Origin of the sequence: Lysinibacillus sp. fls2-241-R2A-57, assembly GCF_030209535.1 — a bacterium.
In the GTDB taxonomy this organism is placed as follows: Bacteria; Bacillota; Bacilli; order Bacillales_A; family Planococcaceae; genus Lysinibacillus.
In genome coordinates this window covers 1-57671 of the sequence record NZ_JARVRU010000021.1, presented here as the reverse complement: position 1 = coordinate 57671, position 57671 = coordinate 1, and the positions used below count along the sequence as shown (strand labels likewise).

The following is a 57671-nucleotide window of genomic DNA, read 5'->3' as shown; positions in this document are numbered from 1 at the left end:
TAAAAAATTTCGTACTATGTTTTAATGAAGGTGGGTAAAATGGAATCCCTTTCTCTTTTGCCTCACTCACAAGCTGCTGAATTTTTTCCACATTTCCTGTTGCATTTGATAATAGCGCCGCATAAAAACTTAGTGGGAAGTGTGCCTTTAAATAGGCCATTTGATAAGAAATAACACTGTATGCGACAGCATGGCTTTTAGGGAAACCATAGTCTGCAAAGCGTACAATTAATGCATACACTTCTTCAGCCACCTGAATATCAAAGCCTTGCTGCATTGCTCCACCTACAAATGAAGTACGTTGCTCCTCTAATACTTGACGATTTTTCTTACTTACCGCTCGGCGCAATAAATCCGCTTGTCCCATCGTAAAACCAGCCATCACCGAAGCAATTTGCATGATCTGCTCTTGATAAACTATGACACCAAATGTTTCTCGTAAAATGGGCTCTAAAGCTGGGTGTGGCATCATAACAGGTTCTTTCCCTGCTTTCCGTCTTGCATAGATAGGTATAAAATCCATTGGGCCAGGACGATACAACGCATTGACTGCTACTATATCTAAAAAATTGGTTGGATGTATATCCCGTAAAGCTTGCTTCATACCTTCAGATTCTAATTGAAAAATACCTAATGTATCTCCCTTTTGAAGAAGCTGAAATGTCTTTTCATCTTGCATCGGAATAAGCTCAAACTCTATCCACGGGCCACCTGCTTTATAAATTGACCATCGTACCTGCTCTAATATTGTCAGATTGCGCAAACCTAAAAAATCCATTTTGACAAGGCCACAAGCTTCTACATCTCCCATTGGCCATTGCGTACAATATATTCCGTCATGCCCCTCTTCAATCGGTATCGTATTGACTAGTGGAGATGGGGCCAGCACGATCCCGGCTGCATGAGTAGAAGAATTTCTTGGCAACCCTTCTAGTTTGAATGCCACCTCTAACCATCGACGATGTTTCTCATCCTCTGCTAGCCAGCCTTGCAAGCCTTGTGATTCGTCCACCGCTCTTTGCAATGTTATCCCAGGTTTATTCGGAATCATTTTCGAAATTTTTTCCAATGTTTCAGCTTCAAAACCAAAAACACGCGCAACATCTCTAGCAACTGCCTTAGCAGATAAAGTGCCAAACGTAATAATTTGCGCTACATTTGCCTTCCCATATTTTTGAGCAACATATTGAATGACTTTTTGTCTTTTACTGTCAACAAAATCGATATCTATATCTGGAAGTGTGACACGTTCAGGGTTTAAAAAGCGTTCAAATAATAAGCCGTAAACGAGCGGATCTACTTGTGTAATGGATAAACTATACGCTACAAGAGAACTCGCTGAAGAACCACGACCTGGGCCAGTTAAAATGCGGTTCTCTTTAGCAAAATGCATAAAATCTGCAACAATTAAAAAATAATCAGCAAAGCCCATCGAACAAATAATTTCAAGCTCGTATTGAAGTCGCTCTCGATAAACATGCGGGATTTCAGTTTGTTTGAAACGCTTCTCTAATCCTGCAAATACTTCTTTGACAAGCAAGCTTTCGGCTGTTTCACCTGTTGGTACAGGGAATTTAGGCATTTGTACGTGCATTTCAGGGATTTCCGCAGTACAGCTAGCTAGCATCGTTGCACTAGCTTCAAGCCATTCTGGATGATCAACAAACCAGCTTCGCCATTCTTCCTCAGTTGGAGCGAAATAACCTTGTAAATGGGCGGATAACATTGTACCTGCGGGCTTTTCACCTGTATCAATTGCTCTTGCCACCTCGAAGGCAAAATGATCTTCTGGACGTAAAAAATAACAGCATTGTGAAGCAACGATCGCTATATTCATAGTTTCACACCATGCTACATACGTTTCTTCTTTTTCCGCTATCATCCCTGCTGGCCTTGCAATCCCCATAAATAAATGCTTACCAAATACCCTGTTCAAATCACCTGCTACTTCAGTCCAATCTTCCATTTCCACTAAATCATCCGAAGAAAGTAATGCCACGCAGCCTGTTGCATATCCTTCTAGCCATTTCCAAGGAAGTGCATCATCCTCTCGAATTGAAACGGCACTACTAATCTTTAAAAGATTCTGATAGCCTTCTTGTGTTTGAGCATACAGTACAAGTGGAACCTTTCTTTCGTGCCACTGTACGTTTACCGAGAGCCCTAATACAGCATGAATATTAGCTTGTTGCAATGCTTTACTAAAAGGCAAAAGCCCGTACAATTTTGAATTGACGATTGCACAGGTCTGAGTATTTTGCTCTTGTAAAAAAGGGATCAATTGTTCAAGCCGAATCGTGCTTTTCAATAAATCCGCGCTCGTATGCATTTTCGTGTATACATGTGTCAAATGAATCCCTTCCTTTCTAAATATCGAAGAAAATATTAATTTCAAAGCTTTATTTTTATGACAGAAGCACGTTCTTATTCTCTTGAGTTGGATTATCACCATAACGTGTGGTTGATTTCCGTTCCGGCTGAATGGCGTCCTGCCAGCACGAGGTTGATCACGAAGGCGTTATCACAGGACGTGATGCTTTTAGCCTTCGTCCCCTCCCCGCTTCGCTCCAGGTTCTTCTCTGTGACGCTAACGTCCAGCCGTAACGAAGATCAACTTATATATGGCATACACCCAAATATTAACGTTTATCGATACGCTTTACAAATTTCCTGTAATCTCGTTATAACACGATCTGCTTCTTCCCATGAGTAAGCCGTTGCACCCGAAGCAAGCGGATGGCCACCGCCATTAAATTCCTTTGCCAAAGTGTTAATAACAGGACCTTTTGAGCGTAAACGTACACGAATCTGATCGGCCTCTTCAATAAGAATCACCCATGCACAAATGCCTTTCACACTTCCAAGACAGCCGACTAACAGTGACGCTTCTGACGGTACAGCATTAAATTCAGCTAGCAATTCCTTTGTCAGCTTAATATGTGCTGCCCCATGCTCATCTATTTTGAAATTTTGATAAATATAACCTTGTAAATTTAAAAGCTTTTGATCCATTTCATACATTCCATCGAAAATTTGATTTCGATCAAAATCATAAGTAATAAGCTCTCCTGCAACTTTAAAAGTTTTTACTGTCGTGCTAGGGTATTGGAATCGTCCTGTATCTCCTACAATACCAGCGAATAATAATCTAGCGGCTGCATCAGATAGAGTCCAGTTTGCTACTTCTTTCCCTTCCTCAAAAAGCTCATAAATCATTTCACTACAAGAGCTTGCAGTAGTGTCCACCCACAGTAAATCACCATATGCATCATCATTTGGATGGTGATCTATTTTAACGACCATTTTACCTTTTGTATAGCGTTGATCGTCTACACGTTCAGTATTTGCAGTATCTGTCACAATAACTAAAGCATTGTCGTATACATCATCCGAAATGCCATCTGGCTTCGCTAAAAATGATAAAGATTCATCATGCTCACCTACAGCAAAAACTTTCTTTTCAGGATAATTTGCTAAAATAAGCTCCTTTAATCCTTGTTGAGATCCATAAGCGTCTGGGTCTGGACGCACATGACGATGAATAACGATTGTTTCATATGAAGCAATTGTGTCGATGATTTGTCTTTTCAAAATAATTTCCTCCAATAGGATAGTAATAACCGTTAGCATTTTTCTTCAATAATCGTTACAATATAGTCTAGTTATGCTAGGAGGTTTACTATGCTCAATTTAATTTTTGTGTTTGCAATTATCATATCATTTGCCATTTATTTTTATTTTAAAACAAAACAGTTCCGTTCTTCATTACCAATCGCTAAAAATTGGTACAAAAGCAAAGCGAACGTATGCTTCGGTTTATTTATTCTTTTATTTGGTTTAAACCAAGCATATTTATTCCCGGGATTATATACATTTATTATTGTAGCAATTCTTGTCATTTTAGGCATCTTTGTTATTATCGAAAATATTAAAAAAGCTCGTCACTACGGTCAATTTGTTGAAGAAGAATTCCGTATTAACCGATGAATATTAAAGGGATGACCTAGCATTTGCCCTAGGCCATCCCTTTTTATGTCTTCCTAACGTTCCAGTAGTTGGAACATCATCATTGCCTTACCGACAAGCATTTGTTGATTAAACACTTCGAAGTCCATTTTCACAAACTTACGACTCATGTCTAATATTCTAGGTCTTACCGTAAGTGTACTTTCCATCTGTACAGGCTTAATGAAATAAATTGTCATGTTTTCGGCAACTGCATCCCCACGTTTACGGCGCTTTAACGCAAATGAGCCAACTTCTGCTAACAAAGTTGTAAATGCTCCGTAAGAAATTGCCCCGTATTGATTTGTCATTTGAGGTGTTACTTTAAACTCTACGATTAAATCTTCATCGCCAAGCACCTTCATCTCATTTTTCACTAAATCATCAATTGTTTCACCATGCTGTGGCTGTCTTTGTGCAAGCTGAAGCGCCTTTAGTACATCTTGTCGACTAATGACACCTTGCAAAACATTGTCATCATCGACAATCGGTAGCAGGTCAATCCCTTCCCAAATCATACGATGTCCTGCAGAAGCAACACTCATTTTCATCGATCCAGCAATCGGATTTTTTGTCATAACCTTCTCAATAAGCTCATTTTCTTCTCGACCAATAACGTCTTTTACGGTAATCATCCCAACAAGCTTATTGTTTGCTGTCACAACAGGAAATGCACCATGAGTTGTTCGTTCATTTAGCTTGTGGAAATGATGAATGGTTTCATCATTTCGAAGAACAGAAGTATCAGTCATCGGCACAAAAATATCTTCAATAAATAAAATATCTTTTTTGATTAATTGGTCATAAATTGCACGATTAATCATTGTTGCTACTGTAAAAGTGTCATAGCTAGTTGAAATGATTGGTAGGTCTAAGGAATCTGCAAGTAGCTTGTTTTCCTCAGTTGTATCAAAGCCCCCTGTAATTAAAACAGCTGCACCAGCTCGTAGTGCATTTTCATGCGCTTTAATACGGTTACCAACGATAAGCAAGCTTCCTGCATCTGTATAACGCATCATATCTTCTAACTGCATTGCACCAATAACAAATTTCGTTAATGTTTTATGTAGACCTGTTTTTCCACCTAAAACTTGGCCGTCTACGATATTAACAATTTCAGCGAAGGTTAATCGCTCTATATTCTCTTTCTTTTTCTTCTCAATACGAATCGTTCCAACACGTTCAATAGAGCTTACTAAACGACGATTTTCCGCTTCCTTAATAGCACGATAAGCCGTTCCTTCACTCACCTGCATTTCCTTCGCAATTTGACGTACTGAAATTTTATCGCCCACGGGTAGTGATTCGATGTATTGTAAAATTTTCTCATGTTTTGTAGACAAAATATCACCTATTTCTCAAGATCAATTCTGCTCTTAGTGTACCATATTTTTTATAAAAATATTTAATATAAAGTGTGAATTTGTTTTACTTTTCCCATCGTTTCAACTACACACGCGGTGTCAACTCATATAGAACAGCAGTGTCAATGTTTAGGAACAGTTTACTTTTTCACCTGCTTTTAAAATTTGAACCTCTGAATTTTGTACTAAATCTGCAAAAATTTGTGGATCCTGCTCGATTGGAGGGAATGTATTGTAATGAACTGGTACGACAATTTTCGGTTTCAAAAATGACACTGCACAAGCAGCATCCTCTGGACCCATTGTGAAATTGTCACCAATTGGTAAAAACGCAATATCAATAGGATGGCGTTCTCCAATTAATTTCATATCACTAAACAAAGCTGTGTCACCTGCATGATAGATTGTTAAACCTTCTATAAATAATAAAATTCCAGCAGGCATTCCCATATAAATGATTTCATTATTTTCAGTTACATAAGACGAACCGTGGAAGGCTTGAGTAAATTTCACTTTACCAAAATCAAATTCCTTAGCTCCACCTATATGCATTGGATGTGTTTTCACTCCTTGCCATGAAATCCAATTAGCTAGCTCATTCGGCGCAATGACGAGGGCATCTTTTTTCTTTGCAAGCTCCACTGTATCACCAACATGATCATTATGACCATGTGTAAGTAAAATAATGTCTGGTGCTTCATCAGCTACCTTTAAATCTGTTTGCCCATTCCCATTAATGAATGGATCAATTAAAATCGTTTTCCCATTTGATTGAATTTTGACAACGGAATGTCCATGATAACTAATTTCCATTTAAGCTTCCTCCTTGCAGTACATATTGTGCTACATCATTTTTATTCGCTATCCATGCGATTTTTCCCTTTTTTTGATATGCTGTACATAGAATAATAGCATCACCTGTTAGGAGACGATTATTCATTCGTACAAAAATGAAGCTTCGAATTCGAGTTATAATTTCCTTATAGGTCGAAGCCTCATCGTGTAGGCTATTATTGCAGCCGAGCACGTGAAAATTTTTCAATACAATAAGAGGAGGAAATGTTTATGTCAAAAGTTGAAGAAATTCAAAATTATTTACAACAAAATCAAATTGATGCTGCTTTCATCACAACTCCAGACAATGTTTTTTACGTTTCGGGCTTTAAAAGTAATCCACATGAGAGATTATTAGGCGTAATGATTTTTAAAGAGGCAGATCCTTTTTTAATTTGTCCACAAATGGAGATCCCAGATGCGAAGGCTGCTGGTTGGTCATATGAAGTCATTGGTCACCAAGATACTGAAAATTCAATGGAAGTTCTTGCACAAGCGATAAAAGCACGTAATGTTAATCCATCAACGTTTGCTATTGAAAAAGCTCATCTCATTGTAGAGCGTTTAGAAGCCCTACAACAATCGTTTCCTCAGGCAAATTTTGTCCGTCTCGACGAAAAAATCAATGCTATGCGAGTAATTAAGGATGAAAATGAATTAGATAAATTACGAAAAGCTGCTGAACTAGCTGACTATGCTATTGAAATCGGCTGTAAAGAAATCGCTGAAGGCAAAACAGAAATGGAAATCTTAACAGCGATAGAAAACGCTATTCAGGATAAGGGCTGCAAGATGTCCTTTGAGACAATGGTATTGAGTGGTCCAAAATCAGCCTCTCCACACGGTACTCCAGGTGCTCGCAAAATCGAAAAGGGCGATATGGTGTTATTCGACCTCGGCGTAATTTACGATGGATATTGCTCTGATATTACACGTACAGTTGCCTTTGGTGAACCTAGCGAGGCACAAAAGGAAATCTACAACGCAGTACTATCTGCTAACACAAATGCAATTGCAGCAGTAAAACCAGGTGTTCGTGCAATGGATTTAGATAAAATTGCTCGTGATACTATTTCCGAAGCAGGCTATGGCGAATATTTCACACATCGACTTGGTCATGGACTCGGCATTTCCGTACATGAATTCCCATCTGTTACAGGCGCAAATGAAATGACTATGGAAGAAGGCATGGTCTTCACAATTGAGCCAGGTATTTATAAATCTGATGTGACAGGTGTCCGTATTGAAGATGATGTTGTCGTAACAAAAGACGGAGTAGAAGTACTAACAAAATTCCCGAAAGATTTGATTGTACTTTAAGTTTATTTAAGGGAAAGGAAGCAACCAACATGGTGCTTCCTTTTTTAGTGTTAAGTATTGCTCTTCTGCAAAACGAGGGGTTGATTTCCGTTCCAGCTGGGCGCTTTCCTGGGGGCGTCCGATGAGCCGCTTCCCTTCGCTCCAGGGTCTCATCTGTGACGCTGATCCCCAAGGAGTCGCCCAGCTTCCACTCCAATCAACTATTTCACATAGTATGTATCTTCTTGCATGGCACTCTAATTTATGGTTATAAAAACTACAACAAAGATTTTTCGTGCGAAAGCGGAGTGTTAACGAAGCGGTAGCAACAAATGTTTTATCTGTGCGAAAGCGAAGCGGCAGCGACAAAGCGAGTAGCCTGGAAGGGAAATCAACCCTCGTTTTGCCGAAGAGCCAACTCCATTGTCACAATAATTTTTCAACAACATAAAAGGAAGCAACCAAACACGGTGCTTCCTTTTGTTGTTTAATTTATTGAATTAACTCATCAACATTTACAAATGGCAGACCTTGAGAATCTGCAACTGCCTTGTAAACGAGATGTCCATCTATAGTATTGACACCTTTTTTCAACGCAAGATTGTCAAGACATGCTTGTCTGTAACCCTTACTAGCAATTTGAAGTGCATAAGGAATTGTATTATTCGTTAAAGCAATTGTTGAAGTACGTGGTACAGCACCTGGCATATTCGCTACTGCATAATGCACAACTCCATGTTTTACATAAGTTGGGTCATCATGTGTCGTCACACGATCAGATGTCGCAAAAATACCGCCTTGGTCAATGGCAATATCAACAACTACTGAGCCTGGTTGCATTGACTGAATCATTTCCTCAGAAACAAGCTTTGGTGCTTTGGCGCCAGGAATTAAAACGGCTCCAACTACTAAATCTGAGTTTTTCACTGACTCTGCAATATTATAAGGATTGGACATCAATGTTTGAACATCACGACCAAACAGATCTTCTAACTGACGTAAACGCTCTGGGCTTAAATCAATAACCGTTACATCCGCACCCATTCCGACAGCTATTTTCGCCGCATTTGTTCCAGCTATACCGCCACCGATAACAGTTACTTTACCACGTTGCACACCTGACACGCCGCCCAGTAAAATACCTTTACCTTCATGATTTTTCTCTAAAAATTGTGCACCAATCTGTGTTGCCATTTTACCTGCAACCTCACTCATGGGTGTTAGAAGTGGCAAAGAACCATTTGCTAATTGTACGGTTTCATAAGCAATCCCTACAACTTTTTTATTTAACAGTGCCTGCGTTAATTCAAGCTCTGGCGCTAAATGTAAATACGTAAATAAGATTTGACCTTCATAGAAATATTCGTATTCTGATGCTACTGGTTCCTTTACTTTCATAATCATTTCTTGCGCCCATGCCTCTTTTGCCGTCTCAACGATATGAGCACCTGCAGCTAAGTAGTCTGCATCTGTAAAGCTTGAGCCCAAACCTGCTCCAGTTTCAATGTACACTTCATGTCCTGCATGTGTTAATGTTACAACCCCTGCTGGTGTCATGGCTACACGATTTTCATTGTTTTTAATCTCTTTTGGAATACCAATCTTCATCTTTCCTATCCCCTTCCATTACCTAAAAAATAAGCATCATTTTGTTACATACACTTCGATGTATTGATGCACCCCTTGCATTTCCATATTACCAAACAAATAAAAAAAATGCTTTAATTAAAGTGATTATAAACAAAATTTATATTATTCCTATAATACCAAATATTTAAATTCAGATGGTAATCTTTGCTCCGTAATGAAGCATAAAACATTTGCTGCCCCAAGCGGCTAGGAAAGCGCCCAGACGGAACGGAAATAAACCACACGTTATGATTATGAGTCAAATCGCTGTAAATGCCTTCACTTTTTCACATTTTTTCTTCCGGAAAGTATTTCCTTTAGAAAATCATTTGGTATAATCAAAATATACAAATCAGGGAGGTAATTCAAATGGCTAATCATTATAAAAGCATTGTAGTTGCAGTAGACGGTTCTAAGGAAGCTGAATACGCTTTCCGTAAATCGATTGATGTTGCAAAACGTAACGAAGGTGCTGTTTTAAATCTTGTAAATGTTATTGACACACGTTCATTCGCTGCAATCGAAGCTTATGACCGTTCAATTGCTGAACGTGCTCAAGCATTCTCTGAAGAACTATTAAATGGTTACAAAAAACAAGCTGAAGATGAAGGCTTAACAAACGTTAACCTTGTAATTGAATACGGCTCACCAAAAAATATCATTACAAAAGAGCTTTCTAAAATTGTAGATGCAGACTTAATCATCTGTGGTGCAACTGGTCTAAATGCAGTAGAACGCTTCCTAATCGGTTCAGTATCTGAAGCAATTGTACGCTCAGCTAAATGCGACGTACTTGTTATCCGTACACCTGAAAATTAATTTTGCATTACATAAAAAGGTATCCTATTTAGGATACCTTTTTTTACTTATTGGTTCATCACCAAAAGTCGTGGATGACATTTGTTAAAAAGTATGCCATATGGGTTGATTGGAGTGGAGACTGGGCGACTCCTTGGGGATCAGCGTCACAGATGAGACCCTGGAGCGAGCATAGCGAGTGAAGCGGCTCATCGGACGCCCCCAGGAAGCTCTGCTCTGTGCGAAAGCGAAGCGTCAGCTACAAAGCGCCTAGTCGGAACGGAAATCAACCACACGTTTTGGTGAAGAACCTACTTATTTACCTTCTTGCCACATTTTCACTTTTTCAAAGAACATAGCAAGAGCTTGTTTATTTTGCATATTTGGTACTTTTGCTAACAACACCTCTTTTGGTGCTTTGAAAGCTTCTCCTTGCTTTTGCAAAATGACAATGCTCTTTTCAAGAGCTTTATTGGCGAACATTGTATCTGGCAATTGAATAATTGCTTGAATCCAAGCATGCTTTTGAATGTATTTATGCAGTTGTTTCGACTGCTCAGAATCAAAGAGATGGGTTGGCGCAAGGAAAAATAAGTAGCCACCATCTTTCGTGTAGTTAATGGACTGCTCAATAAATAAGTGATGTGCATAACTCATCCCTTCTGAAGAGCATAATTCATAATCTAATGCGACATCTTCATTCGGGTAATATCCGACTGGTAAATCACAAACAATAGCATCAACAGGATTTACTAACAGATCTTGTAATGCATCTTGGCGATATAATGAAACAGGCTGCTCTGTCAAATCAGCAGTTGCAGCAGCTAAACGAATAAGTAACTCATCAACCTCTACACCAGTAGCTTCTATTTTTCCATCTAATAAATTCATAACTGTTAGTAGTAAATTTCCCGTACCTAGTGCTGGATCTAAAATAGAAATTTTTTCTGTTTCTAGTCGATTAGCAAATATTTGCTCCACAAAATAACCAACTAATAACCCTAGAGTATCCGGTGTCATTTGGTGATTTGGTTGAGAGCCTTTTCGCATCCCTTTTAAAACAGCAATTTGAATCGCTTTGCGCACATCTTCCTTTGTCGCACCATCTTGTGAAAAATTAACTTCCCCATCCAGCCATGCCTCTAAGCCATCTAGAATACCCTCTAGCAATGTAATATTATGCTCTTTTTCTATCTTTTCAGCATGTTCATTTAGCAAACCAAATAACTTCTCGATATTTTCCATACATAACTTCCTTTCACGCAGAAAAGAGCCGTGACAAAAACTTGTCACAGCCCCTTTGTCTAGTAATATCTTAGCCTAAAATCCATCAATTATGCTAGTGCTTTTACAGCTTCAATTGCCGCTTCATAGTTTGGATGGTTTGTTGCCTCAGAAACATATTCCACATATGCCACTTTGTCATTTGCATCCACAACAAATACTGCACGTGTTAGAAGACGTAATTCTTGGATGTAGACACCGTATGCTTCACCAAATGACAGGTCACGGTGATCTGAAACGGTTTGAACAGCATCAATGCCTGCTGCACCACACCAACGTTTTTGAGCAAATGGAAGGTCAACGGATACTGTATAGATAACTACATTATCACCTAAGCTTGCTGCTTCTTCATTAAAACGACGTGTTTGTGCATCACATACACCAGTATCTAATGAAGGGACTACACTAAATAAACGAATTTTCCCCTCTGAATCTTTTAATGTAACAGGTGAAAGGTCATTCGCTAATACAGTGAAATCTGGTGCTTGATCTCCAACCTTTACTTCATTACCTACAAGTGTTACTGGACCATTTTTAAATGTTACTTGTGCCATATAAACGCCTCCTAATCTTCATATGTACATAATATTACTAAATGAAGGGAATTAATTGCAACTGAGACAGCTTATCAAAAATTGTTTTGAAAAAATCTTTTCACACCTGTCCAGCCGTATTTGCTCAAAGTTGCACCATTTTCCAACTGAAAGTGCCTAGTTGGAACGGAAATCCCTCCACATTATGAACTACAAAAATAAAGAGCTGTCTCACTTTAACGAGACAGCCCTAGCTATTATTCTTCGTCTTTTTCCTCTAGCTTTTCAGGTTCAGTTTTCTTCTCTAGAGATACAGATTCAGGTATTTCCTCTTTGATTGGCACAGATGGTTGCACGATGTCTTTTTCAATATAAACTTTTTCATGAACAACTGCTGTATCTGCAAAAAAATCATGTAGACCTTGATTGTTTGGTAAAATGACTACAAGAATATACAGTGGCATAAAAACGTTGTTTATGATACGTCCTATCCAATCACGGAATAACACATCTGACCAAGTTAGCTTATCATGTTTTAATGAAATAACACGTAACCCAAATATCATTTTCCCTAATGTTTGCCCAAAAAATTTCGTCATTAATACAAAATAACTGTAATAAACAATAGCAGATATAATCGAAATCGGTGCATACCACACTGTTTCAGATAATGACCAATCCATTAAATAAAAAATTGGGTTAACGAGAATTCCGATTACTGCTGTAATCATCAATCCATCCAATAAAAATGCCCAAAAACGTACCCAAAAGCCTGCAGTTTTTAGCGCATAATTTTTATTCGCAATTGGCTTATCAATTGGGAGGGCATCTCCCATAGAGGGTGAACCTTGCATAACAATTTCATTGTTTGTCATTGTACTCCCTCCTTAGTATTCGCCATATAAGTACATCATTTTTGGTGCTTTATATTCCGTCATAATTTTCATCAGCATTTTTTCCTCTGCTGATGGACCGAACATGGATCCAATCTTCATACCAACATACGATTGCAAGCCACCCACATCATATGAATACTCAAATAATTCTGCGTCCTCTAAGCCAAAGTCTTCACGTAGTGCCGCAACTGCTGCTTCCTCATCACCAATTTCATCAATTAAGCCTGCTTCAAGAGCCTTCGTACCGCTAAGAATTCGACCATCGGCAACTTTTTTCACTTCAGCTTCAGACATACTACGTCCTTCTTCAACAATATCAACGAATTCCTCATACGTTTCATTAATCATATCTTGCATCATTGCACGCTCTTCCGGCGTCACTTCACGCATTGGACTAAGCATATCCTTATGTGCACCAGATTTAAATGTTTCATATTTAAAACCAACTTTTTCAGCTAGTTTTTGATAATTTATGGATTGCATAATGACACCAATCGAACCTGTAATTGTATCACGTTGTGCAAATATTTTATCTGCTGGTGCTGAAATATAATAACCACCTGAAGCAGCCATCGAATCCATAGAAACATAGATTGGAATTTGTCGCTCTTCTTTAATTTTCACGAGCTTTTTATATATTTCTGCTGATTCCTTTACACCACCACCTGGTGAATTAACACTTAGGACAATACCTTGTACAGACTTATCATTTAAAATAATATCTAATTGATTTAAGAAAAATTGATGATCATACGCAACTGGTTGCCATACTGTGCCTGAACCAATATCTTGAATCGTACCATCAACCTTTAAGTATGCAATACGTTTATCCATATTGCCGTCTTCTTTAACCGCTTCTGTTATCTCCAAATTGTTTCCAGCTACTAAGCTATCAAAATTGCTAAAGAAATCTGATTTAAAAATTGCAAATAGGGTGTTCATCCCCAATGAAAATACTAATAGGACACCTGCAATTATTAAAGCAACCCACCTTTTAACATTCATGTCTTTCCGCCTCCTCTTCACGTTATACGATTGACATTCTAATTTGTTTCACTTTTTTGCAACAATATGCAAATGTTTTAACCTATATTACATTACCTAATATCACGAAAAAAATCAAAGTTCATAGAAAAAGCGCGAACTTTGATTTTATCGACATTATTTCCTAGGAAATGATTAATGTCTGCTCTATTGATTTTTTTCTTGCTCACGTAATTCGACACGACGAATTTTGCCTGATGAAGTCTTTGGTAGCTCCGTTACAAATTCAATCGCGCGAGGATATTTATATGGCGCTGTTAAAGTCTTCACATGGTTTTGTAGTTTTTTTATCAGTGCTTCATTACCAATTTCTCCATCATGGAGCACGATATATGCCTTCACAATATTTCCACGAACCTCATCTGGACTCGCAACAACTGCAGTTTCTTTAACTGCTGAATGCTTCAATAATGCATCTTCTACTTCAAATGGTCCTATCGTATAGCCAGACGAAATAATGATATCATCTCCGCGTCCTTCAAACCAAAAATAACCATCTTCATCTTTATATGCACGATCTCCGGTAATATACCAATTGCCTCTAAATTGTAAATTTGTACGTTCTAGATCATTTAAATATTTTTTAAATAACGCGGGTGTTTCACGGTGTACAGCAATATCTCCAACTTCTCCAATTGCAACTGGATTTCCAAAATCATCGATAATTTCAACAGTATTTCCCGGAGTAGGTTTACCCATTGAGCCAATTCTAGCCTTCATTCCTACCATTGTACCAACAAGTAACGTATTTTCTGTTTGTCCATAACCATCTCGCACTTGTAAATTCAAGACCTCCGAAAATACTTTTATCACTTCACTATTTAAAGGCTCGCCTGCTGACACGGCTTGACGAATTGCACTTAAATTGAAATCTTGTAAATTTTCAAGTGCTGCCATAAATCGATATTCGGTTGGTGTACAGCACAGAATATTAATATGGAATTTTTCAAGCAGCGTGAGGTATGTTGTCGCATCAAAGTGACCTTTGTAGACAAATGCTGTTGCACCACTTCCTAATGTAGCGAGAAACGGACTCCAAATCCATTTTTGCCAGCCTGGAGCTGCTGTAGCCCAAACTATGTCACCTTCTTGAACACCTAACCAATTCGGTGCAGTTGTTCGTAAATGTGCATAACCCCAGCTATGTGTATGTACGGCTGCTTTTGGATTGCCTGTTGTACCACTCGTATAGGCTAAAAATGCAATGTCAGTACTTCTAGTAGGTGTAGAACTTATGTAGGTTGTTGGTTGGCTTTGCATTTTTTCAAGCAACGGCTGCCATGATTCATGTGCATGGCCAATGACAAATTTCTGTATGCCTTGTGAATTTTGAACAGCATCAAATTGTTCAACATAAGGCTCAAATGCAACAACGCCTTTTGCATTAGCATGATTGATTCGATATTCAATATCTTTAGTTCTCAACATCTCTGAGCTTGGTATAATCGTTAGCCCCGCCTTTAAGGCCGCAAGATAAACGATATACGCTTCAACTGATCTTGGTACCATGACTAAAATAACATCATCTTTTGTTAAACCATAAGATGTAAATACATGTGCTGCCTGATTCGCCTTTTCAAGTAAACTAGCATATGTAATGTATTGAATTTCCTCATTTTCGTTATAAACGATCAATGCATTTTTTGTAGAATCCTGTGCATATTTTTCGATTTCCTCTGAAATGTTATACCACTCTGGTGCGATTAAATCTTGTCGTTTCATGGCAAATGCCCCCTTTTGCTATGCTCATTATAAAACTCAATTTTTATCATTTTCAATGAAAGGCACTCAATTTTAAAAAGTCATGACAACTATCATGCTCTGCTATATGGCATCAGTCACGTCTTAGTTCAAAAAAACTCTCTATTGAACACTAAAGAAAAATATGGTACATTTTGGTCAACTAAAAGCAAGATTGCAGGGGGACTCATTTAGAGTTGAGAAGGTAAAACCTGACCCTTTGAACCTGTTAGTTAATACTGACGTAGGGAGCAATTCACATCTAATTCATTGATGAAAGGCTCTTTTTACGTGTTTTTTTCTGCACGAAAAAGGGCCTTTTTTGCATGCTTACGTCCATCCATTAGAGGAGGACTTAAATTGATTATTCAAAATATCCGTAAACAAAATCCACTGATTCATTGCATTACCAATTATGTTGTGGCAAATTTCCAAGCAAATGGCTTATTAGCAATAGGCGCTTCGCCAGTCATGGCTGATGACAGTCATGAAGTTGAAGAAATGGTCGCTATTGCTTCAGGCTTATTGTTAAATATCGGTACCCTTAATGAACAGATGAAAGAATCAATGCTACTTGCAGGAAAAAAGGCAAATGCTCAGGGCATTCCCGTTGTTTTAGATCCTGTTGCTGCAGGTGCAACTTCTTACCGTAAACAGACGGTACAGCAATTATTGGCGGAAATAAAATTTGCAGCAATTCGTTGTAATATCGGAGAGCTTGCAGCGATTGCCAATGTAGACTGGCAACAAAAAGGCGTAGATAGTGGTACTGGTTCAATTTCATTAGAAGTTGAGGCAAAACAAATAGCTCAACTCTACAATTGTATTGTTATTGTGACCGGTGAAAAGGATTTTATTACTGATGGCAAACAGCATCAATGGGTTACAGGTGGAAATTCTCAAATGACAGAAGTCACTGGAACTGGCTGCTTATTAAGTGCTATTTGTTGCGCCGCCTACACCGCAGGGAATGAACCATATTACCAATTGGTCGATACTTTATCGCTTTATAAAAAAGTGGCAGAACAAGCCGCTTCTGCGACTCATTACATTGGCGATTTTCAAATAACAATATTGAATGAACTACATCGTCTTTCCAAGGATGGTGAAGAATGATGCATATTGTAACGACAATTGCTGGTTCAGATAGTGGTGGCGGTGCGGGCATACAAGCTGATTTAAAAACATTTCAGGAATTAAAGGTGTTTGGAACGTCTGTTATTACAGCTTTAACTGCCCAGAACACACTTGGTGTATCGGATGTCTTACCAATTGAAGTTAGCTTTGTTGAAAAACAACTTAAAGCACTAATCGAGGATTTTTCAATTAGTGCTATTAAAACAGGAATGCTATTTTCTTCCGAAATAATTCAATCAATCGCACATATTTTAGCCGAAGTAAATATTCCACTAATTGTCGATCCAGTCATGATTGCAAAAGGTGGCGAAAGCTTATTACAGCAAGAAGCAATTGTTGCAATACGTAGGTATTTACTTCCTTTAGCAACAATCGTAACACCGAACATACCTGAAGCTGAAACACTTTCTGGAAGAAAAATTAAAACGTTGGCAGATATTCAGGACGTGGCTTACATCTTCTTACAAATGGGCGTTCAATGTGTCATTATTAAAGGCGGTCATTTAGCCGATAAATATTATGCTATTGACTATGTATTTTTGCAAGATGGTCAATCATTTTCCATGCAGTCCACTCGTATTGCAACAAAAAATACACATGGTACAGGCTGTACGTTCTCCGCTGCACTAACTGCTTTTCTTGGAAGTGGGCTTCCCATTAAAGAAGCGATTGTGGAAGCAAAAAAGTTTATTCAATTAGCCATAACTCATGATTTATCTCTCGGTCATGGTCATGGTCATGGTCCAACAAATCATTTTGCTTATCAAAACTTTAAGGATTCTTATGAGGTGATCATTCATGAAACGTGACGATTTACAGTTATATTTTATTATGGGTACTCTTAATGTTTTAAATCAGGAGCCACTAAACGTTTTAGAGAAGGCTCTACAATCCGGAATTACCATGTTTCAATTTCGTGAAAAAGGACCAAATGCTCTCACTGGACAAGCGTATGAAAGTTTTGCAAGAGACTGTCAAAAGCTCTGTCAACAATATAATGTTCCGTTTATCGTCAATGATGATGTAGAGCTTGCTGTAAAGCTTGGAGCTGATGGTGTTCATATTGGACAAAAGGATTTACCTGTGTCGCTGGTACGCGAAAAAGTTGGTAACATGATTTTAGGTGTTTCTGTTCATTCACAAGCTGAATTACAAACTGCCCTACAATATGGTGCTGACTATGTAGGAATTGGCCCTATTTTCGCAACCACCTCTAAAAGCGATGCTAACCCACCTAGTGGAACTAATTTTTTAGAGCAAGTTCGGATACGATATCCGGAGCTCCCTATCGTTGCAATTGGAGGCATAAATTGCTCGAATGCACATACGGTATTTAAAGCAGGCGCGGATGGAATAGCTGTTATTTCTGCGATTTGCGAAAGTGAGGATATTTCAAATACAATCTCTACATTTAAATCATTTGGGGGATAAAAAAATAAAAAATTAAACAAACTAAAACCAGTGCCTTTTACGGTCACTGGTTTTAAGTTTAATAATTGCTAATTAAGCAATTATTGATTGTTGTTTGGCATACCTTTTAATTGAGATTCTGCCATTTGTACAAGACGTTTAGTGATTTCACCGCCAACGGAACCGTTAGCACGAGCTGAAGCGTCAGCTCCTAATTGAACACCAAATTCTTGTGCAATTTCGTATTTCATTTGATCAAGCGCTTGTTGTACACCAGGTACTGCAAGCTGGTTTGAACTGCGGTTTGTGTTGTTCGCCATGTCTCTCACCTCCTTGTGAATATAGAATGTGCGATATTAGATTTTTAATACAAAAATTTTATAGGTAAATTGTACCTCGGAAGGAAGCCAATTAAAAAGCCGACTCAAATGGATTTTTGAGTCGGCTCGCAAGTTTCTTCTATAGAAGATCTGCAAATTTATCTGCTTCTTGCTCTTTTTTCGGGAAAGTATAGACCTCTCGATTTTTCACTGCTCGTTCGATTAGTTCATCAAAATCCGAGAAGCTTTCATAATGCTCAACCTTTTCAAGCTTTGGCTTTGTTTTTGGACTTGCAGGCGTGAAAATTGTACAGCAATCTTCAAATGGCTGAATAGACGTTTCATATGTGCCAATTTTCTCTGCAATATCGATAATTTCTAATTTATCTGATGAGATTAAAGGACGTAAAATCGGTGTGTTCGTTACGGCATTAATAGCTGTAAGGCTTTCAAGAGTTTGACTCGCTACTTGTCCAAGACTTTCACCTGTAACAATAGCTAATGCACCAATTTCTTCACGTACTTTGTCAGCAACTTTTAGCATCATACGGCGAGTTGTTGTCATTGATACATTTGAAGGTACTTTTTCTTTAATAAGAACTTGGATTTCAGTGAAAGGAATAACGTGTAAACGAATGCTTGCTCCAAACTTCGTTAATTCATTAGCAAGTACCTTTACTTTTTCCAATGAATTTTGGCTTGTATACGGTGGGCTAAAGAAGTGAATCGCTTCTAAGCGCACTCCTCGTTTCATCATTAAATAACCAGCAACAGGACTATCAATACCACCAGAAAGCATTAATAAAGATTTACCATTAGAGCCTACAGGCATTCCACCTGCACCCGGAATAACTTGTGCCATCATATATGTAGCATCATGTCGCACCTCTACACGAAGCTCGATATCAGGCTTTTTCACTTTTACCGATAAGTTTTGATATTGAGGTAAAACATAACCACCAATTTCGCGTTGAATGGCATGTGATTCTAGAGGAAATGTTTTATCTGTGCGTTTTACTTCTACTTTAAAAGTACGCTGTTCATTTTTAAATGTATCCATAATAGTTATCGCAAGTTTTTTCATGGCCTCTATATCTTTTTCACACGCTGCCACAGGACTGAATGATTGAATACCAAAAATTTGAGGTAATCCTTTTAATAGTGCATCCATTTGTGTTTCATCTTGTATAGCTATAAACATACGATCGCGCTCTGTACGAATGTGTAGATGTCCTAAATCAGCGAACGCGTGACGAATGTTTTCACGTAAGCGACGAATAAAATCCATTTTGTTGCGACCTTTTGTAGAAAGCTCGCCATATCGAATTAAAATTTCTTTCCAAATCATTATTTAAATTCTCCTTTAAGTTCCATCAATACTTTATCTAATACTTGTTTAAACTTTACTATATCTTCATCTGTTACATACGCGCCAAAGCTTATACGAATGACACCCTTTTTAAAATGCTCATCAAGATTTAGAGCTTCTACAACATGGCTTGTTTTTGTTTGCTTTGATGAACAAGCACTCGATGTCGAAACAATAACATTGCGTTTTTGCAATGCATTTATAATGACTTCACCTTTTAAATCGCGAATACTAAAAGATAAAATATGTGCCGCTCCTTGTGGCGTTGACAAAATATGCACGACATCCCCATATCCATGTAATTGCGTGCATATTTCTTCATACCATCGACGGTATTTTTTTGCTCGGTCATTCATCGTCTCTACAGCTACTCGGGCTGCTTTGGATAAGGCCACAGCTTGAGGGACAGCTACTGTTCCACTGCGTAAACCAAACTCCTGTCCTCCACCAAGTGCATACGGTTGCCATTTCATTTTTTTACGGAATGCTAATACACCTGAGCCTTTAAAGCCATGAATTTTATGACCAGAAATTGAAATACAGTCTGGTCCTTCATCATCGTTAAATGCTATCGGTAATTTCCCAAAGCTTTGTACAGCATCCACGTGAAAAGCTGCACGACTTGATTCATGAATAATTTTTGCTGCTTCAAAAATTGGTTGGATAGCACCCATTTCATTATTTACATGCATCATGCTTACTAAAATGGTATCCTTACGCACTTTTGCGCGAAGCTCTTCTAAAGAAATAACACCATTTTTATCTACCTGTAAATATTCTACATCAAAACCCTCTTGTTCAAGCTGCTTAACGGATTCTATCACAGATGGATGTTCAATTTCAGTTGTTAAAATATGGTTCCCTTTATGTGTATTACTACGTGCTAAACCTAAAATAGCTGCATTATTGGATTCAGTACCACCTGATGTAAATAGCACATTTTTTGCTTCTGTATGCAAAATATCTGCTACTTGCTCACGTGCACGCATTAATAATTCGTTCGATTCAACACCCATTGCATGAATGGAAGCAGGATTGGCATAATACTGCTCATTCACTACCATAAATGCTTGCATAACCTCTTTTAAAGGTTTTGTTGTTGCACTGTTGTCTAAATAGATTGTATTAACTTCCATTAATATTCACACACTTTCAAAACGTTGATTTAACGGTATTTATCATAACGCAATCTCATGCAATTGACCACTAACTTTAACAATTATACTAATTTAATCACTCAATTGTTTGCTTTTAATGTAAAAAAACACCCTTTTAGAGTGGCATCTAAGACATTAACTATGAAAGTTTCAATGTAAAAATTTAGGTTTTTGCATTGTAATAACATGGAGTTGATTTCCGTTCCGACTGGGGCGTCCGATGAGCCACTTTTGTTGTTGCTGCCGCTACGCTTTCGCACAGAAAACATCCGCTTCGCTACGGGGTCTCATCTGTAACACTGATCCTCAAGATTTTATCACCATATTGAAGGCGGATTTCACAATAATAAACCTTAGTCAACACGCTTATTTTTAACCTTTCTTCATTGTTATAAATTCAGTTGGTGTTGTAAATTCCATAACTTTTTCAAAGCCTAATTTTTCATATAGGTGAATGGCTCTTGTATTAAATGTAACTACTGTTAGACGAAGAGGACTATAATTTTCTTGTTGTAACTGATTTAAGATAAATGAAAAAAATTCTGTACCAAAACCTTTTCCTGTTAGCTCAGGCTTCATTCCTATACCTATATCAATGCACGCATCTAAATACGCGCCATAGTCATGTCCTTTAGGTACTTGTGCAGATGTTCCTGTACAGAAAAAACCGACTAGCTCTTCTTTATCATTGACAATTGAATAATATGGATTATCTAGTAATTCCTTTAAAGATTCATCGTTTAGTTCATTGTTATAAAAATCATATGGTTCATCGTATTTCCACTTCAAAATGTCAGTCGCATAAATTTCATTCATTTCCCGAATATAAAATTGCATTTTGGATCACCTTAGCCCTTTTCATATTAGAAAAAATCTCGCATCTTAATAAAAAAACTGTCTAAAAAGTAATAACTATACCTTTTTAGACAGCTGATGTATTCTTTATTATACTTAACTATTTTGTTTCTTCTGCTACAAGTTCTTGAATTCGCTTTAAAGCACCTGGCTCCATTTCTTCAACTGCCGTTCCAGCCTCTTCTAATGCCTTTGAATAACGGAATTGATTGAAAGATCCTTCTGCTTCTTTTAAACGACTATTCAATTTTGGATTTGTTGCACGATGACGATTACCATACTGAATGATACGTTCAATCAGCATTACATTTTCAATCAATTCATGTGACTTTGCCTTTACATCCTCCACACAAAGTGTTGCAGCATTTAAATTATTATGAACCGTTCCCATGTTCAGAGGTACCTCTTGCAGGCTTTGCATAACTACATAAATGTGCTCTGCTGCCTCATCTAGACGTGCATCCATCTCCTCAGGGATACCTGGGATATTAGCTTTATTCAATAATCGGTCTGTTTCTTGTAATATTTTCTTTAAATTTTCTACTTGCGCTCTAGCCTTGTTTTCATCAATTCGTAGCCTCTTCATCGTATTCGATAAATTTTCTTGCTCCTCATGAATACGTTCAAGCTCATCGTTAATTTCAATCAATTCTTCCTGCAAACTTGAGTAGGCAGATTTTTCTTCTCTAACACGCATCGCCAATAAATCATAGCGACGTTGTAAAGCCTCTAATTGCTTTAATGCCGCTTTTGGAATTTCTGCATCTTTTTCATTTAAATGATAGCTTTGCTGTACAAAGGTTGCTTCATCACTTACTAATCTTGTGGAACCAATAACATTAGTGATTGAGCTTAATAAACGATCACAATTTTGGTCAACATAATTTTTAGCAATAACCTCTTTTTCAAGCAGATCGTAATATTGATCAATCTCGTCATTTATTTCAGCAACACGTGGCTTAACAACGATTAAATTAAGCTCTGCTAATTCATTTTTTAATGTTGCAAATTCCTCTTCAAATTTATCCAGCGCCTTCGTTAGCTCTAAATGCTGTAAATAATAGGATTGCTCTTCCATTTCACGCTGACCACTGCGTAATTCCTGTACAGCGCCTGGTAGCTTTACTTGCAATTCCGTCAAAATTGTTGGTACATCATTAATGTATTCAAATGTCTGTTGAGATTCTTGATTTAAGCTAATAACAATTTCTCGCGCTTGCAAATAATTTCCTTCATTTGTGAGCACATCAAATTCTTCAAACTTTTGAACAAACCCCTCTAGCTTTTTCTCCAGCGCAGGTAATGCTACGCCGAACGAATGCTGGTGCGCTAACAACGTTTTACGTGCAGAGCGATAATATTCTTTTAATTGTTCAATTTCAATACGATTTTTTTCTTCGCTACCAATTAATTCATTTAGTTCTTCTAAGATTTTATCTTTATCTTGTTCACACTTTTGAATGTAATCTTCTATCTCTCGTTCAATTAATGTTGCTTTATTAAAACGAAGTCTATTTATTTGATCCTCAGCATCAAATAAAAGCGAGTCAACTTTTGTCATATGTACATCGATGACTTCATCCCAACTATTACGCCATCGTTCAAACATCTCTTCTGTTTCACCGTTCATGTTTAAAGATTTAACTTTCGAAATTTCTTCATTTATGGGATTGTTTTGTATTTGTGATTTTTCATTTTCAAGTTCAGCAATAATTATTGTATGTTTTCGTCGCATCATAAATCCTACTATCGCTAAAATTAATAGTAGGATAACCGGAATGATGATATACTCCATCGTAAGCCCCCTATTCTACAATCAATATCGCCTTGGCGTAATTGCGTCTGGATTTGAATTGTGCCCAGGCCTGCACGAGGGCCGACACGATGTCGGTCATTTCGGTAATGCCACAGAACGTGGTGTTTTTACCGATGCAGGTCAGTTAGCCGTTTTCGCAGGATGCGAAGGTTTTAAGCTAACATCCTTTCATTCATTTCTTTCAATATCCATGACATCCGCCGGAGGCTTTATCTTCATTCAGTAGGTGTTTGGATACCACTGAAAAGAAACCCCATCTGCATTCATCTCATCACCTTGAGATGTGGAAGTCTTCTGCTGAATGAAGATAAACGAATTGGCTAGTTGTATTCATTATATACTATGTTTTCGCCTTTTGTACTAAAATTTGAGTGTTTTTGTGTATTTATCCCTTTTCAATAGGACAATTACTTAAATTTTGAACAACTGGCGTAATAAAAAGTGTTATTATCCAAATGCTAAAGGAGTGGTAATTTTATGAAACGTGACGGCCATATTCATAGCCCATATTGTCCACACGGTACTTCAGATTCATTTAAACAATATATTGAAAAAGCAATCGCTCATAACTTTACACATATTACCTTCACAGAACATGCACCATTACCATTGAGTTTTGTAGACCCTACACCACAGCAAGATAGTGGTATGAATCCTGACTTTTTAATGCCTTATTTTGAAGATTTGCAGAGCCTTCAAAAGGCGTACGCACAAGACATTCGCATTGACATTGGTCTAGAGGTTGACTATATTCAAGGCTTTGAACATGAAACACGTCAATTTCTTGATACATATGGACATTTTTTAGATGACTCTATTTTATCCGTCCATTTTTTACAATGGCAAAATACCTTTGAATGCATAGATTTTTCTCCAGAAAGTTTTATGGCTTTTTCAAAAAAAGTGGGCTCTATTAAACAAGTATATGATTTATATTACGATACTGTCCTACAATCCATTAAGGCAAATTTAGGGCAATTCAAGCCTAAGCGCATTGGGCACCCTTCACTTATTCACAAATTTCAATTAGCACATACGATGAAAATCGATGATGCTGCGCGAATTCGAGAAGTTTTAGATTTAATGAAGGAAGAAGGCTATGCGCTTGATTTAAATAGCGCTGGATTAAGTAAAACATATTGTCAGGAACCTTATCCACCATTTGCCTTCATTGATTATAGTAAATTTATTGGGCTACCAATTGTTTTCGGTTCAGATGCTCACAGTGTTACTGATTTACATCAACATTATCAAGTCATTTATCCAAAATAACTAACTTTCAAACGAGGTGTTTTATGTTTACACAAATTAATTATGAAGGGTCAATTGCCGAGCAATATGATTCATTAGCAAAACAATTAGATGCACTGCTGACAGGAGAAACCGATCGTATTGCCAATTTCAGTAACGCTTCTGCATTACTGAATCAATTTCTGACAAACATTAACTGGGTTGGTTTTTATGTATTACAGGAAGAAGAACTCGTATTAGGACCATTCCAAGGCTTACCTGCTTGCGTTAGAATACCAATTGGACGCGGTGTTTGTGGAGTAGCTGTAGAAAAAGAAGAAACAATGGTGGTCAAAGATGTCCATGCCTTCCCAGGGCATATTGCCTGCGATGCCGCTTCCCAATCCGAAATCGTTATTCCCTTGATAAAAGAAGGAGAGGTACTTGGTGTTCTTGACATCGACAGTCCAATCGTCAATCGTTTTTCTAAGGAAGATCAAGAAGGTTTAGAACTATTCGTAAAGACCTTACTCCTTCATATATAAAGATTGTCTAAAAAAATTGCCCTGAAATGGTTTAATAATGGCCATTTCAGGGCAATTCACTTATATGTGAAACTTTAATTCGTGTGGGGGTTTTCTCCATCCCTAACTGATTATTACGGTCAGTTAATGCGGGATAAAGATGGCTATATTTTCATATATATTATGAATTTGTTTGGCAGGATCGATCGTGAATACAAAATCGATTTTTCCCGCTGTTTTTAGCTTCGTATAGCGCTGTATCTGCATGTAGGAAAACTGATTGAAACGCCGGACGGTACTGTTCATCCCATGTTATGAGACCTGCTGAAATTGTCACCTGAGGATCCGTTGCATTTGGAATTACCGCAACAATCGCTGTTGTCAATTCGATTGCTTCTTTCTCATCAATATTTGGGACATACACGGACATTTCCTCTCCACCCCAACGTGCACAAATGCCACGAGCTCCAATCGTTTCTTTTAACTGGATCGCAATTTGCATAAGAACCTTATCACCCATTTGATGACCATACGTATCATTAATGCGTTTGAAATTGTCGATATCAATGAGTAAAAACATTCCTGATTGATCATTTTCAAGCGATTTCTCTACATATTGGTCTAAATAACTTCTTGCATATAGTTTTGTCAAATGGTCTAAATCCACCATTTCTTGAAGTTGATTTCGTAATATAGAGTTTGCAATCGCTAAAGAAGAGTGATGGATTAATGATTGCATTAATTTAAAGCTATCAAACGAAAAGAAATACGGCTCCTTGTGTAACACAATACTAAAACCATTAATTTTTTCTTCCATTAAGATTGGGATTGCCATAATTGAACGATAATCAATTTGATTAGAGGTTAATCGACTAAAATCGGCAATAAACAGTGGATCATTGGTATGTTCAAAATGTTGCTCGACATGTTTTATATATGTTTGACCCTTCTCTGAATTGAATAAAGCCGTACTAGCATCTGTCACTTCAAAAGTGTCATTATGTTTAAAAGCGAAACAAACTTCCATTGGTTGAAAGGATTTCATTAACTGTTTTTGTAGAAAAAGTAACATTTCATGAATGTCAATCCTCATATTTAAACGATGCGATGTTTCATTGATGAGTTGTAAGTCACTTACGAGGCGATGCGATTGATGATACAATTTTGCATTTTCGAGTGCGTTTCCAGATGCTTGTGCCAGCATACGTATAAAATCCTTTTCAGTCGTTGAAAAAAGATATGTTGTAGGTGCACTTACTTGCAAAATGCCATAAATAGCTTGTCTACCTTTTATTGGAGCGTTCAATAATCGACAATTCAAATCGCTTGCGAGCTCCGTTGTCAGCTCTCCTGAGACAAAAGCCTCAATAGTTGCAGGTCTTTCAGATAAATAATCAAAAAGCTTAATATCGATAGTCGTATGGCGGTCTTGATCATTCGATAGTATAAGCTCCACATTAAACTCAGGAAAATTATCCTTAATATTTTTTAAGACATTATCTAAAATTAAATCAATATCCATGGTGGAATGAAACAAATCTGTCATATTATACAATTTTCTATATTGATCTTCATTCGCCTTTACTTCTAAATTTTCTCTGATCATCTGAAGAATCTTCGTAAGTGTTTCCACAAACTCTTCCCCATAATCCGAAGTCATAAAATCTGTCCAAGCATCTGTCGCTTCTATAAGTAGCACACCAATTGGGGTTTTGCCTTCTGCTTGAAAAAGGACCAAATCAGTCATCATCGTATAAGCTTCTTTTTCTTTAAATATATAAGGAATTTTCACCACATTTTGTTGATAAAAACTTGCTTCAATCATTAGCCATGACACAGCATTTAGTTTTGTTTCGATTGTTAAAGCAGCCATCTCTTCAACAGGTATTAAAGAATTACTTTCAAAACTGAGAAAAGCCGCATTTACAATTCCCAAGTGCTTCTTTAGACACTGTTTCAATGAATAAAAATACTCATTAAAACCGGCTTGTTCTTTAGAACTCACCCAAAAGCTCAAAACATCTGATTGTATATATTTTAGCGTTTGTAAATGGTCTGTCATGAAATCACCTTTTCTATATAACGTCCAAATCAATTACTATTAACTTATAGTATATTATACATATTTTGTGTCATTTTGACTATGTTATTCTCGTTCACTTTTATATTTTCCATTTCTCACTGTATCATTAACTATTTTGAAGTAGTGTGAACTGTATATAGAGGAATTTCTTACTATAAGTCTTTTTCAAAAATAGTCAGTGTAATAATTGACGTCTATGTAATAAGCAGTTACAATGAAGTTTGTGTAAAATAAACGCAGCAGTGGTATGAGCTTATTACTGTATTTTATTCCTCTATTTCATTTAGTGTAACTAACAGAGTAGATGGTGTATTGTGTAACCTAACGGCTGCATAGGCGAAAATACATGAAAATAAAATGCGTATAGGAATGGGTACTACTGGTTTTTGTTTTACAACAAAAAAACCAAATTTAAAGGAGGAGACAACAATATGTCTCGTTATACAGGTCCATCTTGGAAATTATCACGTCGTCTTGGTATCTCACTAAGCGGTACAGGTAAAGAAATCGAAAAACGCCCTTACGCACCAGGTCAACACGGTCCAAACCAACGTAAAAAATTATCAGAATACGGTTTACAACTTCAAGAAAAACAAAAACTTCGTCACATGTACGGCATGAACGAACGTCAATTCCGTACTCTATTTGACCGCGCTGGTAAAATGAAAGGTGTACACGGTGAAAACTTCATGATCCTTCTTGAAACTCGCCTTGACAACCTAGTTTACCGTTTAGGTTTAGCTCGTACTCGTCGTGGATCTCGTCAATTAGTAAACCACGGCCACATCTTAGTAGATGGCAAACGCGTTGATATCCCATCATACAGCGTAAAACCAGGTCAAACGATTTCTCTTCGTGAAAAATCTCAAAACCTTGCTGTAGTAACAGAAGCAATCGAAGTAAACAACTTCGTACCTGACTACTTAACATTTGACGCTGACAAAAAAGAAGGTACATTCACTCGCCTTCCAGAGCGTTCTGAATTATCAGCTGAAATCAACGAAGCATTCATCGTAGAGTACTACTCTCGTTAATAAAACTTCGTTGCATTTAGCAACACAAAAAGCCTTAGAAACCTTGTTAACTCAAGGATTCCGAGGCTTTTTTCTTTTGTGAAACTTTGCAATTAAATATATTTAAACTCTTTATGTTAGGTTGGTATAGGGTTAAATTAGGGTAAATAAAATAGCCTGGCGGTGTGTTTATAGTGATGAGTGAATATCCTACTTTAATCCATAATTAAACCATATATTTTTTCTAAACTACTGGCAATCACCGCTATTATTTAAGTGTGCCATACAAACTTTCTCAAAATATTGCTGATACCTGTTGAAATAAACTTTCTTTAATCAGATTGATTTTTACGATGAACCTCAGTAAGATCTTTTATATAAATTAATGAATAGTCATCTCTAATATCCACTTCAAAAAAGTAATGTTTTTTAGTTACAATATCTTTAACTTCTATTGCAAACAACCTCATTCCTCTTCGGTAATTGTTTTCTTCAGATTTTAAATCTTCTCTACCAATGCCATAGTTAGTTTCAATATAGTTTTCCACATAGTTGTATACGATAGCGTTTCGAGATTTAGAATTAAAATAATTGTAACTAACAAAAATGACTATTATACAAAATAATAGATTAAAGATAATTATTTTTTTCATTTTCCTCTCCTTCCGCCATATCAAGTATCAAGACTATATTTATTAATAATTACAATTTTTTAAACTATAAAAATTCGATTTTAGTGTCTTTACCTACCAATTTAACAATAAAGAAATTTTATAATAATACAATTAATTATTAATTGAAAAACTTACCATTGATATAATTCCAGAGTGAACGTTATAGTTTATATCAGTTACAGTACTATTAGTACCTAACGATTGAACTCTTAACATTGTACCTGTGGAAGCGTAGATATATCCAAGTCCAGGTGTCCAGTGATAATCATATTCATAACTTGCATTAGGTTCCCATTTAGAAAACCATTTATCAAACTTTACTGCAACTGGTCTATTATCATCCTTTTATATCAAGGTTCTCTAGGGTTTTTGCTTTTTATCGACAATTGTATATACATGAATAAGAGGGCTTTATATAATTTCTAATCTATCACTTATCTCTAACTGGCTTTAATAAATCTACCGGAAGCCAAATATATTGTCTGTCATCTCCTTCTAAGCCATTGTGCACAAGCAGATAACCATTAATTTCATCACCCCATGAATAAACAACACTTCCCTTTTTAATAATTTTTTCAGTTTTTGATTCTTTTAATGGATAGGTTTTCCCTTCGGCATCTTTAGTTATCTCATAACGCACATTGCTTTCTCTCGATATTGTCTCAGAGATCTTAAGGTCTGTACCAAGATAATAAATACACGGATCGTAAGTACCATCATTATCGCCAGAGCAATAATTAAGTTGTTGTCCATTATTTGTATTCCAGTAAGAAATACTCCAGTAATCTTGTTCTCTGAAGTAATGTCCGTAATTATTAGCAATACCATCACGATTAATATAAATATAAGTTGGGTTATTATAGAAAGATGAACGAATTTCTATTGGTACTTCTTTGAAAACTACCAAATCCGTTGCTTGTACCCGATATTGCCCCATTTGATAGAATGTTTTACCATCATATTTCTCAATATCATACGTTCTAAAAAAGTTATTTCGCTTAACCACTAACGAATCAAATGTACCATCTGGATTTCTCTTGTACACCTTGATATCTTTTTTAAAGGTCATTTTTCCTGTTTGCCCTTTTACAACTTCTGCTCCATCATACATCACTTTTGCTTCTGATTTTGTTGGATTTACTACTGCAAATACAAATGCTGCTAGTAACATAACAAATAATTTTTTCATTATTCTTCCCCTCGCTTTATTTTAGAAAACTTAATTATAGGACACTCGACCGCCTTACTATAGGCTCCTACAAATACGACTCTTAATGTACTAGAGACTGTCAGTTCTTTAGATTTCTATCTTTGTAGAAATTATCGACCTCTACAATTCATAGTTCTACTCGCAAAGCCCATTTGATACATCCGCCAGACTTAATGGCATATAAAACTTTCATAAGTTTCCGAACTCCCAACCCAATGATGAAAAGTTTTTTCACAGAAAAAAGCATCTCAATTGAGATACTCAGTGAATAAAAATATGGCTAATAATATAAACGGAAAAATTAATATACTTTCTTTTTTCGCTGTATCGATTCTTTTGTATCTTTTTATTTCATTTTTGAATCTAGTTTCGTTTTCAGAATTACACATCATAAAGTCAATAGGTAAATGATTTTCTTTATCGATAATTAATTTTTCGTATTCTCGATGAAGTTCTTTTAATACATTCTGAGTAATTTTGTGTTTATCAGCCTCTAGTCTTTGCATTTTATTCAGTAATTCATTTAATTGCTGGTAGTTATTTTCGAAATTACTTGCTCTCTCTTTATAATTTTTTATCCCTAAAAACATTGTGTAGAATGTTAATGATAATGAAGCGATTAATAACACTTTTGTTATATCACCCGAACTATCAATAAACCATATTGACAACACTAAAATAACTATGGAGTAAAAATATGATGTCTTTTCGTAAAATTCATGCTTCTCTCGTAATCTAGTAGATGCTTTTATTCTAGCTCTTCTTGTTATATCCAACCTTCTTAACAACTCATAAAAGACATCAATGTCTTTCACTTCTTTATTTTGTTCAGTTGCATGGATAACATTACCATCGATTTGATTATTATTTTCCATATTAGCGACCCCTTTCATACTTATCATATTTCAATTGGAATCATATATCACTAATGTAAATATAAAGAATGATAAAAACCACGCTCAAAAAAAAAAAAAAACGCTACCTTTTACTTTATTAATTTAATATTTAGTCCGTTAAATCCCAGTCATATAGCCCAAGACATATTTGCAAAGTTCTGTCTCTACGTCAACACTACGCTTTCGCACATAAAACATCTGTTGACCCAAGCTGGCTCATCGGACGCGCCCAGTCAGAACGGAAATCAACCACATGTTTTGGTGAAGAGCTAAAATTAATTAAATATTCCGATAATTAACAGCGGTTTTTTGTACTTTAAAATAGTAATTACGCAATTTTAAAACAACATAACCACTACTTTTATAATAAAAACAAAATATCAGTTATTTACTATTCAATCCTTCTTAAAAATAGAACCGACTTCCAAAAAATATATTTTACTTTCATAAGAAAACAATTTTAAAACGCTTTCAAATAAATATCCCTAGACAATTCAATCTTCCAACAACTCAGAAAATCAGTTAACTTTTTTGTGAAATAATAACATGAATAAAATTAACAATTTTAATAAAAATACGAGTTGAACTTTTACAAGGAATAGAATAACATGAATTTCGAAAGGTGGTTCGCCATCATTCAAGCAATAACAATTTTGTTAAAGGGGTTGGAAATATGTCAGACGTTCTAAAGCAATTTGTCATGCCGAAAAAAAACTTATTTGGACCTGGAGCAATTCAAGAAGTTGGTAAACATTTAAATGATTTAGAAGTGAAAAAGACATTAATCGTAACAGATGAGGGCTTACACAAATTAGGTCTCTCTGAACAAATTGCTAACATCATTACAGCTGCTGGAATTGAAGTAGCAATTTTCCCGAAAGCGGAACCGAATCCAACAGATCAAAACATTGAAGATGGAGTTACAGTGTATCATGCTGAAAACTGTGATTCTATCGTATCTCTTGGAGGAGGTAGCGCACACGATGCAGCAAAAGGTATCGGACTTATTGCTTCGAATGGTGGACGCATTCATGATTATGAAGGCGTTGATAAATCACAAAACCCATTGGTGCCATTAATCGCTATCAACACAACTGCTGGTACGGCAAGTGAAATGACTCGCTTCACAATTATCACGGATACAGCGCGTAAAGTGAAGATGGCCATCGTTGATAAACACGTTACTCCACTATTATCGATTAATGACCCAGAGTTAATGATTGGCTTACCTCCTGCTCTAACTGCGGCAACTGGTTTAGATGCATTAACACATGCAATCGAATCATTTGTGTCAACAAACGCAACACCGATTACTGATGCATGTGCAGAAAAGGTACTTCAGCAAGTTCCTGAATATTTACCACGTGCCTATGCTAACGGCGCAGATTTAGAAGCACGTGAGCAAATGGTATACGCTCAATTTTTAGCAGGCATGGCGTTTAATAATGCATCACTTGGTTACGTACATGCTATTGCTCATCAATTAGGTGGATTCTATAATCTACCACATGGCGTATGTAATGCTATTTTATTGCCACATGTTTGCCGCTTCAACTTAACTGCACGCACAGAGCGTTTTGCTAAAATTGCTGAATTACTAGGCGAAAACGTTGAAGGATTAAGTAAACGTGATGCTGCTGAAAAAGCAATTACAGCAATTGAAAATCTGTCTAACGACCTAAACATTCCAAGTGGCTTCCGCGAATTAGGTGCGAAGGATGAGGATATTGAAATCTTAGCGAAAAATGCAATGTTAGATGTATGTGCTGCAACAAACCCACGTAAAGCAACTTTAGAGGACATTAAACAAATTATTACGAATGCGATGGGCCCTGTAGCGAAAAAAGAAGAATCACTTGAAGCTGTCGCACTTTCTTAAAAGGTAATCAAAAGGCATGTCTCTCGGAGGCATGCCTTTTTTATTGTTGAGTGACAAATTCAGTCATTGAATGTGTCCCCAACACTCGCTATACTTTTCTTAAAAAGAATTGGAGATATGAATATGCGTTTAATCTCAATTTGCCCTAGTAATACCGAGCTTGTTGCTTATTTAGGGCTGACTGATCAGCTTGTTGGTGTCGATGATTTTTCGGATTGGCCCTTAGCCGTAAAAGACTTGCCTCAGCTTGGCCCCGATTTATCAATTGATATGGATGCATTAGAGGCATTACAGCCTGATCTTGTACTTGCATCCTTAAGTGTCCCTGGGATGGAGAAAAATATTGAAGCGTTACAAGCTAGAAATATTCCTCACATTGTTTTTAATGCCAATTCATTAGAGGAAATCGCTCAAGATCTCCATACATTAGGTAAAGCCTGCGGAGTTGAAGACCGTGCTAAAAAAATTTCTGAGGAATATTTACAATGTATCGAACGTCTTCACTCAGTTGCACAAACGATTTCTAAAAAACCTACCCTCTATTGGGAGTGGTGGCCAAACCCTATTTTCACACCAGGTAAAATTAATTGGTTAACTGAAATTAGTGCTATTGCTGGTGGGCAAAATCTGTTTCAAGATGTGGAATTAGCTAGCGTGCAAACTGATTGGGCAGATGTAGTGAGGCGCGATCCCGACTATATTATGATGGCTTGGGTAGGAGTTGCGTTTGAGCGTATTCAACCAGCCAATCTATTAAAACGTTCACATGCGCAGGAGCTACAAGCCGTTAAAATGAAACGGCTTCACGTAATGGAGGAATGGCTTTATTGTCGCCCATCACCACGCCTAATAGAGGGTGCATTGAAGCTTGCGAATATGCTTCACCCCAAAGAATATAAGCACATAAAGCTTCCAAGTTTTTTAGATTGCTAAAATAAAAGTATGGCTCTTCTGCAAAGAGAGGGGTTGATTTCCGTTCCGGCGGGCGCTTTGTTGTTGTTGCTGTCGCTTCGCTTTCGCACAGATAAAACATTTGTTGCTGTCGCTTCGCTTTCGCACAGATAAAACATTTGTTGCTGTCGCTTCGCTTTCGCAAAAACATCCGCTTCGCTGCAGGGTCTCAACTGTGACGCTGATCCCCAAGGAGTCACCCTACCGTAACGAAGATCAACCATTTTACTTATCTTGTATCTTCTAGCATAGCGGCTAGAGATTTCCTTAACCATTTTATTTTCATCCAAAAGAGACATCCCCTCAAATATTGAGGGGATGTCGTATTGTTGTATAAGTCTGAATTAAACAAACTTCACCATATGGTATTTTTTCTTACCGCGACGAACAATGCTGAATGCATCTTCTAAACGATCTTTACCGTCGATGACATATTCTAATTCAGTGACCTTTTCACCGTTAACGCTAATCGCACCATTCGTTACATCTTCACGAGCTTGACGTTTTGAAGGTGAAATACCAGCTTCCACTAATAGGTCCACAATATTTTTATCTTCTTTCGCCATTTCAATAGAAGGAACATCTTTAAACGCATCCTTCATTTCATCAGCAGAAAGTGCTTTTAAGTCACCAGAGAATAAAGCAGCTGTAATACGAATTGCTTGGTCTAATGCTTCTTGACCATGAATTAAGCGAGTCATTTCTTCAGCTAGCGCTTTTTGTGCCTTACGTAAATGTGGTTCCTCTTCTACAGATACTGCTAAAGCTTCAATTTCTTCACGAGAAAGGAATGTGAAGATTTTTAAGTATTTTACAACGTCAGCATCCGCAGCATTAATCCAGAATTGATAGAACTCGTATGGGGAAGTTTTCTTGCCATCTAACCATACAGCACCACCAGCTGTTTTACCAAATTTTGTACCATCTGCTTTCGTTACTAAAGGAATTGTTATACCAAAGGCTTTTGTCTCTTCCTCATGTGTTTTGCGAATAACTTCTAAACCAGTTGTAATATTCCCCCACTGATCAGAGCCACCTACTTGAATGCGACAGTTGTAATGGTTGTATAAGTGATTATAATCAATACCTTGAATTAACGTGTACGCAAACTCAGTAAATGAAATCCCTGTATCTAGGCGTGATGCAATCGTATCTTTTGCTAACATGTAGTTCACGTTAATTAATTTCCCATAATCACGTAAAAACTCAATCGTATTTATATTGCCAATCCAGTCACGGTTATTAACTAACTGAGCACCATTACCATCTTCTGCAAAGTCAAAAATACGCTCTAATTGGCTACGGATACCTTGAACGTTTTTATCAATTTGCTCAACTGTTTGTAATTGGCGTTCTTCAGAGCGACCTGACGGATCTCCTATCATACCAGTCGCACCACCAACTAACAAAATTGGACGGTGACCCGCTTTTTGGAATCGACGGAGCGTTAAAAGTGGCACAATATGCCCAATATGCATGGAATCCGCAGTTGGATCAACACCACAGTATAAAGAGACAGATTGTTCATCTAATAATTTGGTCATACCTTCAGCATCTGTTTGTTGATATAACAATCCGCGCCATTCTAAGTCTTGTAATAATTCGTTCGTCATTTTTATTCCTCCTATGTGTTTAATAATTTCGTGTAGGGAGAAACAAAAAAGTCCCCACACGCAAAAACATTGCATGCAGGGACGTTAATCACTAACGCGGTACCACCCGGCTTGAAGATGTCATCCATCTTCCTCTTCATTCAACCGCCTTTATCGCAGGCGCGCACGTCTAAGCTCCAAGCACGTAATTCGTCTCTACATTATGACCAGCTTTCACCAACCGCCGGCTCTCTAAACAGGGAATATAGACACTACTGCAAGCTCTTCTTCACTAGAAAACTATAAGCATTATTTTATACGATTCTTTTTCATTGTCAATAACTATGTTCGAGCCAAAACAATATGTGCTATAATAAACAAGATTTTAGGAGGTCGATACATTGAAAGATTGGATTGAGAAAATCAATGCAAAGATCGAAGAATTATTAGTACGAAAATGGATGAAGAAATTACGCATTTCCGGAAGTGTTATCTGGAATTTATTTTTACTATTTTTAATCTTTGCATTGGTAGGCACTGTATTTGTCGGTTCAGTTGGTGCTGGCTATTTCGCTTCACTCGTAAAAGAAGAGCCGTTGCGCTCTAAAGATGAATTACGAACTCAAATTTTTAACTACGATTCAACTAGTGAGATTTATTTTGCCGACGATATTTATATCGGAAAATTACGTACAGATTTAGAACGTCGTGAAACATCACTAAATAATGTCTCACCAGATGTAGTTAATGCAGTATTAGCGACAGAGGATGAGTATTTCCGTGAACATAACGGAATCGTTCCGAAGGCCGTTATTCGCGGGCTTCTTCAAGACGTAACAAACTCTTCTACTCAAACAGGGGGTTCTACGCTAACACAGCAGCTTATTAAAAACCAAGTATTAACAAATGAAGTATCCTATGAACGGAAAGCAAAAGAGATTTTACTTGCTATGCGTTTAGAGCACTTTATGACAAAAGAAGAAATTTTAGAGGCCTATTTAAACATTATTCCATATGGTCGTAACTCTTCAGGTCGAAATATCGCTGGAGTTGAAACAGCTGCTGAAGGTATTTTCGGCGTAAAAGCGAAGGATTTAACGCTTCCACAAGCGGCGTACATAGCTGGTATTCCTCAAGCACCTTTTACTTACACACCTTTTACAAATACAGGCGTACTTAAAAGTGAAGAAGCTCTTCAACCTGGCATTGATCGCATGAAAACTGTTCTTTATCGTATGAAAGAAGCAGGTTATATTAACGAAGCTCAGTATAACGAAGCGCTCGCTTATGACATCACTGCTGACTTCCGTGCACCAGAGATACACGCTGAGGATAGCTACCCATGGCTAACTTATGAGCTTGAAAGTCGCGCGAAAGAAATTATTGCTGAAAAATTAGCAAAAGAAGATGGTATTGATCCAGAACGCTTAAAGAATGAAAAAAAATTAAAAGATAAGTATATGATCCTAGCAGATCGCGATGTCCGTTCGAAAGGCTATCGTATTTATTCGACAATCGATAAGGATATGTACGATGCGATGCAAAAAGCAGCGGAAAACTTTAAATATTACGGTCATACGTATACAGCTAAAGAAAAGGACCCTACAACAGGTGAAGAAGTTGAAGTTCAGATGCCTGTACAGGTTGGAAGTATTTTAATTGAAAATAATACTGGACGTATTTTAAGCTTTGTCGGTGGTCGTGATTTTGAATTAAAAAGTTATAACTATGCTACACAGGCAAAACGCTCAAATGGCTCAACAATGAAGCCTTTACTCGTATATGCACCTGCAATAGAGTACGGTGTAATCGGTGCAGGTAGCCCATTAGTTGACGTAAAATTCTCTATTGGTGGTTGGAGTCCGAGCAACTATATTGCTAGCGATGAACGAGGGCTTATCCCTGCACGTGAGGCATTAGCGAGTTCACAAAACTTATCAGCTTTACGTCTATATTACGATATTCTTAACAAACGTCCTGCTGATTATTTAGTAAAAATGGGGATCACAACCTTACAGCCAGATGATTTTACAAACCTTTCAGCTGGGATTGGGGGAGTACAAGAAGGTATTACTGTTGAAGAGAACACCAATGCCTACGCAACCTTTGCAAACGGTGGACAATTCATCGACGCTTATATGATTGATAGAATTGAAGACCAAGATGGAAATATCATTTATAAACACGAAGTTAAACCTGAACAAGTATTTAGTCCTGAAACTTCTTATATCGTTACAGATATGATGCGAGATGTGTTAACACAAGGAACGGGTACAGTTGCAAAAAATACACTAAAATTCTCTTCTGACTTCGCTGCTAAAACTGGTACATCACAAAACTATAAAGATGTTTGGTTAGTCGGCTATAACCCGAATGTCTCTCTTGGAGTATGGATGGGTTATGATCAAAATCAATCACTGTATGCATTTAACAATACGTATCAGCAACCTAGTGTGCGTATTAACAAGCTATGGGGAACATTGATGAATTCTGTGTATGATGTAGATCCGAAATTAATTGACCCTAATACTAGCTTTAAGGCACCTAAAAACGTTGTGACTGCATCATTCTGCGGTATTTCTGGTTTAGCGCCTTCTGCAGCATGTGCGAATGCCGGTCTCGTGCGCTCTGACTTGTTTAATGCGAAAGTATTTTTACCTTCGCGGCCAGATGATAGCTTAGCTTCTTCTAGTGTAGTTACGATTAAGGGTAAAACATACAATGCACTTCCTAGTACACCACGAGAATTTGTAAAAGCAGGCGGTGCAGGTATTAATCAGGCATTTATTAAACGAATGCTAGGTCCACTTGGCGGTAATCCGGCAAGCCTATTACCAAAAAATTCGTCATTATCGAATTCATCAGTATCAGCTGTTAATTTCCCAGCAGACCGTAATTCTCCTGGAGCAGTAAGTGCTTCGATTAATGGCAATACATTATCTTGGTCAGGCTCTTCAAATGATGTAGTCGGTTATCGGATCTATAACGTAACAAACGGTGGTAGAACACTTGTAGGATCAGTACCTGAATCATCACAAAGTATGAGGGTTGCAGGCGGGCAAGCCTATGCTGTTGTCGCTGTAGACATTACAGGTTTAACTTCACCGCAATCCAATGTCGTTTCTACTGGTGGAAGCGGAAGTAAAAAAGAACCTGAACAAAAAGACAAGGAAGAAAAGCTTCCACCAACAACTCCACCTACTGACGAAAATGATTCGGACAATAATGGTAACGGGTCAGAAAATGGCGATGGTTCTGGTGGTAATAATGGAGATGGCTCAAATACCGGCAATGGTTCCGGGAACAACGGAAATGGCTCCAATAACGGCAGTGGCTCCGGAAACAACGGAAGCGGCTCCAATAACGGCAGTGGCTCCGGAAACAACGGAAATGGCTCCAATAACGGCAGTGGCTCCGGGAACAACGGAAACGGCTCCAATAACGGCAGCGGCTCCGGGAATAACGGAAACGGCTCCAATAACGGCAGTGGCTCCGGAAATAACGGGAATGGCTCTAACGGAGGAAACAACGGAAATACAACTCAACCTCCTCCGCCACCAACCCAATAATAAATGGGCATACTACAATTACTTTTAAATTGTAGTATGCCTGTTTTTTTGTCATTATGAAGAGGAGACTACTAATTTGAAGGGGTGGGAAAAATATGAACATTTTAATTTTAGGAGGTACTCGATTTTTTGGTAAAAAGCTTGTTGAACTCTGTCTTCAAAATGGACATAGTGTAACTATTTTAACACGTGGTCAAAGTGGAAATCCTTTTGGTACAAAGGTGAAGCAACTAGTTGTTAATCGAGATGATGCACTTGCGTTGTCACAGGCACTATCAAGTACAACGTGGGATATTGTCTATGATAATATTTGCTATTCTCCAAACGAGGCTCATCAAATCTGTGAAATTTTAGAAGGTAAAACGAAAAAGCTGGTTTTCACCTCTACTCTATCAACCTGCGAAATAGACGGCACTGTCAAAACAGAAGAAGATTTTAACCCCTATGATTATAAAGTTCAAATGGGCAACCGTGAAGATTTTTCATATGGTGAAGGAAAACGACAAGCGGAGGCAGTAATTTTCAAAGAGGCTACGTTCCCTGTTGTCGCAGTACGTTTCCCAATTGTTATGGGTGTGAACGACTATACACGCCGTTTACATTTTCACGTTGAACGAATTTTACAGGAACAGCCTATTTCATTCCCAAATATTGAAGCGAAAATGAGCTTTATTACGGATGACGAAGCAGCTGCATTTTTATATTTTGCTGGCATTACACCAATTGAAGGACCTTATAATGCAACAGCAACAGATGCAATTTCGTTAAAAGATTTGATGGGGCTTATTGAAGAAGCAAGCGGAAAGTATGCAAAAATTTCACTTATAGGCGGCGACGAAAAGTCGCTGTCACCATACGGGATTCCAGCAGATTGGTATATGTCAACTGCAAAGGCCGAAGCAGCAGGCTTTACATTTAGCCAGCTTCATGATTGGCTCCCTGCTCTAGTAAAAACATTAGTAAAAGAGCTGCAATAATTTTTTTATTAAACTAATCTCTGTTAAAGCCTAATGTTGATACTACAGGAAAAAAGAACTTCCGTTTTTTGTGGAAGTTCTTTTTATATGCTATTGTCTTCTATACTAAGCCCCTATAGTTGAATAAGGCATTTATTTAACCCCACTCACAATTAGGTCTGCTCTCTCAAATGGTTTATGCTCCTCAACATACATATCCTCCGAAACCATCCAATTACTTTCCCACATTTCACGGGCTTCCTCTCCGTCTCTTTCTATGCCTCTTGAAAGACGAACATCTCTTGGGCAATCAATCCATATTTTCAAATCATATTTGTCTGCCAGTTCTTTTCGAACGGTATACACACCTTCGATTATTACAATGCCACCAATTGGAACAGTATGCCATTCAGCCAAGCTATCTGTATCCCAATCATATCTTTGGTAACATCCCACTTTTTCTTGGCTTAGAGGTTCTAACACCTGATTCAATAATCGTATCCAATCAAAATCAGCACCAATAGGCTTTTTAGTAGGTTCTTTTTTTATAATCAGAGAGGAGGGAAGATAAAAATCATCCATATGAACAATTGTTACATCTAAAAAATCCTCTTTTATTTTATCGGCAAATGTACTTTTTCCAGAGCCTCCGCAACCATCTATTCCAATTAAGAAAGTGGATTGTTTTTTAGAATTACCTTTAATTACTTCGCCAAACAGTTGTCTTAAAGAACGATATTCTTCGTTTCTCATTTTGGTACCATCTCCTTAGAATCCACTTAAAGTATTTTTTCCTAGTTGCTTGGATCTTCACCAAAACGTGTGGTTGATTTCCGTTCCGACTGGGCGCTTTCCAGGGGGCGTCCGATGAGCCGCTTCACTCGCAATGCTCGCTCCAGGGTCTCATCTGTGACGCTAATCCCCTAGGAGTCGCCCAGCCTCCACTCCAATCAATATACAGTGCATATATTTTTAAAAATGTCATCCGCAACTTATGGTGATGAGCCTTAGATAACCCAACACTATCATATTTTTTATATTTTGTATTAATTTTCTATTAATTCACTCATCGCCATAACGGAAATAAACTTATATACAGGGTATAAAAATGTCATCCCAAACTTTTGAAGATAAGCATTAAAAAACTGCTAGATTTCTTGCAAAGAAGTCTAGCAGATTCATTTTTTATCGTATTTAATTGTCCGGATACTATAGCAATATCGTTTTTAAAATCGCAATTGCTTCATCGATTTCTTCTTTTGACACGGTCAACGGAGGTAATAGACGTATAACATTCGGGCCTGCACCTACTAATAATAAACCCTTTTCCTCTGCAGTAGCTATATACGGAGCTACCTCAATATCGCCACAACCAATGCCAAGAAGTAAACCCTGACCCTGCACCGAATACGTAGACGGTAGACTCTCTTTCAACTGCTTAACAAAATACGTAGATAGCTCATGTACATTTTGTAAAAAGGCAGGTTCAAAGATATGATCAAGTACGGTTTCTGCGACACTCATCGCTAACGGATTCCCACCAAATGTTGTCCCATGTGTACCAGGACCAAATGTTTCATATAGCTCAGCTGTTCCAAGCATTGCACCGACAGGGAAACCACCACCTAGCCCCTTCGCCAATGTCACAATATTTGGTTTTAATACAGTTTGCTCATAAGCATATCTTGTTCCTGTTCGTCCAATACCGGTTTGAACCTCATCAATAATCAGTAAAATCCCTTTATCTTCACAGGCTTTAGCTATTGCCGCTGCGAATTCTGGTGATACACAGTTAACACCGCCCTCACCTTGAATCATTTCCAACATAATGGCTGCAACAGAATCATCAATCGTTGTTTCAAGAGCTACCACATCATTAAATGGGAGAATCGTAAATTTTTCAACAAGTGGTCCGAAGCCATTATGTATCTTGTCCTGACCTGTTGCGGACATCGCTCCAAAAGTTCGCCCATGGAAAGATTTTTCAAATGTAATAATATGATTTTTCCCCGTATGCTTACGCGCTAGCTTGATAGCCGCTTCGTTCGCTTCCGCACCGCTATTACAGAAAAATGCCTTAGAAAAATGTGTATTTGCTATTAATTTTTGCGCAACTTTCTCCTGACCAGGTATATCAAATAGATTGGAAATATGCCAAAGTTTTTCACTTTGATCATGAATAGCCTTCACAATCGCAGGATGTGCATGACCAAGACTCACTACAGCGATTCCACTTATAAAATCTAAATATTTTTTCCCAGCAGAATCTTCCACTACAGTTCCTTGCCCTTTGACAATTTGGGCACGGCGTTTGCCATAGTTTCCAAATAAAGCACTCATTTTATCAACCCCTACTAATAGTTTGCATAGGCAAAAATCTTCAAACATCTTCTCTAAATAATACTGCTACCAGTAAATCATTAGTACGCTCCATCTTCACTATTATGAAGAATGACTTTTACTGGTTGAGGCTAAAATCGTCGTACCTTCTAAGGAATCTCCTACAATTTGCACCGATGGAATACCTGCACTTAAGCATTCAAGAGCTCCTTGAACTTTAGGTATCATTCCACCATAAATATGGCCTTCCTCAATCCATTGATCGATTAAGGAAGACGTCGCTTCTGATTGATACTCATCATTAATTCGAATACCACTTACATCCGTTACAAGCAGTAGACTATCCGCATCTAAAGCTAGTGCTATTTCACTCGCTACCGTATCTCCATTAATGTTTAACGCCTGACCATATTCATCTGCACCAACACAAGCAATAACTGGTACAATACCCGCACTAATTAACGCTTCTAACAAAGATGTATTGATAGCTTTTACTTCACCAACAAAACCGTATACATCTTTGTCTAGATAATCTGCTACGATTAACTGACCATCAAAGCCGTTTAAACCAATAGCTGCGATACCAGCTGTTGTTAATTCATGAACAAGGGCTGGATTGACCTTTCCTATTAACGTTGACTGAACTATAGCAACTGCAGCTTCGCTCGTTACACGAATACCATTTAATGCATGTGATTCTACCCCGCGCGCCGCAAGTTCACGGTTAATGGCTGGGCCACCACCATGGGTAATAATAAGCTCTACACCGCTCCCTTGGAGTTTTTTGAAATTCATAAAAAACGACTCGTTTAAGCCTTCTAGTGTACTACCACCAAGCTTAATGACCATACGTTTACGAGCGGTATGATGCATTGATTTGAACGTAGTCATAAGTTAGATCACATCCCCAAGCATGCCCCTTGCCCTCACCCATCCCAAGTGACACATAGATTTTCACTTCATTCATTTTTAAAATTTGAATTAATTCATCTTCTGAGAATGGAACCGGCTCTCCATTTTCGACCATTATTGCGCCACCAATTTGTATCGTAATTTTATCCGGATCAACAGTTGCACCACTGTAGCCTACTGCAGCAATAATACGGCCCCAGTTCGCATCACAGCCAAATACTGCCGTTTTCACAAGTGGAGAACCTACTACGGTTTTAGCAATTTTACGTGCCTCTTCATCCGAAATTGCCCCTACAACTTCAACCTCAATTAGCTTTGTTGCCCCCTCACCATCTTTGGCAATCATTTTTGCTAAATCTTGTGCTACTGTTTTCAATGTATAGTAGAAGTTTTGCCAATCTGGATGGGCAGGAGTTAAAGCTTCATTACCTGCTAAGCCGTTTGCCATTATAACTACTGTGTCATTTGTAGATGTATCGCCATCAACCGTAATTGCATTAAAAGTCATATTTGTAATATCAGATAATGCTAACTGTAAGACATCTGATTCAATATTTGCATCTGTCGTTATAAAACCTAGCATCGTTGCCATATTTGGTTCAATCATACCCGAACCTTTTGCAACCCCTGCGATAATAACCTCTTTACCATTAACAATCGTGCTATAACTTGTGTTTTTCATAACCGTATCTGTTGTCATAATCGCTTGTGCAAAATCAATAGCATTTTCTAAATTATCCATTGGCTCTAACTGATTTATCCCATTTGCCACTGGCTCCATATTCATAATTTCACCGATGACACCTGTTGAGCAAACCCCTACCAGATTCGCATCGATGCCGAGCTTTTCTGCTATAAGGGACTGCATTGTTAGCGCATCCTTCACACCTTGCTTTCCTGTACAAGCATTAGCATTTCCGGAATTAACAATCATCGCCTGCATTTTCTTCGTTGTGTACACAACCTCTTTCGTTACTTTTAAAGGTGCTGCCTGCACAGCGTTCGTTGTAAATACACCTGCAACACTTGCTGGTACTTCACTGAATAACACAGCTAAATCTTTTTTCTTATGTTTTAATCCACAATGTAAACCCGCAGCTTTAAAGCCCTTTGGTGAAACAATATTTTTACTTGATAATTTTTTCATAATATTTGTTGATGCTAGTAATGTCATAAATCGATTCCTCCTTAACGTGAAGTTCCTAACCTAGATTCATCATTTTCAATCGATGTTTGAATAAAGAACATTAAATAAAGAACGGTACGACATCCAGTCCTGTCGTTTGCGGTAAATCAAATTGAACGTTCATATTTTGAATGGCTTGCCCTGCAGCGCCTTTGACCAAATTATCGATGACGCCTACAATTGTGGCACGATTTGTACGGCTATCAACTTTCACGAAAATATCGCAATAGTTCGAACCTTTGACACGGTTTGTTCCTAGGCTATTGACATCTGTAACAATACGCACGAACGGATGCTTTTCATAAGTATTCTGTAAACAAGCTACTAACTGCTTCTCTGTGACACCAGGCATAACAGGCGCATATGAGGTCGATAAAATCCCTCTTGTCATTGGCACTAAATGAGTATTAAAAGAAATGGTTGTATCGACACCTGCAAACATAGCAATGGACTGTTCAATTTCTGGTATATGCTGATGTGTATTCGTTTTATAGATGGAGAAGCTTTCATTCGCCTCACTAAAATGCGTCGTTTGTGAAGGCTTATTGCCAGCTCCTGAAATCCCGCTTTTTGCATCAATCACTAAAAAGCTCGGATCAATCAATCGCTCTTTTAGCAACGGCAACAACGAAAGCAAAACCGCTGTTGGATAGCACCCAGGATTTGCGATAAGAGATGCATGTTGAACATGCTCTGCATTCCATTCAGTTAAGCCATAAACACTTTGTTGGATGATGTCCAATGGTGCCGCTTTTTTACCATACCAATTTTCATAGCTTGCTGGATCTTTTAAACGGAAGTCCCCGGACAAGTCTATTAACTTAGGACCTTTCCCTACCAATGGAGGTAATAGCTCACTTGTCACCCCAGAAGGCGTACTTGTAAAAACAACATCAAATTTCTCCAAAGCCTCATAATCAATTTTTTGTAATGGTGTATCGGCAATATGAACGAGATGACCAAACTTAGAAGAAAAAATGACACCTTCTTCTGAAGATGTGAATAAATCGATCCGCTCCACCGCTTTATGATTATGTAAAAATCGAATAAGTTCTAATCCACCATATCCGGTTGCACCTACAATTCCTACTTTCAATACACTCACCTCTGAAATAAGTTAAAATTAGTATACGTCTGCATAATTATTAAGTCAACTGAATTTTTATTTATTTATTTAATTTTCACAAACTTCATTTAATGAATGATTTTGAAAAAAGTTTGGATAACTAAACGCTATAAAACAAGGAGAATAATTCACCAAAGTCTACGACTTTAAAGTAATTACCCCATCAGGTAGTTGAGGTATTTAATGCTTTTATCAGGTGTGTTGATTAACCATTTTATCCACCCTAATTAAATTAGAAGGATCTGATTTACGCTATGGGCTACTCGCTTTCGCATAGAGCAAGGCTTCCTGCGAGTGAGCGTCGAGTAGCCCTCGCTATAAGCTCTTCATCATTACATGTGGTTGATTTCTTTGATAGAAAGAGCTTGTTTTTCGATAAAAGCCCAAATAGTTTCGATAAAATGAGATTTTGTTTCGATAAAAGCTCAAAAAGTTTCGATAAAGAGCGATTTTGTTTCGTTAAATCTTCAAAGTATTCCTATAAAACGACGGAAGTAGCTTTAGCGATTCTGTTTTGGGGCTCGACACTAAATAGCAACAAGAAAAACCCTTTCATCGATCAATAATAAACCTATTTTTTCCTAATCAACACGCCTGTTCTTTTATCGATTCGCATGCTCCGATTGCGATTCGTGAGGCGGCGGATTTCCCCCTTGCACTTGGCCCAACGCCCACACCTAGTTGACAGACATGCCCAGCACATAAAAAAGCTGCCGCCTGCAAAAAACAGACAGCAGCTTCAAAAAGTTGCCTAACCTTTTTTTAAATATCCTTTACTAAGGGTACATTTTACCTTCTTGTAAGCGAAACTGGCGAAAAGTTGATTCAAGCTCCAATTTCAATCGGATTTCGTTAATCGAGATTTTCTCCGTTGGATGCAATCACTTTCTTGTACCAGTGAAAGCTCTTCTTTTTCATTCTCTTTAGCGATCCCTCGCCTTCATTATCTTTGTCAACATAAATATAGCCATACCTTTTTTTCATTTCACCCGTAGAAGCACTGACCAGATCGATCGGTCCCCAACTTGTATACCCGATTATCTCCACGCCATCCTTGATTGCTTCAGCCATTTCCGCAATGTGTTTTCTTAAGTAGTCAATTCGATAATCGTCATTAATTTCGCCTTCAGGAGTTACTTTATCGACAGCACCAAGACCATTTTCAACCACAAATAAAGGCTTTTGATAGCGATCGTATAACTGATTCGCTGTAATCCGGAAACCTTTAGGATCAATCGTCCAACCCCATTCCGACTTTTCTAAATACGGATTTTCAACAGAATCAAATATATTCCCACTTGTCGTATTTTTCAATACTTCAGGATCCGTGCTTGTTACCCTGGTTGCGTAATAGCTGAACCCGATGTAATCAACGGTATGATTTTTCAGAAGTTCTTCATCCTCTTTTTCCATTTCAATCGTCAAATCGTGATCTTTAAAAATGCGCTTTGCATAGCTTGGGTATTGGCCTCGTGATTGCACATCAATGAAGAAATAGGACTCACGGTCTTTTTCTATCGCACTCAAAACATCATTCGAATGACATGTATTTGGATAGAAAGATCCCGCTGCTAACATACAGCCGATTTTTGCATTCGGTATAATTTCATGACAAGCTTTAACAGCAAGTGCAGATGCGACAAGCTGATGATGTGCTGCTTGATATTGAATTTGTTGTTTATTCTCTCCCTCTTTAAAAACAAGACCAGCGCCTAAAAATGGTGCGTGCAGAAGCATATTGATTTCATTAAATGTCATCCAGTACTTTACTTTATCCTTGTATCTAGTAAAAAGAGTTGTTGCGTACGTTTCAAAAAAATGGACCAATTTTCGATTTCGCCAACTGCCATACGTTTCGATCAAGTGGACAGGTACATCAAAATGAGCAATCGTCACGACGGGTTCAATTCCATGTTTTATAAGTTCGTCAAATAAATCATCATAAAACTGCAAACCTGCTTCATTTGGTTGCTCCTCATCACCATTTGGGAAAATTCGTCCCCAAGCCACGGAAACACGCAGCGCTTTGAATCCCATTTCCGCAAACAAAGCAATATCCTCTTTAAAATGATGATAAAAATCGATCGCCTCATGGGAAGGGTAGTATTCTCCTTCGATTGGTTGAAAGGAATTGATTTGTCCAGTCATCACTTCCCAGCGTTTTTGGCCAGTCGGTAGCAAATCAACAATAGTTAATCCCTTTCCAACTTTAAAAGAAGCACCTTCAACCTGATTGGCAGCGATCGCACCGCCCCATAAAAAGTCTTTAGGAAATACTAAATTAGACATACTAAAACTCCTTTACAATAGTAGTAGAAGGGAAAACGTGCTTTATGAGTTCAACAACGCTTCCCTTCTTATTGATAAAACAGAGATCACTTACGACTAGATTTTAAAAGGATGTGCACTACCCCAATCCCTTCAAAATTGCGACATCTGTCGGTGGAGGCTTCCCCTCCGACTGAACACAAACTTATCACTTAAAGAAGTGGCAAACTACTGCCTGAAGTTACTCCCTCCAACTCGATTAAACGATCACCGACTTCAACAAGCTTAACTTCCGTTATCACTAGATTGTAGTTATCCGAATTGGTCACAACGATTGGTGTTGTTACAACGTATCCCGCTGCCTTAATTGACGCAATCTCAAATTCAATCAGAAGCTGCCCTTTCTCTACCCGAGCACCTATTGCTGTATGAGCAGTGAAATATTTCCCATCAAGTTGGACAGTATTCATCCCTAGATGAATTAAAATTTCTACCCCTTGATCGGTTGTAATCCCAATCGCATGGTTTGTTGGAAAAAGCGCAGAAACCGTTCCGGAAATGGGTGAAAATAATTTCCCTTCTACAGGCTCAACGGCAACTCCTTTTCCGAGTGCACCTGATGCAAATGCTGCATCTTTCAGATCCGATATACTCATCAATTCACCTGTTAATGGACTCGCAATCACATCTTCAACAGGCATTTCAGGTTCTTCGCGGTCCGTATTTTGTGTTGCAGCTAGCGTATTTCCAGCAGCTTGCGCCGTTTTTGTTCCTCTTCCCATTCCAAATAAAAATGTCAGGATAAAAGCTAGTACAAAACCGACAAGAATCGCGATAATGGCGCCCGAAAATCCAGCAGTGAACCCGTTTTCCGGATCGATAAAGGTTGGAATACCAAAGACTCCTAGCCCCCCCATCATAAAACTACGAGTCCCCGACACTCCTAAGATTGCTCCTCCGACAGCCGCAGCAACACAACTCATAATAAACGGTTTTTTCAATGGAAGGGTCACGCCATAAATCGCAGGCTCGGTGACGCCGAAAATACCTGAAATAAACGCTGGAATACTAAGAGTTTTCAACTTTTGCTGTTTCGTTTTAATCCACACTGCCAGAACAGCTCCGATTTGTGCGAATGAAGCCGCAAATGTCAATGCTAAAATTGGATCTGAGCCTAAAACCGAAATATTGTTTATCGCAACTGGAACTAAACCCCAGTGCAGACCGAAAATAACAAACACTTGCCACAAACCACCTAGAAAAGCTCCGGCCACTAATGGGCTTAGTTCATAAATCCAAATTGTTCCTTGTCCTAAAAGTTGACCAGCCCATGTTGCAATAGGTCCAATAACGAGGAAGGTAATCGGTACAACAACAAGTAATGTAAAGAAAGGTACCAAGAACAATTTCACAACATCAGGAATTATTTTTTTAAACCCATTCTCTACCTTGGCCCCAAAATAAGCGGCAAGAATGATCGGAATAACAGACGATGCATAAGACATTAAAACAACTGGAATGCCTAAAAATGTGATATAAATAGGTGATTCAATGATCGTGCCCGCAAACAATGTATACAGAGGTTCACCAGCTGTTAGATCGGACAATGCTGGAGACAGCTTTGGATAAACCAACGCGGCTCCGATGGCCATCCCGATAAAAATATTTCCCCCGAATTTCTTACTAGCTGTGTAACCGAGGAAGATTGGGAAAAAATAAAATAACGAATCACCAATCGCGTGTATGATTTGATAAGTCCCTGACGTATTGCTTAACCACCCCAATGTTACAAACAGAGCATTAAACCCTTTAATCATCCCAGTTGCCGCTAAAACACCAAGAATCGGCGTAAAGATACTCGAAACGACGTCGATAAATTGGGTCAATAATCCTTCTTTCTTTTTTTTAACATCTTCTACAGACGCTTCTGTATGAAAACCACCAACCTCGACAACTGCTTTATAGACATCTGGTACATGATTTCCGATGACCACTTGATACTGACCACCACTTTTCATGACCGTAACGATGCCATCCATATTCTTTAGGACATCGGTCTGTGCCTTTCCTTCATCCTTTAACTTAAAACGCAAACGAGTAACACAATGAACAACGCTGATCACGTTTTCCTTACCGCCAACATTTTCAATAATATCTTTTGCCAATTGTTCATACTTCAATTGATTCCACCTCCACTTTCTATCCTTTTTTACAAATGAACACAGACATCCATAAAAACCTACTTAAGCTAGGTATGTTAAACCAGATAAAACTCCCCTACATTAGGAATATTAAATCGAAAAGTCGTTCGCTTTTTGAAAAAGAGCGAGTCCGGCAAGCCGGGTTCAAAACAGCATCCTAATTTATTGATAACGCTTTCTCGATAATGGCTAAAAGCTTACCACCTCCTTTAAGGTGAGTCGTCGACACACAATGAGCACTCCTAAATCAGCAACCATTTTGCTAGTGAGAAAACATCCACAACGAGTGATGGTGATTTTTTCAAATAAAAAACCTGATTCGACTTGAATACAAAGCACAATTCATACATCGTGCCGTTCAAATCAAATCAGGTTATGCCCAAAGATGGTAACATTCCTTCAAAAGATATTTAATTTTGCCCTGCTTCAATATAGCTTAAGTCGTTGACTTTATCTAGCGTATACTTTCTATCTTTGTATTTCACTGTACAAACACTAGCGTTTTTCAAACCGCCTTCAGGAATCTTATAATCATCAAACAATGTAGCTAACAATGCAGAGATACTTAATCCATGAGAAGTGATCAATACATTTCCTGTCCCTTCATTCTTCATCTCTTTTTCAACGATGTCTTCAATAACTGCTTTAAGTCTGGTTGTAATCGTCTTATAGTCCTCTGCTGGCCAGTTGATTTTTGCTTCTTCAACATTTTTAGCATCTAATTTTGCTACACTATTAGCAAATGATTCAGGTGTCATATTTTTCATGAACTCTTCTAATGTAACACCTTGATCATCGGCAATATCCTGCCACATCGTATGATTCAAATCACCTTCATACGTACCAAAGTTGAATTCTCTTAATCGCTCATCTGTAATAACTTTTAAATCAGATGATTTTTCATTTTCCTTCAGGATCAGATTGGCTGTCTGGATAGCTCTACCACTGTCACTGCTGTAAACATTTTGAAATTCAACATCCTTTAATCCAACCCCCGCAGCGGTTACAACTTCTTCTCCTGCTTTCGTCAATACTGCATCTGACCAGCCTTGAACACGATCAGTTGTGTTCAGCATCGTTTTACCATGACGTACGATATACAACGTCAATTCTTCTGGTGTCTTTTTAGCTGTTGCAGCATCGTCTTTTTTCCTGTTGCCAGTACTACACCCTGCAACTACTAATAAACCTACCATTAAAACCCCTAATATTTTTGCTAATCTTTTCATCTTTTTATCCCTTCTTTTTATGTGTTCGTTAAATCTTCCCCATTTGTAGCGATTACTTTTTTATACCAGTCAAATGGTTTTTTCTTCGAGCGTTTCAATGTCCCATTGCCTTCATTGTCGCGATCGACATAGATAAAGCTATACTGTTTTTTCATTTCTCCAGTTCCCGCTTGAAGTGATGGCGATTTTTTCAACAAAAAACCTGATTCGACTTGGAACAAGGCACAATTCATACATCGTGCCGTTCAAATCAAATCAGGTTATGCCCAAAGATGGTAACATTCCTTCAAAAGATATTTAATTTTCCTTAGATTATTCACCAACATATACAAAATTCCATAGAAAAACTAACCTATCAGCTTTTCTGTTGGATTAACTTTTTTACTTAAAATACAAAGAAATCTATTTCTGTTAAGGTAATCACGTTGAAACAAACACCAAAGAAAAGAATTCTTATATTGACTACTTTATCGCAAGTACCCTTATATTTCATTCGTTTTATTAAATTAACCCAAGTTGCTTAACAGGGTTCTCATGCCTTAAATATGTTGATTGATTAGAGGAAGTATTTTCTCTACTTTAGTAATAGTTACTTTTTTCATAGTATCTTCTTCCCTTATTAGTTGTTTTTTAATAGATTGATAATTATCTTGTAATCACAATATCCCGAATTGATATAAAAGTCAAATTTTTCAGTATTTTTTAAAAATCTTACGTTTTTATTCAGATGAACCAGCTAATTCGTGTATCGGTTGATGATACGATGAATGTGCAATGTTAAATAAGTTATTTCTTCGTTCGATATAACCCAACCATACGTATTCTCCAAATAGACCATAATCTTTTGACTGCAGTGAAAGGCCGTTGAATATTTCTTCTTTACTTGTTTATAAAGGAATGGGTCATTTCTTTTGACCTCTTTCTCTTTCTCTTTCTCTTTCTCTTTCTCTTTCTCTTTCCGAATAAACCGGATTGCAGTGAAACGAAGATGTGTTAAGAAACGATCATGGTTAATTGAGCTTTCATCTAATTCCATCCGGAAATGATATTTAACAATATTCAAAATATTATTAACGATTTCAGTAACTCGCACAGCTGCTGCCATATCTTCACTGAATAGTTGACTGTTCACTAAATGCAAGGCAATCGAAGCGGCCTCATCTTCCCCAAGTCGGATTCCTGTATCACTTTCAATAATATCTAAGGATTTTAAGGCAATTTGAAATTCCTGCTTATAATATTTTCGAATTTCCCATAACAACACGTTCTTTAAATAAATCCCTTGTTTGTGTCTGCTGATTGCGAAGCTTAAGTGATCGGTTAATGCAACATATAAATATTCATCCAATTTGCTTGAAAGTTCGGATTGGGCATAGTCAAAAATTTTTGAAGAAATATTCACGTATAGTTCAGAAGTATCTTTCAATAAAATAGAAAGCTTCTCAGAGATCTCATGGTTCTCCAATACAAAGGTCTTTTCAATTTTGGAAGCATCAATCGTCTCTCCAATTTTCTTCTGAAAAGCCAATCCCTTCCCCATAACTACAATTTCCTGATTTAATTTAGTAGTCGTCACAACGACATTATTGTTTAAAATCTTTTTGATATTCATTTAGACTCCCCCTTTACGAGTTGTTTGCAAATAAAAATAACGATTACAAAAAAATCTAAATGTGGATTTAAGAATAGCCTTTTAGCGATTCGATTACAAACGTAGATCTTGCCTGCCAAACAGGAACAACATATGCATTCACCTGTAAGCGTTTTCTTTTTGTTATCTTAACAAATTATAATCGTTTTTGGTAAGAACAATATACATTTTGAGTTTTACAAAATGTATAAAACAAACATGAGAAGACGCTGACAAAAGAAGATCAAAAAAATATTTTTTATTACCTTCTACGTTGACAAGGCGAGAATCGTAATTAGTTTTCTTCTTGAGTAAGTCTATAGATTTCACGAGCCACTGATTCTAAAATATAAATAACGGGTACCTGTGTCGTAACATCGGCGTTTTCAAACCGTTCCTCTGTTACATAATAAGGAATATTTATATCAGAGATTTTCGCAATGGTCGAATGTTTACTATTGGTAATACTAATAATCTTACTTCCTTCTTGTTTCAACTGATTAATATGAGTGACCGTAAAATCATTTTCTCCTCTGACGGATAAAGCGATTGTTACGCTATTTGAGTTGGCTTGAATACGAAAGAACGGATCTTTTATATACACAGAAAATTTACCTAAGCTTGAGAAATATCGTGCTCCGTATTCAGCTAGAATACCAGAACCTCCGATTCCAATAAAAATGACATGATCTGATTCTGACACAACACGAGCAGCTTCCCTAATATTTTCTTCTAGATTTCCTGTTAACGTCCTCTCGAAAAATTCCATTACAGAATGCCCGGAGCCTTTTAACTGAATCGCTTTATTTTCTTCTAAATGCCATTTAAGTTTCACTTTAAATTCTGAGAAGCCTTCACAATTTACTTTTCGACAAAAACGTAAAATCGTAGCGGTTGATACATGAGTTTCATCTGCAAGTTCACGTATCCGCATATAGATCACTTTTTCGCCGTTTTGACAAATATAGTTGTAGATAGATGTCTCTAACTCATTGAATGATGCAATCGCCTCAATTGTAAACATGTCTAAATGATTCTCCTTTCCTTATAAAATGAGGAGACAACCAGTACAATACTTTGAACGCATCGTACCATATCTTTTCAATAAAACACAACGTTACATCGTTGTAACAAATATGTTCTTTTGTTATAAAAAACTAAATGCTCTTTCCCTCTTCACCATCTTACTGAGTCGAGTTTACAATCAAATCAGAAAGTGAGAATACGTCACTTTGTAATTCCCTTAAGCGTTAAGAAAATACACGATTGCTAGGTTTGCTAAATTATACGGAGGTGCTTAGACGATGACAAAAGGGATTAAAATTGCAACAATTGGCGGAGGATCAAGTTATACTCCTGAATTAGTGGAGGGTTTCATTAAACGCTATGATGAATTACCTCTAAAGGAACTATGGTTAGTCGATGTAGAAACTGGAAAAGAAAAATTAGAGATCGTTGGAGGGCTTGCTAAGCGCATGATTGAAAAAGCAGGACTTCCTATCGAAGTGCACTTAACGCTTGACCGAAGAGCCGCTTTAAAAAATGCGAATTTTGTGACGACTCAATTTCGTGTAGGACTGCTAGATGCTCGTGCAAAAGATGAGAGAATTCCATTAAAATATGGTGTCCTTGGTCAGGAAACAAATGGACCAGGCGGTTTATTTAAAGGATTGCGTACAATTCCAGTTATTTTAGATATTTGTAAGGACATGGAAGAGCTCTGTCCAGATGCATGGTTAATCAACTTTACAAATCCTGCTGGCATGGTAACAGAAGCCGTATTGCGTTACTCTAACATTAAAAAAGTTGTCGGCTTATGTAATGTACCAATCGCAATGGAAATGGGGATTGCCAAGTTACTAGATGTAGACCATTCTCGCATCCGTATTGACTTTGCAGGTCTCAATCATATGGTTTATGGATTGGACGTTTATGTGGACGGGGTAAGCGTTAAAGATCAAGTCATTGATCTGTTAATGGACCCTAATAATAGCAGCTTTGTAAAAAATATCGAAAACTTAGATTGGGAACCAGAGTTCATTAAAGCTCTTAATGTTCTACCTTGCCCTTACCATAGGTATTACTACAAAACGAGAGATATGGTAGAAAAAGAAATTGAAAACGCTAAAAAAGAAGGAACTCGTGCCGAGGTCGTTCAAAAGTTAGAAACCGAATTATTTGAACTATATAAAGATCCGAACCTTGCGATTAAACCACCTCAATTAGAACAACGTGGTGGCGCGCATTACTCGGATGCAGCCGTTCGCTTAATTACGTCTATCTATACAGACAAAAGAGACATTCAACCAGTTAACACACGAAATAATGGGGCAATCGCCAGTATTCCAAATGACTCGGCAGTAGAAGTGAGTTGTATTATTACAAAAGACGGTCCTAAACCAATTGTGATGGGAGATCTTCCTGTACAAGTTCGTGGGTTAGTCCAACAAATCAAGTCATTCGAAAGAGTAGCAGCGGAAGCCGCAGTAACAGGGGACTACAATAAAGCAGTTCTTGCGTTAACGATTAACCCCCTGTCTCCTTCTGACACCATTGCCAAAGAAATTGTAGATGAGATGTTAGAAGCACATAAAGAGTTTTTACCTCAGTTTTTCCAAAATGTTACATCCTAAAAATACACCAGTAAACGTTGACACTGGAATAATCCGATGATTGCCAAAAGGGCTTGGGAATGAAAAATTCCTAAGCCCTTTCGAGTTGTTCAATTTTATTCGTGTAAAAAGCTTTTGGTTTTCTCGTCATGTTCCTAGCAGAGGCTAATCCCATTTTTGCTACTCGTTCCTACTGTCAAGAGTAAAGTGGACTTGTACCACTGAGTTATCACATACGCCAAGCGCATACCAAAAACCAGTAAAAGGAAATAACACTTCTACTGGCATTTAACGGTGATTGGATTCAATTTAATTTCAAACGTCATTTTTGCAGTCGTTTCTCCAACAGAGCTTGTTGCTTTTCAAAACCTGGTTTTCCAAGCAAAGCGAACAAATTTGTCTTATACGCTTCAACTCCAGGTTGATCGAATGGGTTAACCCCTAACAAATAGCTACTCATAGCGCATGCCAGTTCAAAAAAATACACCAAATACCCAAAATGATATTCGTTCAATTCAGGAATTGTAATAAGCAAATTAGGAACGCCTCCATCAGTATGGGCGAGCATCGTTCCTTGAACAGCTTTATTATTGACAAAATCAATCGTTTTCCCTGCTAAATAGTTGAGATCATCCAAATCTGTAGCTGCCGCTTCAATTGTCAATTCTTCGCGAGCTTTTTTCACATTCAATACCGTTTCAAATAAGTTGCGACGCCCCTCTTGAACATACTGTCCCACGGAATGTAAATCGGTCGAGAAATTAGCCGAAGCTGGAAACAATCCTTTACCATCTTTTCCTTGACTCTCTCCAAAAAGTTGTTTCCACCATTCCGCTACAAAATGCAACGAAGGCTCGTAATTGACAAGCACCTCTGTCGTCATCCCTTTATCGTATAAAATGTTCCTCACAACAGCGTATTGATACGCTTGGTTCGTGACAAGAGAAGGATCATTAAAATCGTTTTGAGCAGCAAGAGCCCCATCCATCATTGATTGAATAGACAGTCCACTGACTGCGATCGGTAAAAGGCCAACAGCGGTCAGTACAGAAAAACGCCCACCTACGTCATCTGGGATAACAAAACACTCATATCCTTCGGTCATCGCGAGTGTTTTAAGAGCCCCTTTCATTTTATCGGTTGTTACATAAATTCGTGATCGTGCTTCTTCTTTTCCATACTTCTCTTCCAGGAATTTTTTTAAAATACGAAAAGCAATCGCTGGCTCTGTAGTTGTTCCTGACTTTGAAATGACATTGACAGAGACATCCTTCCCTTGGAGTAAGGAAAGCAGATCGCTTATATACGTAGAGCTAATATTGTTGCCAACAAAAAACACTTGCGGTCTTTTTCGTTGTTTAGACGATTGTATATTATAAAAGGAATGATTTAGTGCCTCGATCGCGGCTCTTGCCCCTACATAAGAACCACCTATCCCGATGACAAGTAGGACATCGCTATCAGCCATTATTTTTCGAGCAGTCGCTTGAATTCGTGAAAACTCCTCTTGATCATACTTCTGTGGTAGATCAAGCCAACCTAGATATTCGCTGCCTGCTCCTTTTCGACTATGTAATGAATGATGCGCCGATGTAATAAAATCTTGCTTGTACTCCATTTCATGTTGCCCCATAAATCTCAACGTTTGATCGTACTGAAAACAAATTTTTTCCATCTTAAAAGCCTCCTTCATACCTGTTTCATACCACTGTACAAAATGTCTCTTCAAAAAGCAAACAACTAAAAATAAATGGATAGATGGCACAGTTCCCTTTTACTATTGATAAAAAAGAGGTAAAACTTTGATCGTTGGCCATGTAGGCTGAGAGCATAACAGTTACACCGCGTAGGCTAAAAGAAATGGTTGTATCGACCCCTGCAAACATTAAAATGGCCTGCTCAATTTCTCCCCGTTGCACCAAAAATACCTACTTTCAATGCATGCACCTCCGAAATAAGTTAAAAGAAGGCGGAAACTCATTCACTTATCGAATGAATTTCCGCCTTCTATTTATGCACTGGACGTGTAAATATATTAATATCCAATCAGGCGTGTTGATTAGGAAAAAATAGGTTTATTATTGATCGATGAAAGGGTTT

Annotated in this window: 51 protein-coding genes, 1 pseudogene, 1 riboswitch and 1 other annotated feature (1 of these 54 running past the window's edge); of the genes and pseudogenes, 15 read left to right on the top strand and 37 right to left on the bottom strand. The window is 37.7% G+C overall.

The genetic code is table 11. The features are described 5' to 3' along the window. Window positions 1-2350: the 5' portion of a DNA polymerase III subunit alpha gene (gene dnaE / locus QRN68_RS04200; RefSeq protein WP_285395438.1), read on the bottom strand. The gene continues 734 nt to the left of window position 1, outside the view; 2350 of the gene's 3084 nt are visible here — the first part of the coding sequence; its start codon is at window positions 2348-2350; its stop codon lies off the left edge, out of view. Window positions 2351-2646: 296 nt separating this feature from the next. Beyond that, window positions 2647-3591 carry a DHH family phosphoesterase gene (locus QRN68_RS04195; protein ID WP_285395437.1) on the bottom strand — a complete coding sequence of 315 codons (945 nt, stop codon included), beginning with the start codon at window positions 3589-3591 and terminating at the stop codon, window positions 2647-2649. A 90-nt stretch (window positions 3592-3681) separates the two neighbouring features. Here QRN68_RS04195 and QRN68_RS04190 point away from each other — a divergent pair, with 90 nt between their 5' ends. Then, window positions 3682-3987, top strand: a complete 306-nt coding sequence (locus tag QRN68_RS04190) for a YtpI family protein (RefSeq protein ID WP_285395436.1) — start codon at window positions 3682-3684, stop codon at window positions 3985-3987. 53 nt (window positions 3988-4040) lie between these two features. Here the strand turns inward: QRN68_RS04190 and QRN68_RS04185 are convergent, their stop codons facing one another. The 3 genes from QRN68_RS04185 to QRN68_RS04175 form a co-directional block, all read right to left on the bottom strand. Then, entirely contained in the window at window positions 4041-5348 is a 1308-nt protein-coding gene (locus QRN68_RS04185) for a DRTGG domain-containing protein (protein ID WP_285395435.1), read from the bottom strand. Between the two features lie 150 nt (window positions 5349-5498). Further along, window positions 5499-6182, bottom strand: a complete 684-nt coding sequence (locus QRN68_RS04180) for a metal-dependent hydrolase (RefSeq protein WP_285395434.1) — start codon at window positions 6180-6182, stop codon at window positions 5499-5501. Further along, window positions 6172-6309, bottom strand: a complete 138-nt coding sequence (locus tag QRN68_RS04175) for a hypothetical protein (protein WP_285395433.1) — start codon at window positions 6307-6309, stop codon at window positions 6172-6174. Before QRN68_RS04175 ends, QRN68_RS04180 begins: the two co-directional genes overlap by 11 nt. 125 nt (window positions 6310-6434) lie before the next feature. Between QRN68_RS04175 and QRN68_RS04170 the strand changes: the two genes are divergently transcribed. Continuing rightward, the gene (locus tag QRN68_RS04170; protein ID WP_285395432.1) at window positions 6435-7523 is read left to right on the top strand and encodes a M24 family metallopeptidase; all 1089 of its coding nucleotides are present in this window, start codon (window positions 6435-6437) and stop codon (window positions 7521-7523) included. Between the two features lie 6 nt (window positions 7524-7529). Here QRN68_RS04170 and QRN68_RS04165 read toward each other — a convergent pair whose 3' ends face one another. Then, window positions 7530-7676 (bottom strand): hypothetical protein, encoded by a 147-nt coding sequence (locus tag QRN68_RS04165; RefSeq protein WP_285395431.1) that lies wholly within the window; start codon window positions 7674-7676, stop codon window positions 7530-7532. Between the two features lie 158 nt (window positions 7677-7834). Here QRN68_RS04165 and QRN68_RS04160 point away from each other — a divergent pair, with 158 nt between their 5' ends. Beyond that, complete coding sequence (locus QRN68_RS04160) at window positions 7835-7993, top strand: hypothetical protein (protein WP_285395430.1); 159 nt, start codon at window positions 7835-7837, stop codon at window positions 7991-7993. 1 nt (window position 7994) lies between these two features. Here QRN68_RS04160 and ald read toward each other — a convergent pair whose 3' ends face one another. Next, on the bottom strand, window positions 7995-9110 hold the full coding sequence (gene ald, locus QRN68_RS04155) for an alanine dehydrogenase (protein ID WP_285395429.1): 1116 nt from the start codon (window positions 9108-9110) through the stop codon (window positions 7995-7997). A gap of 390 nt (window positions 9111-9500) precedes the next feature. Here ald and QRN68_RS04150 point away from each other — a divergent pair, with 390 nt between their 5' ends. Then, window positions 9501-9950 (top strand): universal stress protein, encoded by a 450-nt coding sequence (locus QRN68_RS04150; protein ID WP_285395428.1) that lies wholly within the window; start codon window positions 9501-9503, stop codon window positions 9948-9950. Window positions 9951-10244: 294 nt separating this feature from the next. Here QRN68_RS04150 and QRN68_RS04145 read toward each other — a convergent pair whose 3' ends face one another. The 5 genes from QRN68_RS04145 to mbcS all read right to left on the bottom strand — a co-directional run bounded on the left by QRN68_RS04145 (window position 10245) and on the right by mbcS (window position 15408). Then, window positions 10245-11174 (bottom strand): class I SAM-dependent methyltransferase, encoded by a 930-nt coding sequence (locus QRN68_RS04145; protein WP_285395427.1) that lies wholly within the window; start codon window positions 11172-11174, stop codon window positions 10245-10247. An 89-nt stretch (window positions 11175-11263) separates the two neighbouring features. After that, a complete protein-coding gene (gene tpx / locus QRN68_RS04140; RefSeq protein WP_285395426.1) occupies window positions 11264-11767 on the bottom strand; it encodes a thiol peroxidase in 504 nt (167 codons plus the stop codon). 236 nt (window positions 11768-12003) lie between these two features. Beyond that, window positions 12004-12621, bottom strand: coding sequence for an RDD family protein (locus tag QRN68_RS04135; protein ID WP_285395425.1), 618 nt, complete (start codon window positions 12619-12621; stop codon window positions 12004-12006). 12 nt (window positions 12622-12633) lie between these two features. After that, window positions 12634-13647, bottom strand: a complete 1014-nt coding sequence (sppA, locus tag QRN68_RS04130; protein ID WP_285395424.1) for a signal peptide peptidase SppA — start codon at window positions 13645-13647, stop codon at window positions 12634-12636. Between the two features lie 186 nt (window positions 13648-13833). After that, window positions 13834-15408 (bottom strand): acyl-CoA synthetase MbcS, encoded by a 1575-nt coding sequence (mbcS, locus tag QRN68_RS04125; protein WP_285395423.1) that lies wholly within the window; start codon window positions 15406-15408, stop codon window positions 13834-13836. 187 nt (window positions 15409-15595) lie between these two features. Further along, a riboswitch (TPP riboswitch) is annotated at window positions 15596-15694 on the top strand. Window positions 15695-15786: 92 nt separating this feature from the next. On the opposite strand from mbcS, the gene thiM reads away from it, so the two are divergent. Genes thiM through thiE form a run of 3 tightly spaced genes read left to right on the top strand, consistent with a single transcriptional unit; the run spans window position 15787 to window position 17994 of the window. Beyond that, on the top strand, window positions 15787-16542 hold the full coding sequence (thiM, locus tag QRN68_RS04120) for a hydroxyethylthiazole kinase (protein ID WP_285395421.1): 756 nt from the start codon (window positions 15787-15789) through the stop codon (window positions 16540-16542). Next, on the top strand, window positions 16542-17372 hold the full coding sequence (gene thiD / locus QRN68_RS04115) for a bifunctional hydroxymethylpyrimidine kinase/phosphomethylpyrimidine kinase (RefSeq protein WP_285395476.1): 831 nt from the start codon (window positions 16542-16544) through the stop codon (window positions 17370-17372). Before thiM ends, thiD begins: the two co-directional genes overlap by 1 nt. Then, on the top strand, window positions 17362-17994 hold the full coding sequence (gene thiE / locus QRN68_RS04110; RefSeq protein ID WP_285395420.1) for a thiamine phosphate synthase: 633 nt from the start codon (window positions 17362-17364) through the stop codon (window positions 17992-17994). Before thiD ends, thiE begins: the two co-directional genes overlap by 11 nt. A gap of 80 nt (window positions 17995-18074) precedes the next feature. On the opposite strand, the gene QRN68_RS04105 is transcribed toward thiE, so the two are convergent. The 6 genes from QRN68_RS04105 to ezrA all read right to left on the bottom strand — a co-directional run bounded on the left by QRN68_RS04105 (window position 18075) and on the right by ezrA (window position 23469). After that, complete coding sequence (locus tag QRN68_RS04105) at window positions 18075-18293, bottom strand: alpha/beta-type small acid-soluble spore protein (RefSeq protein WP_285395419.1); 219 nt, start codon at window positions 18291-18293, stop codon at window positions 18075-18077. Between the two features lie 139 nt (window positions 18294-18432). After that, window positions 18433-19641 carry a tRNA uracil 4-sulfurtransferase ThiI gene (gene thiI / locus QRN68_RS04100; RefSeq protein WP_285395418.1) on the bottom strand — a complete coding sequence of 403 codons (1209 nt, stop codon included), beginning with the start codon at window positions 19639-19641 and terminating at the stop codon, window positions 18433-18435. Further along, window positions 19641-20798 (bottom strand): cysteine desulfurase family protein, encoded by a 1158-nt coding sequence (locus tag QRN68_RS04095; protein WP_285395417.1) that lies wholly within the window; start codon window positions 20796-20798, stop codon window positions 19641-19643. Before QRN68_RS04095 ends, thiI begins: the two co-directional genes overlap by 1 nt. Window positions 20799-20899: 101 nt before the next feature. Then, complete coding sequence (locus QRN68_RS04090; RefSeq protein WP_285395416.1) at window positions 20900-21079, bottom strand: hypothetical protein; 180 nt, start codon at window positions 21077-21079, stop codon at window positions 20900-20902. A 112-nt stretch (window positions 21080-21191) separates the two neighbouring features. After that, window positions 21192-21656, bottom strand: coding sequence for a GNAT family N-acetyltransferase (locus QRN68_RS04085; RefSeq protein ID WP_285395415.1), 465 nt, complete (start codon window positions 21654-21656; stop codon window positions 21192-21194). Window positions 21657-21774: 118 nt separating this feature from the next. Next, the gene (ezrA, locus tag QRN68_RS04080; protein ID WP_285395414.1) at window positions 21775-23469 is read right to left on the bottom strand and encodes a septation ring formation regulator EzrA; all 1695 of its coding nucleotides are present in this window, start codon (window positions 23467-23469) and stop codon (window positions 21775-21777) included. A gap of 498 nt (window positions 23470-23967) precedes the next feature. Between ezrA and hisJ the strand changes: the two genes are divergently transcribed. Together hisJ and QRN68_RS04070 are read left to right on the top strand one after the other, a co-directional pair. Continuing rightward, window positions 23968-24762 (top strand): histidinol-phosphatase HisJ, encoded by a 795-nt coding sequence (gene hisJ / locus QRN68_RS04075; RefSeq protein WP_285395413.1) that lies wholly within the window; start codon window positions 23968-23970, stop codon window positions 24760-24762. A 23-nt stretch (window positions 24763-24785) separates the two neighbouring features. Next, window positions 24786-25265, top strand: a complete 480-nt coding sequence (locus QRN68_RS04070; RefSeq protein ID WP_285395412.1) for a GAF domain-containing protein — start codon at window positions 24786-24788, stop codon at window positions 25263-25265. A gap of 160 nt (window positions 25266-25425) precedes the next feature. Here the strand turns inward: QRN68_RS04070 and QRN68_RS04065 are convergent, their stop codons facing one another. Beyond that, the gene (locus QRN68_RS04065; RefSeq protein ID WP_285395411.1) at window positions 25426-27180 is read right to left on the bottom strand and encodes a sensor domain-containing diguanylate cyclase; all 1755 of its coding nucleotides are present in this window, start codon (window positions 27178-27180) and stop codon (window positions 25426-25428) included. Between the two features lie 578 nt (window positions 27181-27758). On the opposite strand from QRN68_RS04065, the gene rpsD reads away from it, so the two are divergent. Then, the gene (rpsD, locus tag QRN68_RS04060) at window positions 27759-28361 is read left to right on the top strand and encodes a 30S ribosomal protein S4 (RefSeq protein ID WP_197144667.1); all 603 of its coding nucleotides are present in this window, start codon (window positions 27759-27761) and stop codon (window positions 28359-28361) included. A gap of 311 nt (window positions 28362-28672) precedes the next feature. Here the strand turns inward: rpsD and QRN68_RS04055 are convergent, their stop codons facing one another. The 3 genes from QRN68_RS04055 to QRN68_RS04045 all read right to left on the bottom strand — a co-directional run bounded on the left by QRN68_RS04055 (window position 28673) and on the right by QRN68_RS04045 (window position 31099). Beyond that, window positions 28673-28888 (bottom strand): hypothetical protein, encoded by a 216-nt coding sequence (locus tag QRN68_RS04055; protein WP_285395410.1) that lies wholly within the window; start codon window positions 28886-28888, stop codon window positions 28673-28675. Between the two features lie 556 nt (window positions 28889-29444). Further along, entirely contained in the window at window positions 29445-30203 is a 759-nt protein-coding gene (locus tag QRN68_RS04050; RefSeq protein WP_285395409.1) for a hypothetical protein, read from the bottom strand. Between the two features lie 269 nt (window positions 30204-30472). Then, entirely contained in the window at window positions 30473-31099 is a 627-nt protein-coding gene (locus tag QRN68_RS04045) for an SLATT domain-containing protein (RefSeq protein ID WP_285395408.1), read from the bottom strand. Window positions 31100-31793: 694 nt separating this feature from the next. Here QRN68_RS04045 and QRN68_RS04040 point away from each other — a divergent pair. Both QRN68_RS04040 and QRN68_RS04035 read left to right on the top strand, forming a co-directional pair. After that, window positions 31794-32999 carry an iron-containing alcohol dehydrogenase gene (locus tag QRN68_RS04040; RefSeq protein WP_285395407.1) on the top strand — a complete coding sequence of 402 codons (1206 nt, stop codon included), beginning with the start codon at window positions 31794-31796 and terminating at the stop codon, window positions 32997-32999. Window positions 33000-33122: 123 nt separating this feature from the next. Further along, window positions 33123-33932 (top strand): cobalamin-binding protein, encoded by an 810-nt coding sequence (locus QRN68_RS04035; RefSeq protein ID WP_285395406.1) that lies wholly within the window; start codon window positions 33123-33125, stop codon window positions 33930-33932. Here the strand turns inward: QRN68_RS04035 and QRN68_RS04030 are convergent. Together QRN68_RS04030 and tyrS are read right to left on the bottom strand one after the other, a co-directional pair. Continuing rightward, window positions 33921-34142, bottom strand: a complete 222-nt coding sequence (locus QRN68_RS04030; RefSeq protein ID WP_285395405.1) for a hypothetical protein — start codon at window positions 34140-34142, stop codon at window positions 33921-33923. The two genes, QRN68_RS04035 and QRN68_RS04030, sit on opposite strands and share 12 nt — an antisense overlap. 152 nt (window positions 34143-34294) lie before the next feature. Next, the gene (gene tyrS / locus QRN68_RS04025; RefSeq protein WP_285395404.1) at window positions 34295-35563 is read right to left on the bottom strand and encodes a tyrosine--tRNA ligase; all 1269 of its coding nucleotides are present in this window, start codon (window positions 35561-35563) and stop codon (window positions 34295-34297) included. Between the two features lie 74 nt (window positions 35564-35637). Beyond that, window positions 35638-35841: a binding site (T-box leader), on the bottom strand. A gap of 102 nt (window positions 35842-35943) precedes the next feature. Here tyrS and QRN68_RS04020 point away from each other — a divergent pair. Together QRN68_RS04020 and QRN68_RS04015 are read left to right on the top strand one after the other, a co-directional pair. Next, window positions 35944-39111, top strand: coding sequence for a transglycosylase domain-containing protein (locus tag QRN68_RS04020; protein WP_285395403.1), 3168 nt, complete (start codon window positions 35944-35946; stop codon window positions 39109-39111). A gap of 95 nt (window positions 39112-39206) precedes the next feature. Further along, entirely contained in the window at window positions 39207-40088 is an 882-nt protein-coding gene (locus QRN68_RS04015) for an NAD-dependent epimerase/dehydratase family protein (protein ID WP_285395402.1), read from the top strand. Window positions 40089-40220: 132 nt separating this feature from the next. On the opposite strand, the gene QRN68_RS04010 is transcribed toward QRN68_RS04015, so the two are convergent. The 11 genes and pseudogenes from QRN68_RS04010 to QRN68_RS03960 form a co-directional block, all read right to left on the bottom strand. After that, window positions 40221-40820, bottom strand: coding sequence for a uridine kinase family protein (locus QRN68_RS04010; RefSeq protein WP_285395401.1), 600 nt, complete (start codon window positions 40818-40820; stop codon window positions 40221-40223). A gap of 456 nt (window positions 40821-41276) precedes the next feature. Then, window positions 41277-42407 carry an acetylornithine transaminase gene (locus tag QRN68_RS04005; protein WP_285395400.1) on the bottom strand — a complete coding sequence of 377 codons (1131 nt, stop codon included), beginning with the start codon at window positions 42405-42407 and terminating at the stop codon, window positions 41277-41279. A 102-nt stretch (window positions 42408-42509) separates the two neighbouring features. Then, window positions 42510-43298, bottom strand: a complete 789-nt coding sequence (argB, locus tag QRN68_RS04000) for an acetylglutamate kinase (RefSeq protein WP_285395399.1) — start codon at window positions 43296-43298, stop codon at window positions 42510-42512. After that, the gene (argJ, locus tag QRN68_RS03995; RefSeq protein WP_285395398.1) at window positions 43261-44493 is read right to left on the bottom strand and encodes a bifunctional glutamate N-acetyltransferase/amino-acid acetyltransferase ArgJ; all 1233 of its coding nucleotides are present in this window, start codon (window positions 44491-44493) and stop codon (window positions 43261-43263) included. The genes argB and argJ overlap by 38 nt, the downstream gene beginning before the upstream one ends. Window positions 44494-44566: 73 nt before the next feature. Then, the gene (argC, locus tag QRN68_RS03990; protein ID WP_285395397.1) at window positions 44567-45601 is read right to left on the bottom strand and encodes an N-acetyl-gamma-glutamyl-phosphate reductase; all 1035 of its coding nucleotides are present in this window, start codon (window positions 45599-45601) and stop codon (window positions 44567-44569) included. An 882-nt stretch (window positions 45602-46483) separates the two neighbouring features. Continuing rightward, window positions 46484-47920 carry a 6-phospho-beta-glucosidase gene (locus QRN68_RS03985; RefSeq protein ID WP_285395396.1) on the bottom strand — a complete coding sequence of 479 codons (1437 nt, stop codon included), beginning with the start codon at window positions 47918-47920 and terminating at the stop codon, window positions 46484-46486. A 191-nt stretch (window positions 47921-48111) separates the two neighbouring features. Next, window positions 48112-50079: a beta-glucoside-specific PTS transporter subunit IIABC gene (locus QRN68_RS03980; protein WP_285395395.1), complete on the bottom strand. Its 1968-nt coding sequence runs from the start codon at window positions 50077-50079 to the stop codon at window positions 48112-48114. Window positions 50080-50510: 431 nt separating this feature from the next. After that, on the bottom strand, window positions 50511-51329 hold the full coding sequence (locus QRN68_RS03975) for a histidine phosphatase family protein (protein WP_285395394.1): 819 nt from the start codon (window positions 51327-51329) through the stop codon (window positions 50511-50513). A 17-nt stretch (window positions 51330-51346) separates the two neighbouring features. Beyond that, window positions 51347-51505, bottom strand: a pseudogene (locus tag QRN68_RS03970) (family 1 glycosylhydrolase); the annotation flags it as partial. A 560-nt stretch (window positions 51506-52065) separates the two neighbouring features. Further along, the gene (licT, locus tag QRN68_RS03965; RefSeq protein WP_285395393.1) at window positions 52066-52941 is read right to left on the bottom strand and encodes a BglG family transcription antiterminator LicT; all 876 of its coding nucleotides are present in this window, start codon (window positions 52939-52941) and stop codon (window positions 52066-52068) included. 313 nt (window positions 52942-53254) lie between these two features. Then, a complete protein-coding gene (locus QRN68_RS03960) occupies window positions 53255-53983 on the bottom strand; it encodes a MurR/RpiR family transcriptional regulator (RefSeq protein WP_285395392.1) in 729 nt (242 codons plus the stop codon). 280 nt (window positions 53984-54263) lie between these two features. On the opposite strand from QRN68_RS03960, the gene QRN68_RS03955 reads away from it, so the two are divergent. Beyond that, entirely contained in the window at window positions 54264-55592 is a 1329-nt protein-coding gene (locus QRN68_RS03955) for a 6-phospho-beta-glucosidase (protein WP_285395391.1), read from the top strand. A gap of 301 nt (window positions 55593-55893) precedes the next feature. Here the strand turns inward: QRN68_RS03955 and QRN68_RS03950 are convergent, their stop codons facing one another. Then, window positions 55894-57246, bottom strand: a complete 1353-nt coding sequence (locus tag QRN68_RS03950) for a glucose-6-phosphate isomerase (RefSeq protein ID WP_285395390.1) — start codon at window positions 57244-57246, stop codon at window positions 55894-55896. 25 nt (window positions 57247-57271) lie between these two features. Continuing rightward, window positions 57272-57490: a hypothetical protein gene (locus QRN68_RS03945; protein ID WP_285395389.1), complete on the bottom strand. Its 219-nt coding sequence runs from the start codon at window positions 57488-57490 to the stop codon at window positions 57272-57274. Window positions 57491-57671: the final 181 nt, after the last annotated feature.

Excerpts from the sequence above, each read along its gene's own strand:
- QRN68_RS04190 (WP_285395436.1), top strand. The coding sequence starts at position 3,682 with ATGCTCAATTTAATTTTTGTGTTTGCAATTATCATATCATTTGCCATT.
- QRN68_RS04180 (WP_285395434.1), bottom strand. The coding sequence starts at position 6,182 with ATGGAAATTAGTTATCATGGACATTCCGTTGTCAAAATTCAATCAAAT.
- QRN68_RS04175 (WP_285395433.1), bottom strand. The coding sequence starts at position 6,309 with ATGAATAATCGTCTCCTAACAGGTGATGCTATTATTCTATGTACAGCA.
- QRN68_RS04170 (WP_285395432.1), top strand. The coding sequence starts at position 6,435 with ATGTCAAAAGTTGAAGAAATTCAAAATTATTTACAACAAAATCAAATT.
- QRN68_RS04165 (WP_285395431.1), bottom strand. The coding sequence starts at position 7,676 with ATGAGACCCTGGAGCGAAGGGAAGCGGCTCATCGGACGCCCCCAGGAA.
- QRN68_RS04160 (WP_285395430.1), top strand. The coding sequence starts at position 7,835 with ATGTTTTATCTGTGCGAAAGCGAAGCGGCAGCGACAAAGCGAGTAGCC.
- ald (WP_285395429.1), bottom strand. The coding sequence starts at position 9,110 with ATGAAGATTGGTATTCCAAAAGAGATTAAAAACAATGAAAATCGTGTA.
- QRN68_RS04150 (WP_285395428.1), top strand. The coding sequence starts at position 9,501 with ATGGCTAATCATTATAAAAGCATTGTAGTTGCAGTAGACGGTTCTAAG.
- QRN68_RS04145 (WP_285395427.1), bottom strand. The coding sequence starts at position 11,174 with ATGGAAAATATCGAGAAGTTATTTGGTTTGCTAAATGAACATGCTGAA.
- tpx (WP_285395426.1), bottom strand. The coding sequence starts at position 11,767 with ATGGCACAAGTAACATTTAAAAATGGTCCAGTAACACTTGTAGGTAAT.
- QRN68_RS04135 (WP_285395425.1), bottom strand. The coding sequence starts at position 12,621 with ATGACAAACAATGAAATTGTTATGCAAGGTTCACCCTCTATGGGAGAT.
- sppA (WP_285395424.1), bottom strand. The coding sequence starts at position 13,647 with ATGAATGTTAAAAGGTGGGTTGCTTTAATAATTGCAGGTGTCCTATTA.
- mbcS (WP_285395423.1), bottom strand. The coding sequence starts at position 15,408 with ATGAAACGACAAGATTTAATCGCACCAGAGTGGTATAACATTTCAGAG.
- thiD (WP_285395476.1), top strand. The coding sequence starts at position 16,542 with ATGCATATTGTAACGACAATTGCTGGTTCAGATAGTGGTGGCGGTGCG.
- thiE (WP_285395420.1), top strand. The coding sequence starts at position 17,362 with ATGAAACGTGACGATTTACAGTTATATTTTATTATGGGTACTCTTAAT.
- QRN68_RS04105 (WP_285395419.1), bottom strand. The coding sequence starts at position 18,293 with ATGGCGAACAACACAAACCGCAGTTCAAACCAGCTTGCAGTACCTGGT.
- thiI (WP_285395418.1), bottom strand. The coding sequence starts at position 19,641 with ATGATTTGGAAAGAAATTTTAATTCGATATGGCGAGCTTTCTACAAAA.
- QRN68_RS04095 (WP_285395417.1), bottom strand. The coding sequence starts at position 20,798 with ATGGAAGTTAATACAATCTATTTAGACAACAGTGCAACAACAAAACCT.
- QRN68_RS04085 (WP_285395415.1), bottom strand. The coding sequence starts at position 21,656 with ATGCAATTTTATATTCGGGAAATGAATGAAATTTATGCGACTGACATT.
- ezrA (WP_285395414.1), bottom strand. The coding sequence starts at position 23,469 with ATGGAGTATATCATCATTCCGGTTATCCTACTATTAATTTTAGCGATA.
- hisJ (WP_285395413.1), top strand. The coding sequence starts at position 23,968 with ATGAAACGTGACGGCCATATTCATAGCCCATATTGTCCACACGGTACT.
- QRN68_RS04070 (WP_285395412.1), top strand. The coding sequence starts at position 24,786 with ATGTTTACACAAATTAATTATGAAGGGTCAATTGCCGAGCAATATGAT.
- rpsD (WP_197144667.1), top strand. The coding sequence starts at position 27,759 with ATGTCTCGTTATACAGGTCCATCTTGGAAATTATCACGTCGTCTTGGT.
- QRN68_RS04050 (WP_285395409.1), bottom strand. The coding sequence starts at position 30,203 with ATGAAAAAATTATTTGTTATGTTACTAGCAGCATTTGTATTTGCAGTA.
- QRN68_RS04045 (WP_285395408.1), bottom strand. The coding sequence starts at position 31,099 with ATGGAAAATAATAATCAAATCGATGGTAATGTTATCCATGCAACTGAA.
- QRN68_RS04040 (WP_285395407.1), top strand. The coding sequence starts at position 31,794 with ATGTCAGACGTTCTAAAGCAATTTGTCATGCCGAAAAAAAACTTATTT.
- QRN68_RS04035 (WP_285395406.1), top strand. The coding sequence starts at position 33,123 with ATGCGTTTAATCTCAATTTGCCCTAGTAATACCGAGCTTGTTGCTTAT.
- tyrS (WP_285395404.1), bottom strand. The coding sequence starts at position 35,563 with ATGACGAACGAATTATTACAAGACTTAGAATGGCGCGGATTGTTATAT.
- QRN68_RS04015 (WP_285395402.1), top strand. The coding sequence starts at position 39,207 with ATGAACATTTTAATTTTAGGAGGTACTCGATTTTTTGGTAAAAAGCTT.
- QRN68_RS04010 (WP_285395401.1), bottom strand. The coding sequence starts at position 40,820 with ATGAGAAACGAAGAATATCGTTCTTTAAGACAACTGTTTGGCGAAGTA.
- QRN68_RS04005 (WP_285395400.1), bottom strand. The coding sequence starts at position 42,407 with ATGAGTGCTTTATTTGGAAACTATGGCAAACGCCGTGCCCAAATTGTC.
- argB (WP_285395399.1), bottom strand. The coding sequence starts at position 43,298 with ATGACTACGTTCAAATCAATGCATCATACCGCTCGTAAACGTATGGTC.
- argJ (WP_285395398.1), bottom strand. The coding sequence starts at position 44,493 with ATGACATTACTAGCATCAACAAATATTATGAAAAAATTATCAAGTAAA.
- QRN68_RS03985 (WP_285395396.1), bottom strand. The coding sequence starts at position 47,920 with ATGTCTAATTTAGTATTTCCTAAAGACTTTTTATGGGGCGGTGCGATC.
- QRN68_RS03975 (WP_285395394.1), bottom strand. The coding sequence starts at position 51,329 with ATGAAAAGATTAGCAAAAATATTAGGGGTTTTAATGGTAGGTTTATTA.
- licT (WP_285395393.1), bottom strand. The coding sequence starts at position 52,941 with ATGAATATCAAAAAGATTTTAAACAATAATGTCGTTGTGACGACTACT.
- QRN68_RS03960 (WP_285395392.1), bottom strand. The coding sequence starts at position 53,983 with ATGTTTACAATTGAGGCGATTGCATCATTCAATGAGTTAGAGACATCT.
- QRN68_RS03955 (WP_285395391.1), top strand. The coding sequence starts at position 54,264 with ATGACAAAAGGGATTAAAATTGCAACAATTGGCGGAGGATCAAGTTAT.
- QRN68_RS03950 (WP_285395390.1), bottom strand. The coding sequence starts at position 57,246 with ATGGAAAAAATTTGTTTTCAGTACGATCAAACGTTGAGATTTATGGGG.